52 protein-coding genes, 1 other RNA gene, 1 pseudogene and 1 riboswitch (2 of these 55 running past the window's edge) are annotated in these 57,671 nt (G+C 60.7%); of the genes and pseudogenes, 28 read left to right on the forward strand and 26 right to left on the reverse strand.

All coding sequences use genetic code 11. The annotated features are described in order from the left end of the window. The 10 genes from aroA to ABRP28_RS07850 form a co-directional block, all read left to right on the forward strand. Positions 1 to 674: the end of a 3-phosphoshikimate 1-carboxyvinyltransferase gene (aroA, locus tag ABRP28_RS07805; RefSeq protein ID WP_350001685.1), read on the forward strand. Its footprint begins 715 nt before the window's first position; only the last 674 of its 1,389 coding nucleotides appear in the window; its start codon lies off the left edge, out of view; the stop codon is at positions 672 to 674. Continuing rightward, complete coding sequence (gene rsgA / locus ABRP28_RS07810) at positions 658 to 1,773, forward strand: ribosome small subunit-dependent GTPase A (protein WP_350001686.1); 1,116 nt, start codon at positions 658 to 660, stop codon at positions 1,771 to 1,773. The genes aroA and rsgA overlap by 17 nt, the downstream gene beginning before the upstream one ends. A 47-nt stretch (positions 1,774 to 1,820) precedes the next feature. Next, positions 1,821 to 2,633 (forward strand): histidinol-phosphatase, encoded by an 813-nt coding sequence (gene hisN, locus ABRP28_RS07815; RefSeq protein ID WP_231455085.1) that lies wholly within the window; start codon positions 1,821 to 1,823, stop codon positions 2,631 to 2,633. Positions 2,634 to 2,792: 159 nt separating this feature from the next. Further along, positions 2,793 to 2,906, forward strand: a riboswitch (SAM riboswitch). A gap of 34 nt (positions 2,907 to 2,940) precedes the next feature. Then, positions 2,941 to 4,398 carry an aminotransferase class V-fold PLP-dependent enzyme gene (locus ABRP28_RS07820; RefSeq protein ID WP_350001688.1) on the forward strand — a complete coding sequence of 486 codons (1,458 nt, stop codon included), beginning with the start codon at positions 2,941 to 2,943 and terminating at the stop codon, positions 4,396 to 4,398. Between the two features lie 76 nt (positions 4,399 to 4,474). After that, the gene (locus tag ABRP28_RS07825) at positions 4,475 to 5,233 is read left to right on the forward strand and encodes a class I SAM-dependent methyltransferase (protein WP_350001690.1); all 759 of its coding nucleotides are present in this window, start codon (positions 4,475 to 4,477) and stop codon (positions 5,231 to 5,233) included. A gap of 49 nt (positions 5,234 to 5,282) precedes the next feature. Beyond that, positions 5,283 to 6,011, forward strand: a complete 729-nt coding sequence (locus tag ABRP28_RS07830; protein ID WP_350001692.1) for a metal-dependent transcriptional regulator — start codon at positions 5,283 to 5,285, stop codon at positions 6,009 to 6,011. Next, on the forward strand, positions 6,008 to 6,436 hold the full coding sequence (locus ABRP28_RS07835) for a CrcB family protein (RefSeq protein ID WP_350001693.1): 429 nt from the start codon (positions 6,008 to 6,010) through the stop codon (positions 6,434 to 6,436). Before ABRP28_RS07830 ends, ABRP28_RS07835 begins: the two co-directional genes overlap by 4 nt. Continuing rightward, positions 6,433 to 6,846 carry a CrcB family protein gene (locus ABRP28_RS07840; protein ID WP_350001694.1) on the forward strand — a complete coding sequence of 138 codons (414 nt, stop codon included), beginning with the start codon at positions 6,433 to 6,435 and terminating at the stop codon, positions 6,844 to 6,846. The genes ABRP28_RS07835 and ABRP28_RS07840 overlap by 4 nt, the downstream gene beginning before the upstream one ends. A 58-nt stretch (positions 6,847 to 6,904) precedes the next feature. Then, entirely contained in the window at positions 6,905 to 7,273 is a 369-nt protein-coding gene (locus ABRP28_RS07845) for a hypothetical protein (protein ID WP_350001696.1), read from the forward strand. Between the two features lie 92 nt (positions 7,274 to 7,365). Next, on the forward strand, positions 7,366 to 7,500 hold the full coding sequence (locus ABRP28_RS07850) for a hypothetical protein (RefSeq protein WP_350001697.1): 135 nt from the start codon (positions 7,366 to 7,368) through the stop codon (positions 7,498 to 7,500). A 253-nt stretch (positions 7,501 to 7,753) separates the two neighbouring features. Here the strand turns inward: ABRP28_RS07850 and ssrA are convergent. The 15 genes and pseudogenes from ssrA to ABRP28_RS07925 all read right to left on the reverse strand — a co-directional run bounded on the left by ssrA (position 7,754) and on the right by ABRP28_RS07925 (position 18,626). Further along, positions 7,754 to 8,122, reverse strand: a transfer-messenger RNA (tmRNA) gene (gene ssrA / locus ABRP28_RS07855). A 73-nt stretch (positions 8,123 to 8,195) separates the two neighbouring features. Next, on the reverse strand, positions 8,196 to 8,669 hold the full coding sequence (gene smpB, locus ABRP28_RS07860) for an SsrA-binding protein SmpB (RefSeq protein WP_050054575.1): 474 nt from the start codon (positions 8,667 to 8,669) through the stop codon (positions 8,196 to 8,198). A gap of 84 nt (positions 8,670 to 8,753) precedes the next feature. After that, positions 8,754 to 10,202: a peptidoglycan DD-metalloendopeptidase family protein gene (locus ABRP28_RS07865; RefSeq protein WP_350001698.1), complete on the reverse strand. Its 1,449-nt coding sequence runs from the start codon at positions 10,200 to 10,202 to the stop codon at positions 8,754 to 8,756. A 26-nt stretch (positions 10,203 to 10,228) separates the two neighbouring features. Further along, positions 10,229 to 11,143, reverse strand: coding sequence for a permease-like cell division protein FtsX (gene ftsX / locus ABRP28_RS07870; RefSeq protein ID WP_350001700.1), 915 nt, complete (start codon positions 11,141 to 11,143; stop codon positions 10,229 to 10,231). Next, complete coding sequence (ftsE, locus tag ABRP28_RS07875; protein WP_350001701.1) at positions 11,140 to 11,919, reverse strand: cell division ATP-binding protein FtsE; 780 nt, start codon at positions 11,917 to 11,919, stop codon at positions 11,140 to 11,142. The genes ftsX and ftsE overlap by 4 nt, the downstream gene beginning before the upstream one ends. Positions 11,920 to 12,099: 180 nt before the next feature. Further along, positions 12,100 to 13,215, reverse strand: coding sequence for a peptide chain release factor 2 (gene prfB / locus ABRP28_RS07880; RefSeq protein WP_350001703.1), 1,116 nt, complete (start codon positions 13,213 to 13,215; stop codon positions 12,100 to 12,102). Positions 13,216 to 13,334: 119 nt separating this feature from the next. Then, complete coding sequence (locus ABRP28_RS07885; protein ID WP_350001705.1) at positions 13,335 to 13,781, reverse strand: pilus assembly protein TadG-related protein; 447 nt, start codon at positions 13,779 to 13,781, stop codon at positions 13,335 to 13,337. Next, a complete protein-coding gene (locus ABRP28_RS07890) occupies positions 13,778 to 14,167 on the reverse strand; it encodes a hypothetical protein (protein ID WP_350001707.1) in 390 nt (129 codons plus the stop codon). Before ABRP28_RS07890 ends, ABRP28_RS07885 begins: the two co-directional genes overlap by 4 nt. Positions 14,168 to 14,279: 112 nt before the next feature. Next, entirely contained in the window at positions 14,280 to 14,657 is a 378-nt protein-coding gene (locus ABRP28_RS07895; protein WP_350001709.1) for a TadE family protein, read from the reverse strand. A 51-nt stretch (positions 14,658 to 14,708) separates the two neighbouring features. Then, a complete protein-coding gene (locus tag ABRP28_RS07900; RefSeq protein ID WP_350002125.1) occupies positions 14,709 to 14,954 on the reverse strand; it encodes a hypothetical protein in 246 nt (81 codons plus the stop codon). A 62-nt stretch (positions 14,955 to 15,016) separates the two neighbouring features. Next, complete coding sequence (locus ABRP28_RS07905; RefSeq protein WP_350001710.1) at positions 15,017 to 15,958, reverse strand: type II secretion system F family protein; 942 nt, start codon at positions 15,956 to 15,958, stop codon at positions 15,017 to 15,019. Continuing rightward, positions 15,955 to 16,812 carry a type II secretion system F family protein gene (locus ABRP28_RS07910; RefSeq protein ID WP_350001711.1) on the reverse strand — a complete coding sequence of 286 codons (858 nt, stop codon included), beginning with the start codon at positions 16,810 to 16,812 and terminating at the stop codon, positions 15,955 to 15,957. The genes ABRP28_RS07905 and ABRP28_RS07910 overlap by 4 nt, the downstream gene beginning before the upstream one ends. After that, positions 16,809 to 17,153, reverse strand: a pseudogene (locus ABRP28_RS07915) (CpaF family protein); the annotation flags it as partial. The gene ABRP28_RS07910 and the pseudogene ABRP28_RS07915, both read right to left, overlap by 4 nt. Positions 17,154 to 17,334: 181 nt before the next feature. Then, positions 17,335 to 17,787 (reverse strand): hypothetical protein, encoded by a 453-nt coding sequence (locus tag ABRP28_RS07920; RefSeq protein WP_374152948.1) that lies wholly within the window; start codon positions 17,785 to 17,787, stop codon positions 17,335 to 17,337. A 227-nt stretch (positions 17,788 to 18,014) separates the two neighbouring features. Beyond that, positions 18,015 to 18,626, reverse strand: coding sequence for an Ltp family lipoprotein (locus ABRP28_RS07925; protein ID WP_350001715.1), 612 nt, complete (start codon positions 18,624 to 18,626; stop codon positions 18,015 to 18,017). 429 nt (positions 18,627 to 19,055) lie between these two features. Here ABRP28_RS07925 and ABRP28_RS07930 point away from each other — a divergent pair, with 429 nt between their 5' ends. The 6 genes from ABRP28_RS07930 to ABRP28_RS07955 all read left to right on the forward strand — a co-directional run bounded on the left by ABRP28_RS07930 (position 19,056) and on the right by ABRP28_RS07955 (position 25,847). Next, complete coding sequence (locus ABRP28_RS07930) at positions 19,056 to 19,607, forward strand: HNH endonuclease (protein WP_374152949.1); 552 nt, start codon at positions 19,056 to 19,058, stop codon at positions 19,605 to 19,607. A gap of 40 nt (positions 19,608 to 19,647) precedes the next feature. Next, the gene (locus tag ABRP28_RS07935; RefSeq protein WP_374152950.1) at positions 19,648 to 20,523 is read left to right on the forward strand and encodes a TIR domain-containing protein; all 876 of its coding nucleotides are present in this window, start codon (positions 19,648 to 19,650) and stop codon (positions 20,521 to 20,523) included. Between the two features lie 723 nt (positions 20,524 to 21,246). After that, a complete protein-coding gene (locus ABRP28_RS07940; protein WP_350001718.1) occupies positions 21,247 to 22,338 on the forward strand; it encodes a hypothetical protein in 1,092 nt (363 codons plus the stop codon). Positions 22,339 to 22,719: 381 nt separating this feature from the next. Next, positions 22,720 to 23,475, forward strand: coding sequence for a hypothetical protein (locus ABRP28_RS07945; RefSeq protein WP_350001719.1), 756 nt, complete (start codon positions 22,720 to 22,722; stop codon positions 23,473 to 23,475). A 44-nt stretch (positions 23,476 to 23,519) separates the two neighbouring features. Continuing rightward, positions 23,520 to 24,815, forward strand: a complete 1,296-nt coding sequence (locus ABRP28_RS07950; protein WP_350001721.1) for a hypothetical protein — start codon at positions 23,520 to 23,522, stop codon at positions 24,813 to 24,815. A 369-nt stretch (positions 24,816 to 25,184) separates the two neighbouring features. Continuing rightward, on the forward strand, positions 25,185 to 25,847 hold the full coding sequence (locus ABRP28_RS07955) for an HNH endonuclease (protein WP_350001722.1): 663 nt from the start codon (positions 25,185 to 25,187) through the stop codon (positions 25,845 to 25,847). Positions 25,848 to 26,015: 168 nt separating this feature from the next. Here ABRP28_RS07955 and ABRP28_RS07960 read toward each other — a convergent pair whose 3' ends face one another. Then, positions 26,016 to 26,699, reverse strand: coding sequence for a hypothetical protein (locus ABRP28_RS07960; protein ID WP_350001726.1), 684 nt, complete (start codon positions 26,697 to 26,699; stop codon positions 26,016 to 26,018). A gap of 224 nt (positions 26,700 to 26,923) precedes the next feature. On the opposite strand from ABRP28_RS07960, the gene ABRP28_RS07965 reads away from it, so the two are divergent. Then, positions 26,924 to 27,520, forward strand: a complete 597-nt coding sequence (locus tag ABRP28_RS07965; RefSeq protein WP_350001727.1) for a recombinase family protein — start codon at positions 26,924 to 26,926, stop codon at positions 27,518 to 27,520. A gap of 670 nt (positions 27,521 to 28,190) precedes the next feature. Here ABRP28_RS07965 and ABRP28_RS07970 read toward each other — a convergent pair. Then, entirely contained in the window at positions 28,191 to 29,795 is a 1,605-nt protein-coding gene (locus ABRP28_RS07970; protein WP_350002127.1) for a recombinase family protein, read from the reverse strand. Beyond that, positions 29,722 to 30,780, reverse strand: a complete 1,059-nt coding sequence (locus ABRP28_RS07975; protein WP_350002128.1) for an ATPase, T2SS/T4P/T4SS family — start codon at positions 30,778 to 30,780, stop codon at positions 29,722 to 29,724. Before ABRP28_RS07975 ends, ABRP28_RS07970 begins: the two co-directional genes overlap by 74 nt. Before the next feature lie 677 nt (positions 30,781 to 31,457). Here ABRP28_RS07975 and ABRP28_RS07980 point away from each other — a divergent pair. The 3 genes from ABRP28_RS07980 to ABRP28_RS07990 all read left to right on the forward strand — a co-directional run bounded on the left by ABRP28_RS07980 (position 31,458) and on the right by ABRP28_RS07990 (position 37,212). Further along, positions 31,458 to 33,773, forward strand: coding sequence for a hypothetical protein (locus ABRP28_RS07980; RefSeq protein WP_350001730.1), 2,316 nt, complete (start codon positions 31,458 to 31,460; stop codon positions 33,771 to 33,773). Positions 33,774 to 34,050: 277 nt separating this feature from the next. Beyond that, positions 34,051 to 34,767, forward strand: a complete 717-nt coding sequence (locus ABRP28_RS07985) for a hypothetical protein (protein ID WP_350001732.1) — start codon at positions 34,051 to 34,053, stop codon at positions 34,765 to 34,767. Positions 34,768 to 35,703: 936 nt separating this feature from the next. Further along, positions 35,704 to 37,212: a GH25 family lysozyme gene (locus tag ABRP28_RS07990; protein WP_374152951.1), complete on the forward strand. Its 1,509-nt coding sequence runs from the start codon at positions 35,704 to 35,706 to the stop codon at positions 37,210 to 37,212. 678 nt (positions 37,213 to 37,890) lie between these two features. Here the strand turns inward: ABRP28_RS07990 and ABRP28_RS07995 are convergent. The 6 genes from ABRP28_RS07995 to ABRP28_RS08020 all read right to left on the reverse strand — a co-directional run bounded on the left by ABRP28_RS07995 (position 37,891) and on the right by ABRP28_RS08020 (position 47,379). Continuing rightward, positions 37,891 to 39,930: an acyltransferase family protein gene (locus tag ABRP28_RS07995; RefSeq protein ID WP_350001734.1), complete on the reverse strand. Its 2,040-nt coding sequence runs from the start codon at positions 39,928 to 39,930 to the stop codon at positions 37,891 to 37,893. 120 nt (positions 39,931 to 40,050) lie between these two features. Next, entirely contained in the window at positions 40,051 to 41,940 is a 1,890-nt protein-coding gene (locus ABRP28_RS08000) for a hypothetical protein (RefSeq protein ID WP_350001736.1), read from the reverse strand. Between the two features lie 150 nt (positions 41,941 to 42,090). Further along, complete coding sequence (locus ABRP28_RS08005; protein ID WP_350001738.1) at positions 42,091 to 43,263, reverse strand: acyltransferase; 1,173 nt, start codon at positions 43,261 to 43,263, stop codon at positions 42,091 to 42,093. 320 nt (positions 43,264 to 43,583) lie between these two features. Further along, positions 43,584 to 44,999, reverse strand: coding sequence for a bifunctional dTDP-4-dehydrorhamnose 3,5-epimerase family protein/NAD(P)-dependent oxidoreductase (locus ABRP28_RS08010; RefSeq protein ID WP_350001739.1), 1,416 nt, complete (start codon positions 44,997 to 44,999; stop codon positions 43,584 to 43,586). 3 nt (positions 45,000 to 45,002) lie between these two features. Then, complete coding sequence (rfbB, locus tag ABRP28_RS08015; RefSeq protein WP_350001741.1) at positions 45,003 to 46,001, reverse strand: dTDP-glucose 4,6-dehydratase; 999 nt, start codon at positions 45,999 to 46,001, stop codon at positions 45,003 to 45,005. 73 nt (positions 46,002 to 46,074) lie between these two features. Beyond that, positions 46,075 to 47,379 (reverse strand): D-alanyl-D-alanine carboxypeptidase family protein, encoded by a 1,305-nt coding sequence (locus ABRP28_RS08020; RefSeq protein ID WP_350002129.1) that lies wholly within the window; start codon positions 47,377 to 47,379, stop codon positions 46,075 to 46,077. Between the two features lie 428 nt (positions 47,380 to 47,807). Here ABRP28_RS08020 and ABRP28_RS08025 point away from each other — a divergent pair, with 428 nt between their 5' ends. From ABRP28_RS08025 to ABRP28_RS08050, 6 genes are read left to right on the forward strand one after another with little or no spacing between them, the layout of a single operon-like run. Continuing rightward, positions 47,808 to 49,028 (forward strand): hypothetical protein, encoded by a 1,221-nt coding sequence (locus ABRP28_RS08025; protein WP_350001742.1) that lies wholly within the window; start codon positions 47,808 to 47,810, stop codon positions 49,026 to 49,028. Positions 49,029 to 49,073: 45 nt separating this feature from the next. Beyond that, a complete protein-coding gene (locus tag ABRP28_RS08030; protein ID WP_350001743.1) occupies positions 49,074 to 50,147 on the forward strand; it encodes a glycosyltransferase family 2 protein in 1,074 nt (357 codons plus the stop codon). Positions 50,148 to 50,152: 5 nt separating this feature from the next. After that, positions 50,153 to 50,902, forward strand: a complete 750-nt coding sequence (locus tag ABRP28_RS08035) for a glycosyltransferase family 2 protein (protein WP_350001745.1) — start codon at positions 50,153 to 50,155, stop codon at positions 50,900 to 50,902. After that, positions 50,899 to 51,315 (forward strand): DUF2304 domain-containing protein, encoded by a 417-nt coding sequence (locus ABRP28_RS08040; protein WP_310111065.1) that lies wholly within the window; start codon positions 50,899 to 50,901, stop codon positions 51,313 to 51,315. The genes ABRP28_RS08035 and ABRP28_RS08040 overlap by 4 nt, the downstream gene beginning before the upstream one ends. A 33-nt stretch (positions 51,316 to 51,348) precedes the next feature. Next, on the forward strand, positions 51,349 to 52,236 hold the full coding sequence (locus ABRP28_RS08045) for a glycosyltransferase (RefSeq protein ID WP_350001746.1): 888 nt from the start codon (positions 51,349 to 51,351) through the stop codon (positions 52,234 to 52,236). 24 nt (positions 52,237 to 52,260) lie between these two features. Beyond that, positions 52,261 to 53,355, forward strand: a complete 1,095-nt coding sequence (locus ABRP28_RS08050; RefSeq protein ID WP_350001748.1) for an NAD-dependent epimerase/dehydratase family protein — start codon at positions 52,261 to 52,263, stop codon at positions 53,353 to 53,355. Positions 53,356 to 53,459: 104 nt separating this feature from the next. On the opposite strand, the gene ABRP28_RS08055 is transcribed toward ABRP28_RS08050, so the two are convergent. Further along, positions 53,460 to 53,798, reverse strand: a complete 339-nt coding sequence (locus ABRP28_RS08055) for a hypothetical protein (RefSeq protein ID WP_374152952.1) — start codon at positions 53,796 to 53,798, stop codon at positions 53,460 to 53,462. Between the two features lie 926 nt (positions 53,799 to 54,724). Here ABRP28_RS08055 and rfbA point away from each other — a divergent pair. Both rfbA and ABRP28_RS08065 read left to right on the forward strand, forming a co-directional pair. Then, positions 54,725 to 55,588, forward strand: a complete 864-nt coding sequence (gene rfbA, locus ABRP28_RS08060) for a glucose-1-phosphate thymidylyltransferase RfbA (protein WP_350001753.1) — start codon at positions 54,725 to 54,727, stop codon at positions 55,586 to 55,588. Between the two features lie 71 nt (positions 55,589 to 55,659). Next, positions 55,660 to 56,226 (forward strand): hypothetical protein, encoded by a 567-nt coding sequence (locus ABRP28_RS08065; RefSeq protein ID WP_374152953.1) that lies wholly within the window; start codon positions 55,660 to 55,662, stop codon positions 56,224 to 56,226. Between the two features lie 51 nt (positions 56,227 to 56,277). Here the strand turns inward: ABRP28_RS08065 and ABRP28_RS08070 are convergent, their stop codons facing one another. After that, positions 56,278 to 57,671, reverse strand: the 3' portion of a protein-coding gene (locus ABRP28_RS08070; protein WP_350001756.1) for a DUF6541 family protein. 589 nt of this gene lie beyond the right edge of the window; only the last 1,394 of its 1,983 coding nucleotides appear in the window; the start codon falls outside the window, past its right edge; its stop codon occupies positions 56,278 to 56,280.

Consider the following 57,671-nt stretch of genomic DNA (forward strand, 5'->3'; position numbering starts at 1 on the left):
ATGACTCAGTGCCCAACCACTGGGTGGTCAGCCCCGGCCCCATCCGTGCCTTCGACCAGCGGATCGAGCAGGACCTGTCCAACGCCGGCCCCTTCCTGGCCGCTGCTTTGGCTTCCAGGGGAACGGTGCGGATCCCGGGCTGGCCGGACGAAACGCAGCAGGTCGGTGACCTCTGGCGCAACATCCTGGCCGCCATGGGCGCCCAGGTGACCCTGCACGACGGCGTCCTCACGGTCACCGGCGGCCCCCACATCAAGGGCGGAGACTTCGCGGACACCAGCGAACTCGCGCCCACCGTAGCCGCCCTGTGCGCGCTGGCCACGGGCCCCTCCCGGCTCACCGGCATCGCACACCTGCGGGGACACGAGACCGACCGGCTCGCCGCGCTTGTGACAGAGATCAACCGCCTGGGCGGTGACGCCGAGGAAACCAGCGACGGACTGGTGATCCGGCCCGCAAAGCTGCATGCCGGCGTCGTCCACAGCTACGCCGACCACCGCATGGCCACCGCGGGGGCCATCCTTGGCCTCGCCGTGGAGGGCGTCCAGGTGGAGGACATCGGCACCACAGCCAAGACCATGCCGGATTTCCCCCGGCTGTGGGCAGGCATGCTGGCGCAGAACAGTCCTGCCGAAACAGCGCCGGAAGGTTCCAGCGGTGGCGCGGAGCACTGACTCCTGGGATGAATCGGACGTCCGGATCCGGCCCAGCAAGAAGGGCTCCCGGCCCCGCACCAAGGACAGGCCCAGCCATGACGACGCCGTCACGGGGCGCATCATTACCGTTGACCGGGGCAGGTACACCGCTGTGGTGGGAGAGGACTCGGGCGACGAAAGGATAGTCATTGCTGCCCGGGCCCGGGAACTCCGCCGGAATCCGGTAGTCGCAGGAGACTTCGTCTCGCTGGTCGGCGACGTCTCCGGGGAGCCGGACACCCTGGCGCGCCTGGTAAAAATCCAGGACCGCAGGACCCTGCTGCGGCGCAGCGCCGACGACACGGACCCCGTTGAACGGGCAGTGGTGGCCAATGCCGACCAGTTGGTGATTGTGGTGGCAGCAGCCAATCCTGAACCACGGACCGGCTTTATCGACCGTGCCCTGGTGGCCGCGTACGACGCCGGCATCGATCCGATCCTGCTGGTCACGAAGGCGGACGTCAAAGACCCTGCGGAACTGCTGTCCAACTACACCCACCTGGACTTTCCCGTGATCATCAGCCGGACCGCCGATGCCAGCGCTTCCGGCATTGATGCCCGTTCGGATGACGGCTTGTCCGCCCGGCTGGACATCTCCGCCGTTGCCGAGATGCGCGGCCACCTGGACGGCAAGGTCACCGTGATGCTTGGGCATTCCGGTGTTGGGAAGTCAACCATGGTCAACGCGCTGACCGGGGCGGAACGGGCTACTGGCGGAGTAAACGCCGTAACGGGGCGCGGACGGCACACGTCGTCGTCGGCCCTTGCGCTGAAGCTCGCGGACGCGCCGTCCGGAAGCTGGATCATCGACACCCCCGGCATCCGCTCCTTTGGCCTGGCGCACGTGGATCCCGACCGGATCCTCCGTTCCTTCCCGGACCTCTCCCCCGGCATTGAAGACTGCGAGCGCGGATGCAAGCACACCGCCGCCGCGGTCAACTGCGGGCTGGACGCATGGGTTGGTGCGGGGCACGCCGGCCCCACCGGAGCAGCGAGGCTGGGGTCCCTGCGGCGCCTCCTCGGCACGGACCCGAGGATGGAAGCCCAGGAGGCCAAGGAACTGGGCAGCGTCACCTGACGGGCCCGCTTCCCGGCAGAACGGCGCGCAGACGGTAGTTTGGAACCATGATCCAACCCGCTTCGAGCTACAACGATGACCTGCGCCTGGCCCATGTCCTGGCCGATTCCGTGGATGACCAGACCATGAGCCGCTTTAAGGCCCAGGACCTCCACATTGAGACCAAGCCGGACCTGACGCCCGTCACCGATGCGGACAAGGCAGCCGAGGAAGCCATCCGTGGCCAGCTCTCCCGCTCCCGTCCCCGCGATGCCGTCCTCGGCGAAGAGTTCGGCAGTACGGGGCATGGGTCGCGGCGGTGGATCATCGACCCCATTGACGGCACCAAGAACTTCGTTCGGGGCGTCCCGGTCTGGGCCACCCTGATCGCGTTGGTGGATGAGGGCGAACCGGTGGTGGGCGTGGTCAGCGCGCCTGCCCTCGGCAAGCGCTGGTGGGCCGCCAAGGGCATGGGAGCCTACATGGGGCGTTCCCTTGCCGCGGCAACCCGCCTCCGGGTGTCCAATGTTTCCAGCCTGTCCGATGCTTCCCTCTCCTACTCGAGCCTCGGCGGCTGGAAGGAACGTGGAAACCTTGATGAATTCCTGGGGCTTACCGAGGACGTGTGGCGGACCCGTGCCTTTGGCGACTTCTGGTCCTACTGCATGGTGGCAGAAGGTTCCGTGGACATCGCTTGTGAACCTGAGCTGAATCTCTACGACATGGCCGCGCTGGTGCCCATCGTGGTGGAAGCGGGGGGCCGCTTTACGTCGCTGGAGGGCGAGGACGGTCCGTTTGGCGGGAACGCCCTGGCCACGAATTCCATCCTCCACTCGGAGGTCCTGCGGCGCCTGAACCCGAACCTGGACGACCTGCTCTAGTCCAGGCATTACGAACAATCGACGGCGGACGCCCCCGAAAGGCTGCGCCCGCCGTCGTGATCTTCGGTTCAACCGCCCCTTTTCAACCGCGCGTAACAAAGTCCTTAACATTCCAGCGGGCTTTTAACCTTCGCGGCCCATGTTCTACGCTCTTAACCAGGTCACGAGTGCCAGCGCAAAACCCCGGTTTGCTGGCCGGCAACCCTCCATTCGCGGTGGGGTGCCCCGGGTGACGACCAGGCCGGTCCGGAAGGGATGCGGCAAGCGCGGATTCCTGCACGGAGTCCTGTTTTGAAGTGAGGTCTCTGTGACAACTGCCACCGTCTCCCCCAACGCCGCTTTCTCCAGCAAGGCCGCTCTCCAGCATCAGGCCGTTCCGCGGGAATCGTCAGCGCTCTTCGACCAGTGGCAGGCCGCCGCAGGCCGTCCGCTCGCTGCCGTCAGCGGTGCCGAGATCCAGGCTCCGCTGATCCACGGCGGCCACGTCCGGTACGCCAACCTGGATTATGGCGCGTCCGCTCCCGCCCTCTCGGTGGTGTCGGCCTACCTCAACGAGATCCTGCCCTTCTACGCCAGCGTCCACCGCGGTGCGGGTTACGCCTCCCAGATCAGCACGTCGGTCTACGAGAATGCCCGTGCCATCGTCCGCGACTTCGTAGGCGGCCGCCCGGATGATTCGGTGATCTTCACCCGGAACACCACCGACTCCCTGAACCTGCTGGCGGGCTGCCTGCCGGCCACCGATGGACGGCCGGCCGGCGACGTCCTGTACCTCGATATTGAGCATCACGCCAACCTGCTTCCGTGGCAGGGCGTCCCCCACCGCAGCATCGTGGCAGCAGATACCATTGCCGGAACCATCGACGCCGTCCGTGCGGAACTGCAGCAGGGCGGCGTCAGCCTGCTGGCCGTGACCGGTGCTTCCAACGTCACCGGCGAAATCCTCCCCATCCGCGCCCTTGCCGCGCTGGCGCACGAGCACGGGGCACGGATCGCTGTGGACGCGGCCCAGCTGGCACCGCACCGGCGCGTCAACATCACCGCGGACGACGTCGACTACCTCGCCTTCTCGGGCCACAAGCTGTACGCACCCTTTGGTGCCGGCGTGCTGGTCGGCCGGCCGGACTGGCTCGACGCCGGCACACCGCACCTCGCAGGCGGAGGCGCCGTCAAGGAAGCAAGGCTCGACGGCGTCAGCTGGGCAACCGGTCCGGCCCGCCACGAGGGCGGATCACCCAACGTGCTCGGTGCGGCGACGCTGGCCCGTGCAACGCAGGTCATCGCGGAGCTGGACCAGGACCGCTGGCACGCCCACGAATCAGCCATCCGCTCCTACCTGGTGGAAGGGCTGCAGGAAATCGACGGCGTGACGGTCCACCAGATCTTCAAGGACACCAACCCGGACACCGACACGATTGGCGTGGTCAACTTCTCCGTTGAAGGCTACGACGCCGGCCTGGTGGCCGCCTACCTGTCGGCCGAACACGGGGTGGGCCTGCGCGACGGCCGGTTCTGCGCGCACCCGCTGCTGAAGCGGCTGGGCCTTCCGTCCGGTTCCCTTCGGGCCAGCTTCGGCGTCGGCTCAAGGCTGGAAGATGCGGAGCGGCTGCTGGCTGGCATCCGGGACCTTCGGAGCAAGGGCCTGGGCTGGGACTATGTGGTGGACGCCGGCCGCTGGGTTCCGGCCAATGACAACCGTACGTACCCCCACTGGGCGCCCAACACCCCGGGAACAGCCGGCGCCGCGCCCTGCCTCGACGACTGACCTGCGGCTGGCGCCCTGCTGCGGCCCATGCGGTAAATTCGGAGGAACTAAAAGTACCGGATGAAGGAGGCCGCACGTGGCACGGGGTGGCCCACGGCTGGATCACGGCCGGCGCCGGGAGCTCGGCCTGAGTTTCCAGGACGGCGGCAAGCACTACCAGCAGGTGCGGCCGGGGTATCCTGCCGACTCAGCGCGCTGGCTCGTAACTCCCGCGGCCCGCGATGCACTCGACGTTGGCGCCGGCACCGGCAAATTTACTGAGCTGCTGCTGGGCATGGGGCTGTCCGTCACGGCGGTTGACCCCTCAGCGGACATGCTCAGGCAGTTGGCCGAGCACTATCCTGCCGCCACAGCTGTCCTTGGCACCGCAGAGGCGACTGGCCTGCCCGACGAGGCCTTCGACGTCGTTACCGTAGCCCAGGCCTGGCACTGGTGCGACGCGTTGAGGGCGAGCACGGAACTTGCCCGCGTCCTCCGCCCTCACGGAACACTGGGACTCGTCTGGAACCAGCTGGACACGTCGGTTTCCTGGGTCCACCGCCTGTCCAGGATCATGCATGCCGGGGATGTCTACAAACCCGGCCACCGCCCGCTCATAGGACCTGAGTTTGAGGCGCTGGAGGAGCATGTCACGCACTGGCAGGACTCCGTGACAACCGCAGACCTGATGGAACTGACGAAATCCCGCAGCTATTACCTGCGCGCTGGTGAGGCCACCCGGGCGAAGGTGCTTGCGAACCTTGACTGGTATCTCCATGACCACCTCGGCCACGGGCCGGACGAGGTACTGGAGCTGCCGTACCTGACGCTGTCGTGGCGGGCGGTCAGGGCATGAGCGGCTGGCAGCCCCCGTGTGGGCAAGGGCAGCCGGTAGGCTGGATCCTGTGAAGACCAGCGCGCCCTCCTCCTCCATTGAGGACTACGTCAAGGTCATCTATTCCTTCACTGAATGGCAGGACAAACCCATCACGTCCTCCCAGCTGGCCCAGCGCTTGGGGGTGGCGAACTCATCCGTCTCAGAGATGGTCCGGAAGCTGAAGGACCAGGGCCTGGTGGTCCACAAGCCGTACAGCGCCATCAGGCTCACGGACGCGGGCCTGCAGCTCGCGCTCTCCATGGTGCGCCGGCACCGCCTGATCGAGACCTACCTCGTCCAGCAGCTGGGGTACAGCTGGGACGAGGTCCACGATGAGGCCGAGCTGCTCGAGCACGCCGTGTCGGACACCTTCATAGAACGCGTAGCGGCGAAGCTGGGCAACCCCCAGCGGGATCCTCACGGTGATCCGATTCCGACGGCGGACGGCACGGTCTTTATGCCCCGCGCGCACCTCATGGGCGAGCTGGACCAGGGCCACACGGGCCGGATCACCCGGATCAGCGACGACAACCCGGAGCTGCTGCGCTACCTTGCGGCCGAGGAGATAGACCTCGATGCCGAGGTGGAGGTGATGGGGCGCAGGCCGTTCGGGGGCGCCCTGATGGTGCGCGTCCGGGATTCAGGGCGTTCGCGTGATTACGACCTGGCTGATGAGATCACGTCGGCGCTGTGGGTGCACAGCGACCGGCCCCATCCAGGCTGCCTCCTGGGGGATGCCGGGTTGCCCAAGGCATGAGCGGGCTGAAGATTTCGTGGGCACCCAGGGCTGGAGCCTGGCTGGCCGTTGCCGCGGGCGGCCTGGTGGGGACGGAACTTCGCTATGGCCTGGGGCTGGCCTTCCCTGAGTTTCCCGGATCGTTTCCCTGGACCACCCTGTGCATCAACGTGGCCGGCAGCTTTGTCCTGGCCGCCCTGACCACCGCGTGGATGGCCCGCCCGCACACCCCCTTCTGGTTGCGGGCAGGGCTGGGGCCGGGCCTGCTGGGGTCCTTCACCACGTTCTCCGCTGTGGTCTTTTCTTTGGACCAGCTGGTGAGGGCGGGGCAGCACGGAGTGTGGACTGGGTATCTCGCCCTGTCCCTGGTGCTGGGGCTGGCGGCGGCTGGCCTTGGGTGGCGGACAGGAAAGATTATTGGCCGCCCGTCCCGGAGCCGTCAGTGATTACCGCTGTCCTGGTGGGAGTTTTTGGGGTAACCGGCGCCCTCCTCCGCTTCGGCATTGACAGCTGGTTTGCCCACCACAGCTCCAGGCGGACTGTCCGTGCCGGCGGCCGGAACGGCCCCGCGCGGCTGCATTGGCCTTGGGCAACACTGCTGGTGAACGTGGCAGGATGCTTCATTATTGGCGCCGCCCACGGCCTTACAGCAGACCTGGGGCTGGAGGCAGAGTGGCAGGCCGGGCTGACCACCGGCCTGGCCGGCGGGCTCACCACCTTCAGTTCGTGGACCACGGCCACGGTGCGGCTGGTGGCCGAAGAACGCCTCGGATCTGCCGCAGTGAACATTGCCGCCAACCTGGTCCTCGGCCTCGCTGCGGCCGCCGCGGGGATCGTCCTGGCCACCTGGGCATAGGAAGCGCGGCCACGGCCGGGAAGCCCTGATTTGGTGGGCTCCCGTATCGTGGATGGTGATGATTAGCAGACGCGACGCGGCCATTGCCCTTGACGTACCCATGGAGATGGCACAGCGCCACGGCCTTCCAAAATGGCTGACCGAGGCTGAGCTGGGTGAGATCCTGGACAACCCGCCGCCTTGGCTGGTCCAGTCCCGCGCGAACCGGACGGGCAAGCGGCCCGTCTGGGTCCACCTTGAATGCGCGGTGTGCGGCTACGAGGAAGCGGCCCGGCCCAAGAAATGGTGGCCGGACTTTACCTACGTAATCTGCGGCCACCACCGTCCGGACGAGGTGCCCGCTGCCCGTTCAGGCTTGGTCCGGAGCGAGTTCGACGGCGTGGGCACGCGCTTCGTGGGCATCGCGGACGTGCCTGTCCCGGACTGACTTCCTGCTGCTCCAGGCCATTACATTCGGGGCCGAAAAGGCGTACTTTACGAGGAGGGACGCAGCCCGTCCCCTGCCGTAAGGAGCACGCCATGCCGGACAAGACACCCCACCAAAACCTGGCAAAAAAGCCGGTCAAGACCATCAAGGAAAAACGCGCCGAAAAGAAGGCGAAGCACCCTGAAGCCGCCCTGGACCCGGTGGCTCACTTGAAGAAGCGCCGGTAGTCCTGCCGCCGGTTGGCTTGGGTTCCATGCCGGCAGCCGCTGAAGGTGACTATGGTGCCAGGGGTGGTGACACCGTCCCGACCACCCTCATGACCGCCTCCGCATGTGGGCCCGGCGGGCCGTCGTCGAGCTCTTCCGGAGTGCGATCCGTGCTGTAGGCCCATGGCATGCGTTGAGCAACTGCTTGTTAAGCACCGAAAGACCCGGACGCAAGTGTCCCGGGTCTTTCGTTGCGCCTCGCGGCGTTTTGCAAATGTGGAGATGGGGGGAATTGAACCCCCGTCCGATGTCGTGTTGTCAGGGCTTCTCCGGGCGCAGTTTGCGTCGGATTTTCTCGGCCCCAGCCATGCTGCAAACAGCTGGCTGATCCGGGCCCAGTCATCTAAAAGTCCCGTTCACCCCGATGACGGAGGTGGACAGCAGTGGCTATCTAAATGACGCCAGGATCCGGGGCGATAGCAACCTCGGGCTGACGGACTGTCTTACTGCTTAGGCAGCAAGAGCGAAGTCAGTGCGCTTAGATTCGGCACTTATTGGTTTGCAGACAGCGTTTACGAGATAATTCTGCATCCTCGGCCCGCTTCACCTGTCGCGACTAACATCGTCGAAACCGATCATCCCCATATTTTTTTATCAAACCGGCAGGCTGGCCCACCGGACTATTAATCATAACGCACCCGCGCAGAAAAACATTCCTAGCGGCGCCGGTTGCGCTCCCGCATCTCGCGCTGCGCTTCGCGGTTGTCCTGCTGCTCGCGAAGGGTCTGGCGTTTGTCGTACTCGCGCTTGCCGCGGGCCACGCCGATTTCCACCTTCGCACGGCCGTCCACGAAGTAGAGCTGCAGCGGGACGATGGTGTAGCCCGATTCGCGCACCTTGTGGGAGATCTTGATGAGTTCCTCACGGTGCAGCAGGAGCTTGCGGCGCCGGCGGGCCGCGTGGTTGGTCCAGCTTCCCTGGTTGTACTCAGGGATGTGGATGGCCTCCATCCACAGCTCGTCATTGTAGAAGGTGCAGAAGCCGTCCACCATGGAGGCATGGCCCTCACGCAGGGATTTCACTTCCGTGCCCATGAGCGCGATTCCAGCCTCGTAGGTATCCAGCACGTGGTAATCGTGCCGGGCCTTGCGGTTGGTGGCCACCACTTTACGGCCACTTTCTTTAGGCAAGGGAAAGCTCCTCAGTATAAATCGGTTGTCCTCCGGGCCAGCCGGCGCGGAGTCATACCAGTGTACGGCAGGTCAAAGAAGGTGCTACAGCAGCCTCATCGGGTCCACCGGGCTGCCGTTCAGCCAGGTTTCGAAGTGGGCGTGGCAGCCTGTGGAGTTGCCCGTGTTGCCGGAGTAGGCAATCAGTTGTCCCTGCGAGACCCGCTGGCCGTTGGAGACCACGATGCTGGCGTTGTGGTAGTAGATGGTGTTCAGGGTGTTGCCTTCGATGAGGCCGTGGGAGATTTTCACGCGCCAGCCGCCACCGTCACCGGAGTTCCAGCCGGAGCTGAAGACCTCCCCTGCTGCTGCCGCGTAGACGGGTGTGCCGCAGGCCGCGCCAAAGTCCAGCCCGGTGTGCATGTACCCGCCCTGGCCGTAGAAGTCGATGGTTCCCGGCGGGGTGGCCCGCCACCCGAAACCGGACGTAATGGGAACGCTGCCGTCAAAGGGATGCCGGAGGCCGAAGGCCGACGGCGAACCTACCGGCGGCATGAATGACTGCGCCGGAGGGGCTGGCGGCGGCGGCTGGTTTCGCGCTGCAGCTTCTGCTGCTGCAGCAGCCGCGGCAGCCGCGGCGGCTGCTTCAGCCTTCCTGCGCTGCTCTGCTTCCCAGGCCTCGCGCAGCCTGCGGTCACGCTCCTCGATCTCGGCAGCCACCGCATTCTGGCTGGCCTGGACGCCGGCCAGCTGCGACTGGATCCCCGGCTTGGCTGCCTGCAGCTCCGCGTCCAGGCGGGTGGTGTCAGCGATGAGTTTATCGACCTGCTCCTTCTTCGCGGCCGCTTCGTCGCGCGCTGCTTTCTCACGCTCCAAGGCTGCATCAGCCTTGGCTTTGAGGTCCTTGATCTCGGCCTCAACGGCCTGGAGGCGCGCTTCAGAGTTCACGTTGGTGGCGCTCTGCTGCGAGAGCTTGTCCATGGCAGCGTTCTGGCTCCGCATGGCCTGGTCCGCCAGGTCCATGGTTTCGGTGAGGCTGCCGCCGTTGTTGGAGCCGAAGAAGAGGGACAGGTTGGACGGCACGCCGCCGGACTTGTAGGCCTGCGTGGCAATCTGGCCGATCAGCTTCTTGGTGTCGGCAATCTTCTGCTTGTCCGATTCGAGCTGCTGCGTGATTTTGGCCTTGTTCTGCTGGGCCATGTCAACGCGTGCGGAGAGCGCCTCGACTTCCTTGACGGCGCCGGCAACTCGGCCCTGCGCTTCAAGGAGTGCCTGCTGCGCACCGGGAAGTTGCCCTTGGTAGATCACGAGGTCGCCGGCTGCCTTTGCGATGCGCGAATCAACGAATTCCAGGGACTGCTGGACACGCGAGGCCTCAGCTTCGAGGGCTTTCTGCCGGTCCTCAAGCTCGTCAGCGAAGGCCGCCGGTGTGGAGGATGCCAGTCCTGCGGCGAGGACGACGGCCAGCACACCACTGAGGAGGCTGGTGCGGGGCGCTGCACTGCGCGCACCGTTTCGCCGGGAGCGGGAAGCGTTTTTGTCCGGTGAGTTCATGGGCATTCCTTGTTTGGTTTGCATACCTAGACGCGAAGGTATCTGCGTAAGGTCAAGAGAGACGAAATTCCAGCCAAGGATGCACCAAGGATTAGCAGCGCGGGAACCAGGATCAGCGTCTGGCCGGAGGATATGAAGGCGGTGTCCGGGTACTGCTGGGACATGAACTCGCCGAGGAAGAAGTGTGCCACGGCCCAGAGGGTTGCTGACGCCAGGGCAGCGCCGATCACCGCGGCAATGACCCCCTCGAGGATAAACGGCAGCTGGATTACCGTCTTGGACGCGCCCACCAGCCGCATGATGCCGGTTTCGCGGCGCCGGCTGAACGCCGAGAGCCTGATGGTGGTGGCGATCAGCAGGATTGCGCAGACGATCATAACCCCGGCAATGCTGACTGCCACCAGGGAAGCGCCGTTCATGACCGAGAACAGGCGCTCAAGCAGCTGGCGCTGGTCGATGACAGTTTCCACTCCGGGCTGGGAGGAAAAGGTCTCGCTGATGATCTGGTACTTCTCGGGATCCTTCATGTTGATCCGGAAGGAAGCCGGCAGCTGGTCCGGGGTTACCGAGTCCACGATGGGCGAGTTGGAGAACTGGTCCTTGAAGTGGTTGTAGGCCTCCTCCTTGGACTCGAACTGGAAGTCGTTGACGTATTGCGACACGGCGGGCGATTCCAGCAGTGTGTTAAGGCTGGCCTGCTGTTCGGCGGTGACCGGCCCGCTGGCGCAACCTGCCGCCGTCGAGCCCTCACTGCACAGGAAGATGGCCACCTGGACTTTGTCGTACCAGTAGCCCTTCATCTGGTTGATCTGCATCTGCAGCATGCCCGCTGCGCCCACGAAGGTGAGCGAGACGAAGGTGACCAGGATGACCGAGACCACCATGGAGAGGTTGCGGCGGAGTCCGCTTCCGATCTCACCGAGGATGAACGCGAGCCTCATCGCTTCCCCTCGCCTTCGCCGGGAAGTCCTGCTTCGGGGGTGTCCCGCCCGCTCGCGTCCTTGAGCCTGCGCGACTGCCCTACTACCGGAATCATCGAGGTGTAAAGCGCCTTTGCCTCGTCACGGATCACCACGCCGTTCTTGAGTTCAACCACGCGTTTGCGCATTTCGTTGACGATGTCGTCGTCGTGCGTTGCCATGACCACGGTGGTCCCGTTTTGGTTGATCTTGTCCAGGACGCCCATGATGCCCATTGAGGTGGTGGGGTCAAGGTTTCCCGTGGGCTCGTCGGCGAGCAGGATGCCGGGACGGTTGACGACGGCGCGGGCGATGGCCACGCGCTGCTGCTCACCGCCGGAGAGCTCGTGCGGCATGCGGTGTTCTTTGCCTTCAAGGCCGACGGTCTTAAGGACCTCGGGGACGGTGTCGCGGATGACGCTGCGGCTTTTGCCGATGACCTGCATGGCGAAGGCGACGTTTGCGAAGACGTTCTTCTGGGGCAGGAGCCGGAAATCCTGGAAGACGACTCCGATTCCCCGGCGGAGCCTCGGCACGCGCCAGCTGGAGATCTTGGCGACATTCTGGCCGGCGACGTAGACGGCACCGGACGTTGCCCGGTCCTCCTTGAGGACGAGCCGGAGGAAGGTGGATTTGCCGGAGCCGGATGCACCGACCAGGAAGGCGAATTCGCCGCGGTCAATCTCAAGGTTGACAGCGTCCAGCGCGGGCCGGGCTTTCTGGTCGTAGACCTTGGTGACATTTTCGAATCGGATCATGGCCCTAAGTACCCTGCAGGGCATGGCTGATTCTGATGCAGCCCAGTTCTGCAGCCGGTGCGCGGGTTTCGTGTGGGGGAAGTAGGGCCCCGGCCCCTCGACTATACGCAGGAGTTCCCGCGTATCGCACTGCTTTCAGGAGGCGTGTCGCCGGATCAGCGTGACTGGGCCGGTGTGGGCCTATTTTTCTGCGTTGCGGTTATCCGTGCGCCACCGGATTCCGGCGTCGATGAAGTCGTCAATTTCGCCGTCAAACACGGCCGAGGTGTTGCCTACTTCGTGCTCGGTCCGAAGGTCCTTCACCATCTGGTAGGGGTTGAGGACGTAGGACCGCATCTGGTCACCCCAGGACGCCTTGACGTCGCCGGCCAATGCCTTCTTTTCGGCGTCCTCCTGCTCCTTCTTGAGCAACAGGAGCCTGGACTGCAGCACCCGCATGGCAGCCGCCCGGTTTTGCAGCTGCGACTTTTCGTTCTGCATTGAGACCACGGTTCCGGTGGGGATGTGGGTGAGGCGGACGGCGGAGTCGGTGGTGTTGACCGACTGCCCGCCGGGCCCCGACGAGCGGAAGACATCCACGCGGATCTCGTTGTCCGGAATTTCGATGGAGTCTGTCTGCTCGATCAGCGGGATGACCTCCACAGCGGCAAAGGACGTCTGTCGCCTTCCCTGGTTGTCGAAGGGACTGATCCTGACGAGCCGGTGGGTGCCCGCCTCGACGCTGAGCGTTCCGAAGGCGTATGGCGCCTTCACCTCGAAAGTTGCGGACTTCAAGCCGGCTTCTTCGGCGTACGAGGTATCCATGACAGTTGTGGGGTAACCGTGGCGCTCCGCCCAGCGGAGGTACATGCGCATCAGCATCTCGGCGAAGTCGGCGGCGTCCACGCCGCCGGCCCCTGCACGGATGGAGACGACGGCTTCCCGCTCGTCATACTCACCGGAGAGCAGGGTGACCACTTCGAGTTCCTTCAGGGCCTTCTTGATGGACTCGAGCTCTGCGGCCGCCTCGCCCATCGAAGCGGCGTCGTCCTCATCCTGACCCAGTTCCACGAGGACTTCGAGGTCGTCGATCCGGGAGACGAGCTTATTAAGGCGCTCAAGTTCGGACTGCTTGTGCGAGAGCTTTGAAGTGATTTTCTGCGCTGCCGAGGGGTCGTCCCACAAGTCCGGCTCGCCTGCCCGCTCGCTCAGTTCGGCGATGTCTTCCTTCAGCGTGTCTACATCAGAGACCCGCTCAATGGAGTCGTAGGTGGCGCGGAGGGCGCGGATTTCAGCGGAAAAATCAATATTGGCCATGGTTGTTTAAGCCTACGCTATCCGGCACAGGCTTCGGCATGGACTGGTTTTGCTGCCTTGCGGGGCCGCGGGCAAAGGCACCCCCGGCACCGGTCATGAGGCCCCCGCCGGGCGATCGTTCAGCGCGTCAGCCGTGAGCGTGCCGTTGACGTCGCTTCTATCCGTATACCGTCCGGCACCAGGAAGTTGACCACCGGAGGGTGGACAGCAGCTGTCAGTACCACGACGGCGGTGGAACCATCGGGGCTGCCCGTTACCCCGGCCACGGCGAGTCCGCTGAATCGCTGGGCAGCAGGGCTCCTTGAGACGAAGTCCGCCGCGACGTTCCTGACCCTTGCCGGGTTCAGTGTTGCAGAGGGACTTCCGCCGTGCGCGTCCACGTCGCCCAGGGTGTAACTGTCCGCTGCCGCCAAGGAGGCGCCGTCAGCGAGCGAAAGCAGCCGCTTGTGTTCCAGGTACACAGAGGAAATGCCGATCACCACAGTGGCGACCAGCAGAGCCAAGGTCACGTAGCCGAGGATCATGACCATCATCTGGCCGTCTTCGTGGTTGGTCCTGGCGGTCATCGGAACCTGCCCACCAATTGTGTTGCGGAGGCCTCAACCTCGCTGGCGGTCAACCGGAGGTCATTGTTGAAGGGTGCAAACGGCAGGGGCACCGACAGGCTTACCGTGATGGTCACCGCGGTGCCCGGAGCTTGGCAGTCTGCGGGCTCGCATGTCGTTGAGATGTTTGCCTTGTCCGGCTGGTGGCCGAAGTCGGCAAGAGCGATGGACACCGCCTGTTCGGCGGCAGCCTGTGCCGTCGATCCGTCAGGCTGGGAGACGTAGACCTTGGCCGCCTGGTCAGCTGCTCCCACCACGGCAAAAGAGCCGCCCTGGATTTGCCCCACAGTAAGGACAAAGTAAACCACCGGGACCATAAGCAGGAGGGCAAGAAAGGTAAACTCCACAACGGCACTCCCCTGTTCATGTTCTGCCCCGCCTTCCTGGCCATTGCCTGCTGAAGGCGGCCGAAGGCACAGTGCTTGGGCCAGCCTGCGTTTCAGGAACAGCGCGCAGAACCTACGGCTGCACGGCGGCATGGCCCTTCACCTCCAGCATGTCCCGGGGACCTATAAGCCCGATGACCGGCATCGGCGCCCGCACTGTCACTTCCAGGGTGCGGTGACCTTGAACGGTCACTTCGCTGGTGCTCACCTGTTCGGCAAATCCAGCCGTCAGCGCTGAGCCGATCAGGCTGCGTGTCCGCTCTTCGGCGTCGGCTGGTCCCCTGTCCGCGAGGGTTCCGAACCTGGCGCCTGAGGACGCAGCATCGATCAACGTGTTGCGGACGTGCAGGATCAAGGTCAGCTGGATGATGGCCAGGAAGAACATCGTGAGGAGTCCACCCACCAGGACAAAATCCACGACCGCCGAACCCTGCTCCCGCGCCGAGGGCAAGCCGCGAACCCTGCAGGCCTGGCTTGGCGGGCGGGAGGACCTCGACACGGGCTAGCTTCCGACCGTATCCATCGCTTGGTTGAACATCGACTCCAGCGCCGGTCCGGCAAGTGCCAGCAGCGCCGCCACCAGCACAGCCGACATCAGGGTGATCATGACCCATCCAGGCACATCTCCCCTTTCATTGTGGTTGTCACTGTGGTTCCCACCGCGAAGGACTCCCGTGCAAAGGGCAGTGCCCAGGGCGGTGTTCACAACAAGGAGCAGGGATGCCCAGCGAGTTCCCATCATTTTCATTTCCCGTCCTATTCCTGGTTCGGTTCTTCGATCGATATGCATTCCGGCTCCACTGGTTGTCCCTAAAACCCCAGGTTAATGGCCGCGAGCCCTGGGAAAACGGCAAACACCACAGTCAGCGGGAGCACGCCAAAAACAAGCGGCACCATCATGGCGATTTCCTTCTTGCCCGCAGCTTCCATAAGGTCGCGTTTGGCGATATCCCGCACGTCCTGGGCTTGGGCACGCAGGACATCCGCCAGGGGGGTGCCTCTCTGGACAGCAACTATGATGCCGTCGACGAACCTCACCAGAGGGGCCAGGTCGGTCCGTGCCGAGAACTCCTGCAATGCCTGCACCAGGGGCTTCCCCGCCCGGGTCTCCGCAAGAATGTCCGCGAACTCCTTGGTGAGCTCCCCCTTGGCGCTGCGACAAACCCGGTCGAGGGCTCCGGTGGCGCTCTCCCCTGCGCTGACGGCGAGCGCCATCAGTTCAGCCAGGCTCGGAAACTCCGCCATCATCCTGGATTCACGGCGTTTGACCTGTACACCAAGCCAATAGTCCCTCAGCATGAAGCCGCCCACCGCACTGCCCAGGACGGCGACGGCGGCGAGCAGGGGGTTGAACCTCCCGGCGGCGGCTCCCAGTGCAGTGACGCCAAGGGCTGCCACGAATCCGCCAGCGGCCCACAGTAGCTGCTCGGCCCGGAAGTCGATGGAGGTCTTGGTGATTCCTGCCTGCGCCAGTCGTCGTGCGGTCGCTCCCGGCGACGGATTCAGCCTTCCCAGTGCCGCCATGCCATCCCGGAACACCGGACGCAAAATCCTTTCAAGCGGGCCGAAAGGCGTCAGGTTGGCCTCCCCCAGGCTCAAGAGCCGGGATTCAAGGTTTTGCGACTTCAACTGCGGCTCAATGCGTTCTGTCAGGGTGGTGGCGCGCATCAACGGCGATCTGAAGATGACGAGCCACAGACCGGCCCCCAGGATGATCCCGCAGACGACGGCAGCAGGAGATATGTTGATCACCTGAGTACCCGCTCATCCTGGGGCAAGGCCCCAATCCTCAGCATGATGGAGTAGCAAACCAACGAAATTACCAGGCCACCAAGCAGGACGGCTGCACCCATGGCGGTGTTGTATGCCTGCACCGCCTCCGGTCTCGTTGCCAGCAGGAGCATAACGATCCACGGTGCAGCGACCGCAAGGCGTGCGGCGTTGACGGTCCAGGACTGCCTGGCCTCCAGCTCGCTCCGGGTGCGGGCACTCTCGCGGAGGAACTCAGCCAACGTCCCGAGCAACTTTCCCAGGTCCGAGCCGCCAACCTCCCGGGTCAGCCGAAGGGCTTCGACAATACGGTCGGCGACCGGGTCTGCAAGCCTGTGCTTGAGTTTGTTGAGCGAGGCGTCGAACTGGCCTCCGGCGCGGTAGTCGGCACCGAACTCCCGGAATATGGGCCGAAGCTCTTCAGGCCCCTTGTCCCCCAGCTGAATGAGTGCTTCCGGCAGCGGCAGGCCGGCACGTATGGCAGAGCGGAGGTGATCAACGACGTCAGGCCACAACTGGCGCAACAACGCACTTCTCTTTTTTGCCCTCCAGCGCAGGATGCTGATGGGAAGCCATGCGGCAAACAGCGCGAAACAGCAGGCGATGGGCCAGGAATGACTGACGGCGTAAAACACCAATGCCACAAAGAGCCCAAGCCCCGCGCACGTGCCAATGAGGCCGCCCGGGGATACTTTGTCGACGCCGGCCGAGGCGAGAAGGTCGGCCAGACGGCTGGCCTTCGGCGCCTTGGGGCGCTGCTCAGGTGTCTCCCAGAAGGACCACCAGATGAGGAAGAGGCCCGTCCCGGCGCCGATACCCAGCAAAGCCGACGTCATCGCGGATCCAGCAGCGCCGCGACGTCGTACCCTGCCCGGCTGAACTTTTCCGCGGCCGGCATCGAGCTGGCACGTGCCTGAAGGGTGCCGTCCACCATCGCAAAGACGGGAGACGACTCGATAATGCCGTTCTCCACCCGCCGGCCCAAGGAGAGGATTTCGGTGACTTCCCTACGGCCGTTGGCCTTCCGGCTGCAATGAACCACAAGGTCGATACAGGATGCGACCGTTGGGACGACAAAGGCTGAAGAGATGTTCTCGCCTGCGAGCAAGGGCAGCGTGCAGATCTTGGTGACCGCGTCATGGGCCGAGTTCGCGTGTACGGTGCACATGCCTGGCAAGGCCGGACTATACTGAGGCACAGTTCACAAACTGAGCCTGCGATATAAGAACTTAGACCCCGCGGTAGGAGTACCGACGAAGCAGGATCGTGCTTACAGCCGTTACCGTGTGACGCTCCTCCAATCCGCATTGCCGAAACACCAATGGCTGCCCCATCACAGGGACAGCCATTGATAGGGGCTAGAAACTCACAACTTTGCCGCCCAGCTTCCCCTGCAAAGTAGCAGCGGTAGGGCTGTTGATAACCCAGTTTTCTCCCACAAGCCAAGAATTGCTACTCTCCAAGTCAAGGTCAGCATTCATCTTCTTGTTTACTTGAATGAGCTCGCTGATGTCGCTGGTCGAGACATATGTCGAGAGCACCGTGTTCCCGGAGCACTCGGCGGACTCAGCGGCCAGAGTCACCCGGTTAGTCTGGGCGAATGCCGGGCAAGCACCCCCCGCCTTCACGAAAGCGTCCTTCAGTGCCACCACTGTCGGGTATGTGCCTCCGTCTGCTGGCGGTGCCGTCACCGACGAGCTCGGCGAAGCCGAGGAAGTGGTGGACGCCTCAGATGTCGCGCCGCTGCAGGCTGCAAGGGCGAGTGCTCCAGCGATCAAAGCAATGGTCGACGCGGTGCCTTTTGTATTCATATTTTGTTTCCTGCCCCATTTTCCAGTGGCCCGTCTGTGACGGGGCCTGGTGTTTAGTCTCATAGATATATGTACCTTCAGGAGCGACGCGCTCCTGAAAAAGCGGGATTACCCCCACCCTGCTCTGCCTTCACTTGGTAAGCAGCAAACTCATCCCGGCCGAGTGCCATGCCGAGAAGCGCACACAGCAAAGGGGCTCCCAAAGGGAGCCCCTCTGTTTTGAGCGTCTACCCCAAGTTTTGAATCGCGTAGTCAGCTTCTTCCGGCGTGAACTTTTCGCCGAATTCCGACGTCAGCTGCTGGCGGATACCCTCCGGAGACATGGACATATTCTCCTGGTAACTCTTGGCCTTCTCCAGGGCATTTGCCTTGTAGTCTGCCACGAGGTTATCGACCGCATATTGCGCTGCTTCGGGCGAGAACTTCTCGCCGTATTCCGACGTAAGCTGCTGGTAAATGCCGACCTTGCTCATGTGCATAGTCTTGGAGTAGGACTCCGCCTTCTTCAGCGCGGACTTGTACTCGGTGGGGACTGCAGGGGCTGCCGCTTCTACAGGGGCCGCTTGCGTGGGGGCCGCAGCAGCCGGTGCCGCTTCCGTGGGAGCCGCAGCAGCGGGTGCCGCTGTTGATGCGTCCGCGCTAGGAGCGACAACAGCTGAAGGCTCATCCTTGCCAGCGTTGGCAATCGACGAAATGATCATGATCCCGACGATGATGAGAGGGAGCAGGAAGCGCTTCTTCTTGAACCAGGGTCGCGAAGCCTTGCGGTACGCCTTGTCCGCTGCCGCCTGGGCTTTGCCGTCACGCGGAGCGCTCGGCTCCGTTGTGTTCTCTGTCATTGACTATCCTGTCTAACTAATTTGACTATTTTCTCTGGGTGGCGTCTCTGCCGCTGCATCACTGAGATATAGCCCTGCGTCAGACCAAATGACAGGTCAGTCCCCCATGGACAGACTATAGCGACAAGCTCAGAAAAGGCCGCTAATGCTAGTTTCGTGACGCAGGAGGACTCCGGTTGGTTTAGTGGTAGTTTTCCGTCTTGCGGTGCGCCCTGCGGCCGCAGAATGCAAAACGCAAAGCATCGTCAGGACCACGGCAACCGTTCAGTGCGTGTGGTAATCCGGCAGGCCGGATAGCTTTCACGCTCATATCAAGAGATGAAAGCAAACACTCGAACGTTTGTAGGCGGCTCCTAGTAAGCTGCTGTCAAACTTCAGAACAGCCCAGCGGCCTCGCCCGCTAGGTCAATAGCAGGGTGGGTATTGGGGATGCTACGGAAGGCCGATAACGTCAGACTTGGCCACAAACGGGGCTTCTGGACCAGCAACGGTGACGTCATTATCAGCGTCGGCAAGAAGCGCTACTACATTGGCAAAGTCAAGGAAGAAGTTTTCCTTGAGCGTCTGGAGGCGCAGTTGGAATTTCCCATGTTGATAACGAGCATCAATGGCCGCCGGTATTGGCAGTTTCGAAACAGGTTTTACTGGGAGTCCGAAGGCCTTAATGCCAGCGAGGTTGAGGCGCTGTTGGTCATGCAGGAGCAACGCAAGAGGCGACAAATCGAAACGGCGCAGACAAACTACGCTTTGGGCGCTGCCCTACGCGTGTCCTCAGGCCGTAAAGCAATACCTGACGACGTGAAGGTGTACGTCATGCGGCGCGACGCTGGGTCGTGTCGGCATTGCGGGTCCACAAGCGACCTTCAGTATGACCACATCATCCCACTGGCAATGGGCGGGAGTAACAATGCCGAGAACCTGCAAATCCTGTGCGGCCCGTGCAACCGGTCCAAGTCGGCAGGGCTAACCGTACGACGCTAACCCCCGCAAATTCAAGCAAGAAACGGACATAGGTACAAGCGTGCAGCTTAGAAAGACATACAGGCGAACCAGATTCGACAGCGGCGTTATCAGTCGTGCCCTGGAGGACTTGAGCGGCCTTTTCGACGAATACGACAAGCAGGCCCGTGCGGAGCACGAAGCCCGCGTGGCCGAACATAAGTTCCCAGTCCCTTACACGGGGCCATACAAATCGGAAAGCTTTTCTGTCGAGCACGGGAATGAATCCTGGTACTTCGATACGGTCACCGAATGGTACGCCTCGTACGACCGGGGCGCTGATAGCGCCCTTCTTACCGTGGCCAAGGGACCTTACCAACTTGGCGTGCAACTTCACGGCTCATATGCCGGGCATTCCACGTCAGTGAGCGTGAGCGCACCCACGAATGAGAAGGTCGAGCGCCTCATGCGCTACTTCAACCAGGCCGAAGCTGGCTGCAAGGAACCCGAACCGCCCGTCGTCGAAAAACCAGCCATGCCGGTCGTCGTTTTCATTGGACACGGCAGAAGCGCCGACTGGCGGGACATCAAGGATCACCTTAGGGATAGCCACCACTACACCATCGAGGCCTACGAGGTTGGCGCCCGTGCTGGCCACTCCATTCGTGACGTCTTAGACACCATGCTTCAGGCGAGCAGTTTCGCACTGCTCGTGATGACGGCCGAGGATGAGACGGCCGACGGCGATCCACGCGCCCGGCAGAACGTTGTGCACGAAGCCGGGCTGTTTCAAGGCAGGCTGGGTTTCAACCGCGCCATTGCTGTTGTTGAGAATGGCGTCGAGGTTTTCAGCAACCTCGACGGCGTCCAACAAATCCGGTACGACAAGGGCAATGTTCGTTCCACCTTCGGGGAAATCCTGGCCACACTCCGGCGTGAGTTCGGGGATCGCCGCTGAACTGAGCAGGTTAGGGGAGGCCTGCTCACTGGCCCAACTCAATGTCGAGGCTCCTTGGGCGTAAGAGTGGCGAAGGAGGGCTCCTCAGTGCCGTAGCCCTCAACCCAAACCCCGTGGCCTTGTTCGCACTGATAATCCGGGCTGGCGGCCCGGATTGTTTGATACGCCACAGCACCACCTAGAACTTACGCGACGGCCATCAGTATGCCCATGAGCTTCCCGAGCGCGGACGACCGGCCCGCGCTCCCCCAATTGTCATGGCCGTGAGTCTGTAGGAATGGACCATGTTCCCCTTCAAGGGGGGAACACGGGCCGGTACCGCAAAGAGCAAAAGCAACTCCACGACTTACCAGTCACCAAAAGCACCATATTGCCCTAACTCTCCTGGGTTCAAAAGTAGGGTTCTGATACCAGTGATCCTGTATTTCTACGGCCTCTAGCGGTCGAGAGATCGCAAGCAACGAAGATGATTGGTTGCCCGACACACCGCTAAGGCCGGCATTTCTTCAAACGCACCACAAACCAGGTTGGGCACCGGCATCCGCAACCCTTGAGCAGGTGCACATGACGCATGGAATGACATTTCCATCGCAGGATCGGCGGCTATGAAGTCGGAAGCACAGGAAGGTGGACTCCAATGTGGTTAGACTTTGCACACCAGATGGACATGACGTGCCTCCTGGCGTCACCAACGTTCCAACAGCTAACGGTCCTAGGAGAATATTGATTACTCCCGCGCAGCTCGCGCTTGAGCTCAACGTGACTCCAGAGTACGTCCGCTACTTGCTGCGCAAGGAGTTCGGCGTGCTCCCGCCCGAGAAGTCCCGCTGGCTCCTCACCGAAGATCAAGCCAATGCCGTGCGCCGCCGTATAGGCCGCCGTTCTGGCAAGCAGAACTGGGTCCTCCAGCCGGGCGACGAGGTCCTCCGCGCATCGCTGCACGCAAAATACGGTGGGCAGGAGCAGGGCGGTATATCAACCCCCAAGTCCACTCCAGAATTGTTTATCTTTACTGACCCCGAAAAGGGTGCGAAGTACGGGTACGACAAGTTTGAGGGCCTGCGCGAAGACGGTAATTATTCCTACACGGGTGAGGGCCAGGTCGGCGACCAAGTCATTGACAAGCGTGGGAACGCCTCGCTTGTTCGATCCGCTGCACAAGGCCGCATCATCCGCCTGTTCCGCACAGCAAAGACCTATGCCACCTACGTGGGTTCTTTCACGCTGGGGACTCCCGCTTACTGGGAGTCCACCATCCCGGACATGAACGGCAATGACCGGCGTGGGTACATCTTTAATCTCGAGCCGATTGACGCCGGAACAGAGCTACTGCCCCCATACGGCGGCAAGAAACTCACCTCACCGGCGGTAACTGATTGGGTCCCTCCCAACTTCGCAGATGTCGTCATAGAAGGCGGTGAGCTTCCGGCGGGTCCTGAGGGGCGCGTCGTTTCACGGTTGGAGTTCAAGCTCCAGAGCGACTTTGGGCAGTGGCTAACGACAGCCGGCCACGCACCGAAGAACCTCAGCTTGCCGGTCGATAGCTCTGCGATCGAGCCTGATCTTTACGTACCCACTCGGGGCTGGATCGTCGAGGCCAAGAGGTCAGCTAGTCGTGCGCACGTCCGAACCGCCTTAGGTCAAGTCCTCGACTACGTGCACGTCGCCCGCCGCTTCAACATTGATGCAACGCCCGTCGTTCTGTTCCCGGCCGCCCCTTCGTTCGATTTGGTCGAGCTCATTCATTCCGTTGGGATAACACTCGCCCATCGCTCAGCGGACGCCGATGACTTCCGGGTCCTGCCACCTTCCTGATCCGCATCAACCTCTTGAGTACGGGAGACGCCTATCAGCAGGCAGGTATGCGAAATGTATGAACTTTTTGTAGGGCCTGGTTACGTCGAAACGCAGCTCATACACTGAACGCGGTACCTTACGAGGAACTGGTGAGCCTGTGGTTCCCAGGGAGGCCGGAATCATTTGAAAACACGTCTCACAAGGGTCGCGGAAAGAACCTCGTACCACAGCGCCAAAGTCCTGGGCTCTTGGCAACTGCGTCCATTATCGGTCTAGCTTCTGACTCGCCCTAGCCCTCTCCTCGCATGCGAGAAGCCGGAGAACTGACATGCACACTTCAACTTCAACGCCCTCGTGACACCGGCTAGAATTAGTCGGTTGGACGCAAGGAGTGGGGGCATGGGCAAAGAGACCGCCTTTTGGGAAGCGGCCTTAGCGGTGGCACCGCTACTCGGCCTGACCATTATTGTAGAATTTCGAGCTTTGCCGTGGTCGCGAATTCTGCCAGCGCTCAGAACTCTACTACTCGGCTACATGCTCGTCAGCATGATCCTGCTCTTCTCGACGGTGGGGTACTCCACCCTCAAGTTACTGTCCTGGGGAAGCGCCCAACCAGTCATAAAGGAGAACACTGAAGACGCCCCACTGGTGGCTGCCGGCATCATTTTCGCCGCTGCCGGTGTCCTTCTCGTCCCAGTGTCCACAACTTTTATTGTTGCGCTCGGTCCCGCAATCAATCCCCATTTTCGACAGCTTCGAAGCCGTGAGCGAGCGACACAGAGAGCGTTCGAACGGCGAATCGAGGCCCTGCTAGGCAGCCGCCACGAGGCTCGGGTCGAACTCGCCGAACGGGTTTTAGCCAACACAGGCAGGCTGTTTTCGCCCTCCCAGGAGGGAGGCCGACTCACCATCAAGGATCCGGCAATAGCTGCCCTCCGCCAACGATCGCTTGGGCTGCACGGGCGAATAAAGTCCACCGAGATGGCCTACGTAAAGTGGGAGAAAGCGAGCCTGAAAAGGCTCAAGAAGGCGCGGCGTCGCCTCACTTTGGACAAGTACTCCGATTACATCGCCCACCGGCCACGTGACATCGCTTCTAGGTCTCCGAGGTCTCACGTATCCCCCTACCACCACCCTTTGCGTCGCACTCGCTGACAGCCCCGAACGCGATGGTTAGACGCGCCTCGTAGAGTTGTTCCGTGGAAGTTAACAACCGCGAATGGTCCCTACTCATATGGTTCGGCGCGATCGCCATTATGTTGGTCATCATCCCCGGTTCCAGACGGGCCATCAGGCCCGTGCTGGCGGCATTTGTCAAACGCCAAATACTGATCCCGCTCACGCTGCTCGGGCTGTACACCCTGGCCGTCGTTGGCTGCTTGGTCATCACCCGAGTATGGGACTCCAAGCTGATTACTCCTGCAATCATCTGGTTCCTTACCGTGGCCCTTTTATCGCTGTTTCGCCTTAACCGTGCGTTGACTGAGCGCCACTTCTTCCGCAACCTCGCCTTTGGCGCAGTAGCTTGGCCAGTGGTCGTGCAGTTTGTCCTTAATATGTACCCCTTCGAATTGCTCACTGAGATCGGGCTGCAAGGCGCTTTCCTTGCACTGGGAATACTGCGCGCATTCAGCGCTACCAGGCCCGAGTACCACCACGCACATCAATTCTTCAATGCCGTAATTGTCATTCTCGTACTAGGCATCGTCATCCGGAGCGGGCTGGAAATTGCTGCTCAGTGGTCAAGGATTGACTGGATGATAGAGGCCAGAAAGTTTGCTCTCCCAATCGTCATGACGACAGCTTTTCTGCCGTTCATGTACGCATTCACCCTCTATGCCGCCTACGAAACAGCCGCGTCCCGCATGCGGGCCACAGTTCCTAAGCGCAAGGCAATGCTTAAGCCCATTCTTGCCCTGGGCCTTAGGTCAGGATTAAACGTAAGGAAGCTCAGCGCCGTAACGCAGGGAACAAGGTTCAACATGGCACGGGCAACCTCGATTAAGGACGCCGTGAGGTTGTTCGACGAAGGACGGGCAGCACAAGCCGCCCGTCTGCGGGCGGAAGCCGATAAGCAGCAGCGCTTACTGGACAACGCTGGGTTGCGCGGCACCAACGAAGCCGGAAAGCAACTCGATCAACGCGAGTTTGAGGAAACGAAGAACTCCCTCAGCTACCTACACCTGTGTCACGCCGGTCACTACCGGCGACTAGGCCAGTATCGGGAGGACCTGCTGGAGCTCCTGGGTCCTGAGACTTTCGCAAGGAAGGGCCTACCGGCCGAAGCAGTGATAACCATGCACGTTGGCGAGGATGGGCAACTGTGGTGGGCATGGCGGCAAACGGTAACAGGATGGGTATTCGCAATCGGAGCCAGCGAGGCTCCAAACGATCGTTGGGAATACGATGGCCAGGGCGTACCGTCAGCAGGCCCTGGGGTTGATCCCGCATGGAGGCACTTTATGGTGCCTGCCAAACCCCACCAGCATTGGTAAGAACCCCACAGCTACCAGTTACCCAACCGTATTTGCCGTATTTGCCCTAACTCTTCCCGTTCAAAAACGAGACTTTTGAAACAAAGCTTCCTTTGATTCAGCGGGATTGCCGGTCGCGGTAAGATCGCCTTCGGTAGTTATATAGGACAGATGGAGGCACCACCTTTGGCACGACCCAAGTCAGTTGTTCCGCGTAGCTGCCTGCTGTGTAAGGTGACCTTGCCCCGGCATATCAAGCCACCGCCACATTACGCCGAAGGCTTGTGTGAGAAGCACTACCGCCAGAAACTGCGCAAGCTGCCGCTGTGCAGAGCCGCCGGATGCAGGACGCGCCTGAAGCCGATGCAATCCCGCCAGGGGTACTGCCGTATGCATGAACCCCTCCTGTTGCAAGAACCCAACCGTAAGCCAGAGGCCATTGCACTGACTTTGGAAAAGTTCCTTGCCAGTATCACCCCAAGTCGAGAAGGGCTCGATGGTCTGTTCGGCTGCTGGCCATGGACAGGCCGCCGCAACAAGACGCTGCCGGGACCGGATGGCAAAGTTCGTCCAGGCTACGGCTTACTGAGCATTGGCAACCACGACTGGCTGGCGCACCGCTACTCCTATAACAACTTCGTAGGGGGACACCGCCAAAACCGAACGCTGGATCATGTGTGCGGGAACTCGCTGTGCGTGCGGCCCGATCATCTCATGCCGATGACCGAGCGCCGCAACAGTGAACTGGAACACCAGCGAGCGCTGGAAGATCCCGACGCGGTCCTGCGGGACCTCGCTAAGATCCCCAACATGGAACCCAAAGTAATGTTGTGGGCCATGATGAAGGGCCTGCCTGTTGGCAGGGGCGAACCCGGTGGAGAGCCGTTCGCCTACGGGCTGGACGGAGAGCCCATCGAGCATGAGCGTGGTCCAGCAGACTACCCCGCCGTTACTGAGCTACTGAGAAACAAGCCGAAGCCAGGTGCTGCTTCCCCCATTAGGCGTAAGAAGTCCAAAAAACCTACAACCCGTACCCGATCAAAGGCGCTATGATCACCGGTCCTGGGGCGCATCCCCGCAGGGGGTGTCCCCCTTGTCATTGTTGAAGTAGGCGTTGTTGTCATCATCCCGAGCCGGAAAACTTCTCAACCCGTTCGCGACGGGAGGCGCTATGACAGCCGGGGGCGGACCTCATCGCGGCGGGGGTGACCCCCCACCCCCTTAGGGCCTCGGGCTCAGGCCAAGCCAAAGGCCTATCGCTATCACCAACACGCCCGCCACGAGAGTAACGAGGAACTGTGCTGTGTGATCTTTCCAAGTTCGTTTCAGCCATGAGGAGTTGTTGATGTTGAAACTGTCGCCAACGGCGCCGTCATAGCGATTTGTAACGGTTACCAATCCCCTAACGCTCGTTACCTGAGGCCCGATATTGTCCTGCTGAGCCTCCACTCGGTTGACAGCTAAATCGGACGCCTGTCCTGCGTCCTGCGGCTTTTCGATCGCCCGCTTGATTCTATTTACCGTGGCCGCTACCCCGTCCACAGCCATCCGATTTGTTCCCTCAATTTCAACTTCAATCTCGTTGAAGCGGATCGGATAGTGAACGTGGATTCCGACGCCCCTTTCCCCCTCTTTGGCGGGGAGTATCCGTCGATCGTGGTAAAGGGCATAGGGAGTCAGCTCATGCTCTCGGAACTCTTCAAAAACCTCATGCACAGTCGCGCCACTTGACCTGCTCTCCGATGGGTCACGAAGACGCCAGTCAGTAGATTCCAGGCCAAAGAAATCGGAAACGGGCTCCGCCCAGGGCAAGTGTCGGTTCAGTAGGGCTTCGAGTCGCGAAGCCGCCACCTCCGGCCCATCAACCGGCTGGATGGTGACCTTCTCTTTGAACTCTATGGCCATGGTTGTACCCCGCTCCTTCTGAATCTCTACCGACTTTACGGCATGTACGGTCGGGAGGTGGGGCGTCTCGCCGTGTCTCGCAACCCATGGCCTTTGAGACACATTCTTGGTGAGACACTTTGCATGCTTCCAACTTCCAAATTGTGTCTCGTTTGCATGTCTTACAAGTAGCTGTTAATTTCGCTGTAGCGAAACACTGTTACGAGACACTTTAGGGAGTAATCATGGGAAAGCTGATCGGCTATGCGCGAGTTTCCACCAAGGCACAGGACAGCGACAGGCAGCAGGCTGACCTGCTCGCGGCGGGGGTACGCCGAGATGATATGTACGTAGATCACGGCGTCAGCGGGGCCAAGGCCTCACGAGTGGAATTGGATAACGCCCTGAGAGCCTTGCATGAGGGGGACACTCTTGTAGTGACAACGCTGGACCGCTTGGGGCGCTCCACCGCAAACATGCTCAAACTTGCCGACGAGATCAAGGCCGCAGGCGCAGGACTACGGGTGCTGAACCTCGGCGGTGGCGACGTTGATACCAGTAATCCTATGGGAGCCATGCTCTTTACAGTCATGACAGCCCTGGCGCAGATGGAGCTTGAGATCAAACGCGAACGTATTACCGACAGCGTGAGCAAACGACGGGCCGCTGGCAAGGACTTGGGTGGACGTAAAGCCCAGTTCACAGACAGCCAGATCAAGAACGCGGCCCGCCTCATTCATTCAGGCGAACCCGCAGCCCAAGTGGCTCGGGACCTTGGTATGTCCAGGGCAACTCTTTATCGGCGCATGGAAGGGCTGTCGCTGTCAGCCAAACGGAAGTAGAGGCTAGTTCCTGCCATCCTGCTACCACCAATGAAAAACGTTCTTGCCTAACCACATGAAGCCACCAACCAAGAAGAACCACGGCAGCAGATACAAAACCGTACGCCATGCATCTCGCGCTTTCCCACATACCCTCCTCCGTTTTTCAGCGCGTGTAGGGCGTGCGCCGAAGGGGCGCTACGCGGGCTGAATCACCGCCCGGGGACGGCCCAGGAGAGCCTAATACGGGCGTAGTGGCACTCGCGTACCCCCCGCCCAAACTCAGTGCTTAATCCCCCTGGCCAGGTAGCGGCCCAGGCTCTCCGCTGCATCCGGTGCGAAGCTCACATCCATGCTGTCATAACAACTGTGACAACTGGTACTCAAAGGAGTTCCCGCGGAGAAATCGCAGAGTGGTGGCTACATTGCCTTTCATGGTTCAGCAGGTCGATCCTCCGTGACAGTGGTTACCAATTACGCAACCGCCCTTACTTGGGGCGTTTGCTGGCTGGCATATGTCAGCGCTGGAACGCTTCTGCTGCGGCTCTCGTAGTTACCCTCGCGGCCTGGGGCATTCAACGCCGCACGAGTAGTTGCTGCGCAGCACGTTGCCCTTCTGTAGCAGAGGCGTTTTTAAGGGCCGAAAATCCCGGGGGTGGTGCATTGTGCCACTGACGCCCCGATAGGGCGTTTAAACGCCCGCCTGCCGCCCGGTGCGGACTTCCTGAAGGCGCTGCTCCCCCCGCTCGTCTAAGGGCTTCAGGTGTGGCAGCAGGTCCTCACCCTCCCCGAAGTTCAGCGCAGCGGATGGCAACTCGTAAGTGACTTCCTCCTCGCCTGCATGGAAGGTCACGAAAAGCCCCTTGCCCGCCCCCTTGAAAGTGGCCACCTGCCTCTTGAGCCGCTCGATGTCGGTCGCGTCCAGTGGGCCAGGCCCCTCCCCGGGAGCCTTAACCAGCACTTGAACAGTGTCGGGGTTGAAGACCTTGGTAGAGCCCTTTCCATGCTGCAGAAGCACGACGTTGCAGATACTCCGGAGAAAGTCTCTGCGGTCGTCGATGTGCATGCTGAGCCACTCCTGCCCCTCAGGAGAATCCAGCGAGACGGGGGGCACTTCGTCTTCTGTCGGCGGCCGACGTGCCGCCTCCTGCTCTATCCGCACCATCTCCGCCGTGATATCCGCCAGCTGCTTTTCGAGGTGCCCATTGATCGTGCCGAGCATGTGCATTGGTATCTGGCCAACTGCTGCTTGTAGGGCTGCTTCTTCCTGCCGCTTGCGGACGGCGGTAGCCTCCACTTGCAGCTTTTCCGCTTCAGGGTTCGGTCCACCATCAAGGCTTTTGGGAGCCTTCCGTGCGGCACGCAGGGCAACAATGATTATGTTGACTACTTCATCAACGAACACGATGCGCTTGCTCACGTGCCCAGGGCCACGCTCTGGGCACCTGTATATGCGATGCGTCTGACCGTCCCTCATTGTGGCGCTGGCCGACCGCACGTAGGCTCCGCAGTGGCACTGGGCGATTCCCGCCAGAAGGTGAACCGCTTTATTGGACTGCGAGCGCCTGCGGCTTGGATCGCTGAGGACAGCACAAACACCACGCCACACATTCTCCGTCACGATGGCAGGAAAGGTGGACGTGCCGACAATCTCACCATGGTAATCCGCAAGCCCAGCATTGCGAGGACGCTTCAGCACCTGCCCCAACTGTGCGTAACCCCACTGCTTGCCTCGCACTGTCTTCAGGCCTTGCTCGTTCATCTCGCGAATGATTGACCCTAAGCTGTCTCCCTTTAGGACACGATTGCAGGCTCTGGCGATAGCTGCCGACTCCACAGGGTGCAGCTCAGGTATGCCGTTAGTGATGGTCCAGCCGTAGGGCGGCGTGCCGCCAGTGTATTTTCCAGCCCTCGTTGCCTGCTCCGAGGACCTGCGAATTCTCGTTGCTTTGATGTCTGACTCATACCGTGCAGCAGCCCCAAGCATCCTTGCAACCAATTGTCCCGAATCTGTGGAGAGATCTATCTCTCCCCCCTTGACCGTATGTGTAAGCGCCTTCCCCGCCTGGCACGCATCGATGTAGGTTTCAAGCTCCCGGGGCTGCCTGACAAGCCTGTCAAGGTGCCAACAAATTACGGCATTCACTTCCCCGGCCGACACTCTCTTCAGCATGGCCGTGTACTCAGGGCGGCGCTTGCCAGAGTAGGCGCTTATGTCGTTGTCAACGAAGACCCGTACAACGTCGTAACCCTTCGCCTTCGCAACCTCGCGACAGTCTTCTTCTTGACGTTGCACCCCAAGACGGGCACCCGTCTTGTCGTCGCTGATCCGGCAGTAGATGAAGGCTGTTCGCTGCATCCGACGAGTTTATCCTGCAATGTGTCTGAACAATTACCGGGAAACCACTATTCAGGGCGATGAGCATGTCCAGGCTCTCAGCTTCACGGACTTCCCCCACCACCAGGCGGTCCGGACGCATGCGGAGCGCTTCCTTGACCAGGCGCCGCAACGGAATTTCGCCCTCCCCCTCCAGGTTCGGTTGGCGGCACTGGAGTCCTACGACATCGCGCAGGGGAAACTGCAGTTCGAAGATTTCCTCAACGGTGATCACGCGCTCCCGGCTGCCTATGCTCGCAGCCAGGCAGTTAAGCATTGTGGTCTTGCCTGCCTGGGTGGCGCCTGAGACCAGGATGTTGAGGCCGCTGGAAACGGCTGCACCCAGAAAACGGGCGGACTGCGGCGTCAACGTGCCCAGCTCGACAAGATGTTCGAGGCGGCTGGCCTTGACCACGAACTTCCGGATATTGACTGCCCAGTGCTTGCGGGTCACATCCGGGATGACCACGTGGAGCCTGGACCCGTCAGGAAGCGCTGCGTCCACGAACGGAGAGGACATGTCCAGCCGGCGGCCTGAGCTTTTCAGCATCCGCTCAACCAGGTCCCGAACCTGCTGCTCCGTGAGGCTGAGAGAGGTCAGCTCGGATTCACCGTTCCGGGCCACAAAAATTTCGTTGGGAGCGTTCAGCCAGATCTCTGCGATGGTTGAATCGTCCAGCAGCGGCTGAAGGACGCCGAAACCTGCGACCGCGTCAAAGAGGAACCTGCGGGCCGCGTCCAGGGGCCCAAGCGGAGGCAGCGGACCCAAAAGCGCCCGCTCATCGTAATCCGATACCGCCGCCTCGACCAGGCGGCGAACCTCGCCGGCCTGATGAAGCGGATCAAGCCCTCGACGACGGATAAGCTCGCGGACTTCATCCTCGACTATTCCCAGCGCGTCCATACGTTCCCCAATACAACTGCCGCCCCCGGCGGAGGCAGTGCAACTGGGATAAAGCTTAAGGACGGTCCAGCACTGCAACAAGTCATATCGGTCAACCTGTGGACAACCATGGTTGATGATCTTCCCTGCTGAGGCCACATGGGCACTGCCTCGAACTTGCTCCACGTTGGACTTGGCGAGCCGGCTGAGGGCAGCGGATCCTCGTCTGTCCTTTGCTTTCACGCGCACTCCTGTGGGTATTGGCACATATCCCCTGCGGGCAACCACATATTTCCAGCGTTTTGCTTTTAAGGCGAAGCGGCGCTCCATAGGATTCCTGCATGTGGACCAAACAGAGCCAAAGCTTCTGCCCCGCATGCGGCAGGACCACCCACCAAGTGACTCACTTTCACAAGGACGACGCCGGCACGCTTGTTGCCCGCTCTCGCTGTGCCGAGTGCCCGCGGCAGGACGTTCCCGCCGAAACCCGCATGCCTGCCGCGCCGTGGAAATCCCACGGCGTTCCGGTGATCTGACATGAGTACCGGACGCACGATCTCAGTGCCCTACCTGGCAAAGGTGAGTAACGGGTACTCGGGCGGCATGTGTTGGACAAGAGGTTAATAAATCATCGGGGGCACCAGCTTCCTCAGGGACCTGGACGCGACAGCGTTGGGGCGGAACGTTTAAGGAGAACCGTGAAGAAATCGATCAGACGAGCCTGGAGCCAAGGACTGGCAACAGCCCTTGTCCTCGCCGGGCTCGGAGCAGCCATGGGGGGACCTGCCGGTGCCACGGTGCCGCCGCCTGCGCCAATCCATGGCACCGCCGGCTTCAGTTACACAGGTGTGGGAAATCCGCCCACAGCTGACAAGCCGCAGAGCAAGCTGTGGTGGAACGACGGCTCTTGGTGGGCCAACATGTGGACGTCAGGACGTTGGAGCATCCACAAGCTGGACCGGGCTGCCAAGCAGTGGGTGGACACCGGGGTGGAAGTGGATGACCGTGCGAGCACCTCCGCGGACACCCTCTGGGACGGCACCCACCTCTACATAGCCCACCATGTGGTCACCATCTCCACCGAGGACGGGCCAAAAGCGTCCCGCCCGGATTCCCCGGCCGAGCTGTACCGCTACAGCTACGCCGACGGCGAGTACACGTTGGACAGTGGATTTCCCACCGAGATCACCAGGAACAGCAGTGAGTCGATGACTATCGACAAGGACAGCACGGGAAAGATCTGGGCTACCTGGACCCAGGTGTCTGGCGTGACCACCGGGGGCTATACCAGCACGGTAATGGTAAACAGCTCAGCCGCGGGCGGCACCTCATGGGGCACGCCCCAAACTCTTTCCGGTGAGAGCGCCACGGTCGCCCCGGACGACATCTCATCCATTGTGGCCTTCGGCAACAACAAAATCGGGGTCATGTGGTCCGACCACATGACAGGTTCGGTCTGGTGGGCCACCCGCACTGACGGTCAGTCTGACGACTCGTGGAAGGTGCAGTCGGCCGTCCGCGGACCCAACCAGGCTGACGACCACCTGAACATCAAATCATTGCAGGCCGACGATAGCGGCCGCGTCTTCGCAGCGGTCAAGACGAGCTTTGATATGAACTCCACCGCAAAAAATTCGGATCCGCAGTTGCAGCTGCTGGTGTTCAAGCCAGCCACTGCAGCATTCGACAAGTACACGATCTCGACGATCGGCGAATGCCACACCCGTCCGCAAATTGTGCTTGACCCGGAAAACAACAAGATCCATGCCTTCCAGTCCGGTCCGGCAACAACCGTGGCGGGCTGCCCGTACAGCGGGGTGTCCGGCGCTATCTATCAAAAGACAGCTTCCTTGGACAACCCCGTCTTCCCTTCAGGACGGGGCACCCCGGTCATTCAGGACGGGACACCCAGCGTCAACAACGTGACCACCACCAAGCAGACTGTAACCCCTGAAAGCGGCGTGGTGGTCCTGGCCAGTGACAACGAGGAAGGACGCTACTGGTTCGCCGACTTCGGCGGCACCACCGAGGAGGAGACCTACACCGTCCAAGGTCCTATTGGCGAAAAGTATGCCGAGGTATCCGACCTTGTCGGGCTTCCGACTGCAAATGAGGTAACGGGCCAGCGGTTCGGAGGCTCCTACCAGCAGTTCGAACGCGGAATTATTGCCTATCTCCCGGATACGGGCGCTTTCGCGGTCGCCAACGGTATCAATACTGTCTGGAACAGTATTGGGGCCCACAACAGCGACCTCGGCTACCCAACATCAGACGAGTACTCACCCATGGCCGGCGGCGTAATGCAGGACTTCCAGTTCGGGAAGATCTCGTGGAACGCTGCGACCGGGTCCCGCATCACCAAGGGTGGCATCGGCGCCACCTGGGACGATGCCGGTGGACCGCTCAGCGGACTTGGCTACCCCACCACGGACGAATATTCACCAATGGCCGGTGGAGTCATGCAAGGTTTCCAGTACGGCAAAATCTCATGGACGGCCGCGACAGGCGCACGCATCACAAAGGGCGGCATTGGGGCAACCTGGGACAAGGTCGGCGGCCCGCTCAGCGGACTTGGCTACCCCACCACGGATGAATACGCCACCGCCAACGGCGGAGTGACGCAGGCCTTCCAGTACGGTCAGATTGTATGGTCGCCTTCCACTGGTGCCCGTTTCATCAAGGGCGGGATTGGTCAGACCTGGATCAACGCTGGGGGGCCCAACAGTGGGCTCGGTTATCCGACGTCGGACGAAATTAGTGGGCTCGTCCGGGGCGGCGCAAAGCAGTACTTCCAAGGTGGGGAGATAGTTTGGTCACCCGCTGCAGGCGCCCGCATAGTCACCGGCGGCATCAGGACCGCCTGGGTCGGCCAGGGCTCGGAAGGCGGACGTTTGGGTTACCCGACAACCAATGAATACGCCGCCAGCGGCGGCGGTCGCGCGCAGGACTACCAGGGTGGCCGAATTATCTGGCGATCAGGAAGTGTCTCTATCCAATATGCGTCCATTGCTTAAGCCAGCGGCAACTGTCTAGGTCACCGCACACGGCAGGGCAGGCGCGGTAAACCTCCGGTGATGAAATCGAGGTGACCGGCGCAGCGGCCCGGAGTTATAAAATGAATGCAAGATGCCCCGCCCTCCAATATCTGAGGGCGGGGCATCATTTTGTCTGCGGCGCCAGCATGACGATCGAATGAATATGTTATGGCGCAGGTCAAAAGCTCGCGCATAATGAGTCATCCGGTTCGCAGGGGCCGCCACAGTCTCAGGAAAAGTTATGGGGAGAAGAACGATGAAGTTTAGAAGCAGATTGGCGTCAGCAGTTATAGGAGTGCTTGCGCTGTCAGGGCTTGGGTCGGCGGCCGGCGCCTACACACCAACAGTAAGCGGCGCAATCGGCGCCAAATACTACTCGATGGGTGGTCCCTCATCCCAGCTCGGACAACCGCTGTGGAACGAGTACCCGGTCACCGGAGGGGCTCAGCAGGATTTTCAAGGCGGGATTATCTTCTGGTCACCGGTAGGAGGAGCACACCCGCTTTGGGGGGCCATCGAGAATAAGTGGTACGCCGGTCACGAAGCGGGCTGGCCCCTCCGTGACGAAGAACCGCTCGGCGGCGGCGCCATCGCCCAGCACTTCACAAACGGAACCATGTACTACACGCCGCAGATTGGTCTCCACTACATCGGGGCCGGCATCCGCGAGGCCTGGTGGAACAAGGGCGGGCAGACGGGGGTAGCGGGCTACCCGGTGTCAGATGAAGGCTACTGGTACGCAGGAGGGGCGATTCAGGCCTTCCAGGGTGGAACCTTTTACTTCACACCCCAGTATGGGACCCGACTGCTGCAGGGCGCCATCCGCTGGGAATATGAGCGGAGCGGTGGCTACTTCTACTTAGGCCGCCCCGTGACGGACGAATACTCTGCAAACGCATCGACTCGTGCGCAGCGCTTTGAAGACGGCATCATTTACTGGTCTAACGGAAGAATCTGGACCGAGAGGTACTAAAACACCCGCCGGACCCTTCGGCTGGTCACGGGAGCGAGAAAAATATTCTGAGTTGCAGTAAGCCTCCTGTGACAATGGTTCAGTCTCTCTCGTGGCATAGACGGCGGAAGGCCGTACGGTGCAAGGCGGGCGCAGTCCCCACCTAAGCAAGTATTCAGCTCGTTGCACCCATGACAGGCCACCATCATGGGTGCACGACGCTGGCGAACACCGCCAGCACTCTGCCGTCTGCAAGCGCTCGCATCATGGCGTATCACGGCGGTAAAGCAATCAAAAGCAGCGAATCCCCTCCCTGTCCAGGGCCTGCGGCCGCAGTGCACGGTCGGGAGGCACAAATCACAGCAGCAACAACTGAACCACTAGTTGCAGTGGTAACAGCAGTGCTAAGGTGAGCGCGTTAACTGTTGAACCACCACCTGCCCTGTGCATTCCCTGGGGGGAAATCACCTGCGCAGCAAACCAAATGAGCGCTCGGCGAAGCGCCGCATTGTCTCCGGAGCAAAAATGAAGCGGAACCTGTCTCAGTCCCGTCGCCCCGCGTTTATGTCCTTGGGAATAGCGCTTCTGGCTGCAACCCTTGCAGCCAGCCCAGGTGTAGCGGGCGTTGAAACCACCGTGGAGCCCACTCCTGCGCCGGCTGTTTCCTCCCCCGCAACTGCAACGCCGGGTCCCGTACCGACTTCCCCGTCAACTGCAGGGTCGGATGCTGTGTCACCGTTGCCTGCCGTGCCGTCCCCGTCCCCTACGCCGACAGAGACGGCTTCAGTGGACACGACTTCTCCCCAGCCGGCGCCGACAACAGCGCAGTCGATGGCGGAAGCAGTCGGGGTGGGCGGAGCTGAAATGGGACAGCGGTCCGCTCGCGTCACCGCTGCTGCTCCGTCGGGGCCCGTCAAGAGGCTTAGTACGGAGTCTTTGTCCAGCGAGGGCACTTGGATGCCCACGTTCGGTGTTCAGGGACTGGACGTAAGCGGACACCAGCCCAGTGTGGACTGGCAGCACCAGTGGAACATGGGTGCACGTTTCGCTTATGTCAAGGCGACAGAAGGCAACTACTACAAGAATCCTTCGTACAGCTCGCAGTACCAGGGTTCGCGAAACGTAGGGATGATTCGCGGCGCCTATCACTTTGCGATTCCCAACTGGTCATCAGGAGCCGACCAGGCGCGGTACTTCGTGCAAAACGGCGGAGGCTGGTCTGCAGACGGTTACACCATGCCGCCAGTGCTGGACTTCGAGTTCAATCCGTATGAGGGCCGCACCATCAATGGTTTTTACTTCGGCAACACCTGCTACAACATGTCCCCGTCGCAGCTTCAGTCCTGGGTTCGGGACTTCGGGAACACCATGCAGGCGCTGACCGGCCGATTGCCGGTCATATATACCAACACAAGCTGGTGGAACCAATGCCTCGCCAACCCTTCAGGATTTGGTGACTACCCGCTCTGGATTGCCGCCTACCCCAGCTCGCCTACGAACAACGCCGGACCGGTTCCCACTGCCAGCTGGAGCGGCTACAGCATGTGGCAGTACAGCAGCACCGGGCCGTTTGCCGGCGACTCGAATGTGTGGAACGGCGATTATGCAAGCTTGCAGCGTTTTGCCCGTGCCGGGAGTGGCATCGACGAAGCCTTCAATCGGGAATACCAAGCGTCCAGTTCGTGGCTAGGGAACCCTTGGGGACCAATAGCCTGCGGGCTGGTGAACAACGGCTGCTACCAGATTTTCCAGGCCGGGTCGATCCAATGGTCCCCTGCCACGGGAGCCCACTCAGTCCGTGACGGAGCAATACGCGGGACTTACCAGCGGTCGGGATCCGAAAACGGGCCCTTGGGATACCCCGTCCTGGGCCCCGAAATTTGCGGCCTTAAAGGCGGCGGCTGCTACCAGATGTTCCAAGGTGGAGCCGTCATCTGGAACTCCGTTACTGGAGCACAGATCAGCCTCGCGGGTCCCATCCGGGACCGCTACGCTTCCATGGGTTTTGAAAACGGCCCCCTGGGATACCCGACCTCCAGCCAAGTGTGTGGTCTGGCTTCCGGCGGATGTTCCCAATCCTTCCAAGGAGGAGACATCCTGTGGTCATCAGGCTCTGGGGCCTATGCGGTCACAGCGGGCGCCATTAGGGCTAATTACGGAAGCCTCGGCGCGCAGGGTGGGCAGCCCGGCTATCCCGTCAGCAAGGAAGTATGCGGGCTCAAGAATGGTGGCTGCTACCAGTTCTTCCAGGGCGGCTCAATGATCTGGTCGTCAACCACAGGCGCGCATTTCAGCCCGTTTGGCTCAATCAGAGGAGTCTGGGCGTCCCAGAACTTCGAAAACGGCTGGCTGGGATACCCCTTTACAAATGAGTATTGCTCCTCCTCGGGCGAATGCCGGCAAGATTTCCAGGGCGGGTCCCTCATCTGGACCCCGAAGGCCGGTGTCAGCGTCTACCGTCGCTAACGGAACTGATAGTCGCCCTTCGTGCAATGGGCTGCTCCATCGTCGAGAAAGAAACACAGATTCACGCACTGGTGGATCGTCATCCACGCCCCCAGGCTTGTGTCGGTGACGGTCGAAAAGTGAGCCATTGTAACGGCTTGCAAAATGGCTCACTTTTCGACCATCGCTGACAGCTTGGTCGCAGTCGGCCAGGTCCCTCAGCCCGGGTGTTTCACCACCGGTTACGGGGCTGCTTTGTCCGCATCGAGCATGTCCACCACCCGCGCGGATCCGCCTGACCAGCCGGACGTTGAGTCAGTCACCGAGCTGGTCGTTGAATCTCTTTGGGGACGCGAAGACCCGGCCGGGAAGGAAGTTCCCAGGAACTGGTGGGCCACTCCATTACGCCCTCGTTCTTCGCGTCTGCCGCGGCGTTCGACCTGGACGATACTTGTCACAAACCCGGGCGATCGCCGCGGCTCCGCGGCGTAGCTGTTCCGTCGGCCGATGCCTGTTTCGATCTCCCTAATCAGCGGCCGCGGAACAGCGCCCAGTATCCGAGCATCACCCACGTCCCGGCCAGCAGATCCATGATCGCCAGGAAAGGATTATCCGGAACATGAATTCGAGCAGACCATCGCCGAGACCGGCAACACTAGGTAATCACCACAATTCAACGTCCGGAGCAGTCCCTTGACCTCATCCATGGCTCAGGATTCTCTGGAGCCTATGCACTATCTCTGGGCCAAGAGTCCTACTGAAAGTAGCTGTAATGTGCGATTCGTCGCGGTAAATCACAACGTGATTGATGACCATCGGGCACCGTTCACCAAGACAATATGCTTCGTCCAGGCGGAGAAGCGGAATTCCTCCGACAGCAGCTGCATCGATGAGGTGATCCGGAAGAGCATTAGCGATTGACTTGTCAGTGGCACACTGTTTCGCCTTTTCATGATCATCGCGAGCACCGATAAGACATTGCCGGGCGGTCGCGGCTGGCATGGGGTTGTCAGCTATTGCGACGACTCGAACTCCACTGTCCACCACGGGCTTCCAAGCGGCCGCATAGTCTTCCACCGCCTGCTGATAGGGCTGTCCCGCATAGGCATGCCGCGCGGCGGTCGTCAGGACAAGGTCGTAATCCCCGTCTAAGAGCCGATCCTTTATTGCGTCCCTAGCACCCTTGCACTGATTCTCGACTGAAACAGTCCACTGGCATCCCCAGCCCACATACGTTTCAAGCTTCCAACTGACGCTATCCAACTGTGGAACTAGACCAGGAATCAACATGGCGGCGTGGGAGTCACCGACTAGGGCGACCCGAAGCTTCCCGTTCTCGGGCCCGTAGCTGCAACTCTTTAGTTCCTCGTTCTGGTCAATCCAGCAATCAAAGGCATTGCCGCTATCCGCATCCAAATCGGCACTTCTGGGAACCAGAACATTATTGAGCGTGGGATCGTCGCAATTCCGCGTCGTCGCCAGAGCCGGTCCTGCACCTAAGCAGCCGTTACTGAATGCCCTCTCAACATTTGTCGCGTCGCCCGACGGTATAGCAGATGCACTGGCAGCTACTGCTCCTGTTGTAGCTACGACGACCGCCATTCCTGCTGCGCTAAACGCGTAGGTCCACGAGCTGTGACTCTGTCGGAGACGATTACTATGTCGGACAGGATCCTCGACGAGCTTTCGAGTGATGATGGCCAGTGCAAAACTTAGCCCTAGGACGACAATTAGCCATTGCCATCCCAACGGTTCGCCCACCACATGGGGCAGCACGACAATCAGGGGCCAGTGCCAGAGGTAGGCGGAATAGGAGTTATTTCCGATGAACTGCAGTGCCTTAGCACCCAGCAGCCTTCCTGCGACGGAAGTCGGATTATCCGCCTGAGCCCAGATTACGGCTGCCGTTCCAGCGACAGGAACTATCGCTAAGAAGCCAGGAAATGCCATGTCGTCAGTGAAAATGAAGACAGAGCACACGAGGAGGGTGAACCCTGCCAAAACGACGGGCTGTTGCAGTCGGCGCGGTGCAGCCGACCATTTTGATGGTAAGCATGCCAGCAGGCTTCCCACTCCGAACTCCCACGCTCGCGTGGTCGTGGCGAAGTACGCACCCGATGGATTCTTCGAGGTTTCAGCGATACAAAATGCAAGCGAGGCCATGGTTATGAAGACGAGAACTATGGCTGTCAGCAACTGGCGGTTCCGATTCGAGCCACTACGACAAGAATGCCAGACCAAAATAACCAGCAAGGGCCATACGAGATAGAACTGCTCCTCGACGGACAGGGACCAAAAGTGTTCCACGGGGGAGGCAATATTATCTCGCGCTAAGTAGTCGACCGCGTCCCAATGTAGACGCCAATTTTGGAAATACAGAGTGGCGGCGATGAACTCAGAGAGAAACTGCTTCCAGAAATACTCCGGGACGAAGAGTACGGTAGCTGCCAGAGAAGCGCCAATGACAGTGAGGCTGGCTGGAAGCAAACGTCGCGCCCTGCGCGCCCAGAATCGACCTAAATGAATTGATCCCGTCTGCCGTGCCTCGCGCAAAAGCTGACCTGTGATCAGGAAACCGGAAATAACGAAAAAGATGTCGACACCGACATAGCCACCCGTGACATTCAGGGGCCAAAGATGGTAAACCATCACCGCCACTACCGCTAGGGCACGGAGGGCCTGTATGTCCGGTCGGACACGTGGTGAGACGCGAGTGCTGCTGTTTACCGTGGCTGCCATGACTGTATTACGCGTCCTGAAATAGTAGATGGTCTTCTACAGATGCTATTGCTGACCACGCGGTCAGGGCACGACCTAACGGGTCACCCACGCATAAGTGGGGCATCTCAGTCGGTAATTCTACCGGGAAAGGCTGAGCAGTTGCCGAAGCAAGTCCTGGTTCTCCGGATCCACGATAATTCGGACTTCAGGATCCTCACGCCTAAGTGCTTCGACCACCGTTGGGAGTCCCTCAACGCCAGACCAAAGTGGCAAGAGGTGCGGCATTAACTTAGCCGACGATTTCTCTGTGTAAGTGCCGGTCAATGCGTCATACCACTGGAAGGCTAGAATCGCATCGAAGTCTTTGCCGTATGTTGTGAGGTACGCCGCGGGCGAAGCCCAGTTTGATTCTACGGCCCTAAACAGCGCTTCGACGTGCTGTGGTACGGGACTGTCCAAAGTGACACGCTGTCTTTCGATCTCAAGCGCCGACTCGGCGCTCGGCGTCAGGCCAAAAGCTCTTGTGTCGAACGTTAGCCCGAAACATTGTGTCGTTGCGAGCCCGAGAGCCAGAACGGATGTCCATTTCCACCATGGTCGCCTAAGATCACGTTGAGGAAAAGAATGCAAATAGGCAACAACAGCAAGTGCGAAGACGACCAGCGCAACAAGTTCCAGCGCAAGAATCAACTTAATTGAATAGTAAGACAACGCTCCGGATTTCGAGATCTGGGCAGCGGCCATGACTGCGAGCACGATAAGGCCGGCCACGATTGCCCAGGCGCCATTGGCAACACGGTGGGGTTGATAGACAACAAAATCCACGAGTCGACTACTTCCACTCGACCGGACCAGGAGACTAATGCCAAAAGTCCCCAGAAGGAGAGCTGCCACCACACCAAAGTCCGGAATAGGCACGCCGCCAACTGCATAGAGCACATCTTCCGCAGAGACGGACGATAGTTGCCTGACGGCAAGAAGAAGGGCACAGAACCCGAAAACGGCTGTGCCAGTTGCCAGGACATAACCGAAACGAGAAGCGGCCCATCTTCGTCGGTTGAGCGGCAGAAGAATGACAACGCAGGCCCCAAAGAGCAGCGATCCCAAAAGAATCCAATTGTGTGCAACGCCGACGGCGGCCGAGGCAGAGGCCAACAGCAGGAGTGGGTGGGAAAAAACCTTTGTCTGGAGGATCATTAGGACCAGGAAAGCCGCAACAAGAGCGGCCGCGACATAAAAATTTTGGAAGCCGTGCATCGTGGCCGCGGCGCCAGGACCATAGACCCATCCTGCGGCGACGAAGATGGCCGCGGGAGCAGCAATGCCAAATCTACGTCGAAACATGGGGATGGAGCACAATCCCGCAACGACGAGGGTGGCGGCCATTGTAGATACGACGGCGCTAAGTACTGTGTACGCAACCAGCTCCCCATGAAGGTCAGCTGGTAAGGGTCCTCTTACGAACTCAGCCAGTAAGGCCACCGTGGCATGGAAGCCCTGCGGGTAATTATGAAACTGCCATGCACTACCGTCGGGCGAAGCGCCGAGCGCACCAATAGTTCTTCCATGCGTCCTCAACATGTAATACATATCGAAATGAGAGGCGTTATCCCAGTTCATGGTTAAAAGTGTCAGGGCATCGACAGACGTCCTTGTCTTGAGGAAGTTCATGAGCGTTCCGGCAGACATAAGCGCGGTAACCACCGGGAGAAAATCGATTGCCCTAATTTCCGGAAGCAGCGAGCGAAGACGCAAACGCCACTTCTCCCCGTAGGCCACCCAAGCCCCCAGACCAGCTGCGAGTAGCGCAACCAAGAACGTCGCCCTCCCCGCGGCCTGGATAGGAAGAGGGAACCACCACAAAACGGGCGTGACACCGAAGACTGTCGTCAGACCGATAAGAATGCGCCGGGAGAGGAAGCGCGAAGTAGGCACCGCCAGCAACAGAATTCCCGAGCTGGCTAAGATAAGGAATCCGCTTTGCCCCACGCCTACTCGTCCCACCAGCACGATTACAAGCAGACTCAAGCCCACGATTACTGCCCGTACTATGCGATGGGCTGGATTTGGTACACGTTGGTCACGGCCGTGTTGGCCCTTTGGGTGGGTGTTGCTAGCGTCACGACTTCCAGGGCTGTCTTGACCAACAGTTCCGGCTCTACTGCCCAAAAGTGGCATTCAGTTCACCTGTGTAATAGCAGTTATCGATCGCCGTTTCTTGATCCCGTTCGTTTCTTCCGGAAGAGACGACTTTGACTCATTCCTAGGGGGCTCCGGATTACTTCTTCCTTTACGAACCCGCTTCATTATCGGCTGCTCCACAAAAAACCAACTCATAAGCGCCAGGCCAATGGTAATTGCGCTAGAAAGAGTCATATATGCGGCCAAACCGAGCTGATGTAGCCCATATACAGACAGTAGCTGCTGAATCGGGAAGGCATATATGTAAACACCATATGAAATGTCGTTGCGATGAATAAATTCAGGACTGGGCAGCCAAGAAGAAATCCAGAGCAAGGCATATGCTACCAAGGCGCCGCAGGCTGGACCTCCCCAACCAGGGAAGGCGGACATAATGATCAGAGAGGACAAAATAGCAAGTACGCCCGGTATCCAATGCAGTCCCACTCTATGCCGCCACAGGAACAGGACTGAACCACCTAGAAAAAAGGGCAAAAGTCGCATCAGGAGAACAAAGTCATAATTCTGCCCTAAGAATACACTTACTCTTTCAATATTTGCTTGAACGACCACACTCGCGACGAAGGCGATAGTAATAGGCCACGGCGACTTCCTGACTAGCGCAAACAATCCCAATGCTGCAATAATTAGATAGCAAACGAATTCGTAGTAAAGGGACCATAGCGAACCGTTCCAGGCGCCGGGATAGGGAACATTGTAGGGCCCCCCGGCAATATCTGCGTGCTGCATTTTTAGAAACATGTTCGAGAACACATAGTTCAATGGCGTGGTGGTCGTTGATAAGTACCCACTCAGGCTTCCCTTGGCCGCCAAGTACCCTAAGGGGGCAATTACAATCACCATAAAAAGAAGACAAGTCAAAAAAGCTGGCATAATCCGCGCAACACGATGCACCAGGTAGTCACCGAGTCGATTGTTGAGTCGGCTGCCCGTAATAAGGTAGCCACTAATGCTAAAGAATCCTGCAACAGCCCAGCCACCGAGCCATTCCCCTGCAAATTCCGGTCCTCCGCCTAACCCCATCAAGGGCCAGCAGTGGTGAACAAGAACTGCGAGAGCAAGAATGAGTCTGATGAGGTTTAGGCTGTTCCTCCGCGGATTGAGCCTGGATCCGAACCACAATTCGTGTCGGTCGATACTACGCGGCATGTGAGCTCCGAGGAATCTGGGGATTTGAGACTAGCCCATCTTACCGGTCGCTGTCCCTCGATCTTACCGACCGACGTTGTGCCCGTCGACAAGCATCGAACCGGACACTCTTAGCCGGCGAGGGCTGGCTTGGCTCGGGGATTCCAGTGCAGACGTAGTGCCGAGCGTCGAGCTAAACGCCCTGTCGTCATGCAGTTACTGGTCAAAATGAACTGCAGACGCTGGTGGCCTTGACGAATGAGGCTAAGGACTGGCTACGGGATTCTTGTTGTCTTCGTGTTTTAGCCGATGCCAAGCCCACAGCGTCGCGAACCTTCTGACTACGGTCGCCCTAGTACATATTTTTTCAAAACGGTAGCTGCGTTGGCCGGTGTGAAACCGCTGGCTACAATTTTACCCAAGTCCAGAGTGCTGTTGAGTGGCCTGGGCGCAGCCGCTTTATCCCTGAAGTATTCGGCTGTGCTGACACCGGTGACCGCTGATCTCGGCTTGCCCATCAGCTCATAGACATCACCGGCGATGTCTGCCCATGACTGTGGCTCTCCGTCATTGCTGAGGTTGTACGTTCCGTACTCCGCCCCCGATTCCAGGAGATGCCGGATGCCCGCGGCAATATCTTCCGTGAAGCTGAGCCGGCCGATCTGGTCGTTGACCACGGACGGCTCGATGCCCCGGCCGGCGAGCGATGCCATGGTGCGCACGAAGTTGTTTCCCTCACCGATAACCCAACTGGTCCGCACAATGTAGTGGCGGGGAACCACGCTGACGACGGCGTCGCCGGCGGCTTTGGTCTGGCCATAAACACCCAGCGGGGTGAAGGGTTCAGTTTCGTCATGGCTCTCCCGCGCACCATCGAAGACGTAGTCGGAGGAGACGTGCACCAGGGTGAGGTCATGGTCGACGGCGGTACGCGCCAGCCGCGCGACGGCAGCAACATTGACGGCCCAGGCAGCCGCACGGCCTTCCGCGGTTTCCGCGGCGTCGACCGCGGTGTACGCGGCGGCATTGATAATTGTTGAGTAGTTCTTCCAGTTCCGCTCCGCGAAGGACGCCTCGCTGCCCAGATCGAAGCCCGCACGGCCGGCAAACTCAACTGTTGCATCGCCGTCGTACTGTTCCCGTAAGGCCTTGCCCACCTGGCCGTCGGCACCTACCACGAGGATCTTTTTGGCCGGCATCGGCACAACGTCCGCGAGGCGGGGGTGCGCTTTGTCCTTAACGGACAGTTCTGCCTCCTCGAGCGGCACCGGCCAGCCGATTGCCGCCGTCTCGTCCGCGAGGTTCAGGAAGGTGTACTGGCCCTGGGCATCCGCTGACCAGTGGTCGTTGACCAGGTAGGTGTAGGCCGTGTTGTCCTCCAGGGTCTGGAAGGCATTGCCCACGCCGCGCGGAATGAAGATCGCCTGACTGGGGTCCATTTCAGCGGTGAAAACGGCACCAAACGACGGGCCTTCGCGCAGGTCAACCCAGGCGCCGAAGATCCTCCCGGTGGCCACCGAGATGAACTTGTCCCATGGCTCGGCGTGGATTCCGCGGGTCGTGCCTGCCTTCTCGTTGAAAGAGATGTTGTTCTGCACTGGGCCAAAGTCCGGCAGCCCGAGTGCCACCATTTTTTCCCGCTGCCAGTTCTCCTTGAACCAGCCACGATTGTCACCATGGACCGGCAAGTCGTACAGGACGACGCCGGGAATCGGCGTTTCGTGTGCGGTCAGCTTCTTTGAAAACTCGATCGACATCGTCTACTGGCCCTGTTCCTTGTACTTGGCTTCGGTCTGGGCCTTCTGCGGGCGCCACCAGTTTTCGTTCTCGCGGTACCAGGCGATGGTGTCCTCGATGCCGGCATCGAAGTTGGAGAACTTTGGTTCCCAGCCGAGCTCGTCGCGGAGCTTGGTGGAGTCGATGGCGTAGCGCAGGTCGTGGCCCGGGCGGTCGACAACGTGGTCGTACGCGTCGGGGGCCTGGCCCATGTGCTTCAGGATCAGTTCAACAACGTCCTTGTTGTTCTTCTCCCCGTCGGCGCCAATCAGATAGGTTTCACCGATCCTGCCTTTGGCGATGATCGCCAGCACGGCCGAGGAATGGTCATTGGCATGGATCCAGTCGCGGACGTTCTCTCCCTTGCCGTAAAGCTTGGGCCGGATCCCGTCGATTACGTTGGTGATCTGGCGCGGGATGAACTTTTCCACGTGCTGGTAGGGCCCGTAGTTGTTGGAGCAGTTGCTGATGGTCGCCTGCAGGCCGAAGGAACGGACCCAGGCGCGGACCAGCAGGTCAGAGCCGGCCTTCGTGGAGGAATAAGGGCTGGAGGGGTTGTACGGCGTTTGCTCCGTAAACCGTTCCGGGTCATCCAGTTCCAGGTCGCCGTAGACCTCGTCCGTGGAAATGTGGTGGAAACGCTTATTGTGCTTCCGCGCAGCCTCGATCAGCGTGTAGGTACCAATGATGTTGGTGTCCAGGAACGGCCGCGGATCATGGAGCGAGTTGTCATTGTGTGACTCCGCCGCGTAATGGACAACGACGTCGGTCTCGGCCACCAGGCGGTCCACCACCTCGGCGTCAGCGATATCTCCCTGAACAAACGTAAAACGGTCCTCGGGAAGGCCCCGCAAAGATTCCATGTTCCCGGCGTAGGTCAACTTGTCCAGCACAGTGACCCGGTCATCTGTATTTTCCAGGACGTAGTGGACAAAATTTGAGCCAATGAATCCGGCACCGCCGGTTACGAGGAGTCGCGACATATTCATAGGTTACCGGCTGGCTGTTGGTCCCATGTCATCCGTCCGGGTATCCAGGCCCCTCTAGGACTTGGGCTCAATAACCGGGCGCCGGCGGGTATCCGTAGTACTGCTCAAGGGTGGCGATGCCACGGCGGTGCATGTCGATGGCTACGTCCTTGCCGACATACCTGAGATGCCAAGGTTCGTAGGCATAACCTGTCCAGTAGCTCATTCCTGCCGGGTACCGGACAATAAAGCCGAACTCATGGGCACGATTTGCCGCGAATCGCCCGGCTGCCGTCTGGGCAAAACAGTCCTGGAGTCCACAGGCTCCACCAGGGTTCCCGATATCGACGGCCAGCCCGCTTTGATGCTCGGAGAATCCGGGCCGGGCCGATATCGTGTCAGCGCGTTCCTGCCCGTACATAGCGACGTAGCTGTTGTAGAGCGACGCCTGGGTCGCGTAGCTCCGGAAGCCGCTGACCACGGTCACCGGAACACCCGAGGCACTTGCAGCATCAGCAAACTGCCAGAAGCCTACGGCTGCCTGGTAACGCAAGGGGTACCCCCCAACATTCACCATGTCGGAAGGCGCATAATCGATGGGCGAGAGAGGATTGCGCTTATTGATGACGCGCTGGTACTCCCCCGGCTGGTAGTACGTGACGGTAACGCCCGTAGATGGGTGCCAGGTCAGGATGCCGCCCTGGAAATTCTGGGTGCAGCCGGCATCACCGGCGCAGAACTCCTCGGTCAAGGGATAGCCCAAACGCCCGTTCTCCCATCCGAGCGTTCCCCAGACGTAATCAATGGAGCCTCCGGTGGCATATGCGCCGATACCCGGCGCCCAATGGACCTGACCTCCCTGGAAGGACTGATAGCAGCCACCTGCCCTGAGACCGCATCGTTCGGCGGCCATTGGATAGCCCAGCGGACCCGATTCGAAGCCTCCACCTGCCCACCTGTTCCTGATTGCCCCCCAAAGCGTCTGCTGCGCGCCACTGGCAGGCGACCAGTGGATTTGTCCGCCCTGAAAGCTCTGGTAGCAGCCCGACCTGACGAGCCCGCAGACCTCATCCGTGACCGCGTACCCGAGCCGGCCTTGTTCCCACCCCTGCTGCTGCCAGAGTCCGCCGACCGCACCCCACGTGGCACGGGCTCCTGTCGCGGGCGTCCAGTGGATTTGGCCGCGCTGGTAGTCCTGGTAGCAGCCGCCGCCGGTAAGCCCGCATTTTTCTCCGCCGATGGCAGCTCCAAGATTGCCCGCAGGTCCCCCAAGGGCCTGATGTTTGTCCTGGATTGGTGTCGCAGCCCAACCCGGGGTGCCGACCAAGAGTCCGGCCAGTAGAAACAGGATGCTGAGGACCGTGGATAGAGCGGGAACCCGAATGTGCTTCATGTTCACCTGACTGCTTGATGGAATAAGGGTTTTCCAGACGGACGGCCATCACCGGGGCCGGTGCGTTGCTGGCTCCTGGACGTGATTCTATCGGCGGCAACGGGCTCGACTCATCAACGCATGGACTTTTCTTCCCATCACGGATTCCCGGAAACCACCAGGGGCAGTCTGCTTCACCGTTCGGACACTTCCGGTGCAAAAGGGGCCGGAATCTGCGAAGTAGCCAGGATGCCGCTGACCCGGTCCCGCTCAGGCATGCCCCTGCACGCCTTACCGTAAGATCGAAAGGCACCTGGGAAAGCCAGGCATCGCGTCGCCACGGAAAGCCCTCAATGAATTTGCCTTGGAAGAAGCCCGCCTCTGCGCAACCAGAGGAGGAGCATGATGCTGCCACTGACAGGACTATCAGCTCCAGAAGTGCGTCGGGCGTGGGCGCTGCCTCCATTGTCTCCGCGGCTGCAGGGTTCGTTATCCTGGTGATTGCCGGAAACCACCTCCGCCCCGAGGAATATGCACAGTTCAGCGTGTTTTGGGGCGCACTGTTTGGCATCTTTGGCGTGCTCTCCGGCATACAGAGCGAGACCACCCGCGCTGTCCGCTCCGCGGAAACTCTGGGCAGCGACCCCGCCTGCGCACAACAGCACCCCTTGGTATTGGCAAACGGGGTGCTGGTGGGGGGAATCCTTGCCGTCCTTGTCCTGGCGTCCTCCTGGCTGTGGGCGCCGTCCGTCCTCGGCAGTAACACCCCCTGGCTCCTGCCCACCTTGGCCGCCGCCGCAATCGCCTATTCTGGCCATTCCGCCCTGGCCGGCGCCTCAGCAGGAACCCAGGATTGGAACCTGTACTCCAAACTGATGAGTGCGGAGGCGGTGTTCCGCCTGGCAACTGTAGGCACCGTGGCCCTGCTCGGCGTCGGACTCCTGGGACTCGAACTCGCCTGCGCGCTGGCGGCGGTCCTTTGGCTGGTCTTCCTCCTGTTCTCACCAACTGCACGCCACGCCGCAGCTGCCCGCGCCGATGTGCCCCGCACGGCATACCTGCAGCAGACCGGCCACGCCATGCTCTCCTCAAGCGCCACTGCTGCCCTCATCGTAGGATTCCCCGTGATCCTGAGTTTCACCAGCAGTGCGCAGGAACTTGCCGCGGCCGGCGGACTTCTCCTCGCCATCCAACTCACGAGGGCGCCAATCATGGTTCCGCTCCAGGCGTTCCAGGGCGTGGCCATCGCCGCGTTCGTGAACCAGCGCGATCGGGGCGTCCACGCGCTGATCAAACCCGCTGCCCTCTTCCTCGGCGTGGGTCTGGCAGGCGGGATCGCAGCTGGTCTGCTGGGCCCCTGGCTCATGGAACTGCTGTTCCCGGGCAAATACGATGTACCGGCCTGGCTTCTGGCCGCACTGACATTCGACGCCGCGCTAATGGCTGTCCTGACGCTTACCGGCACGGCAGCCCTGGCAGTGGGGATGCACCGTGGCTATTCCGCAGGCTGGGTCAGCGGCACGGTTGTCAGCGTGCTCTGCCTCCTGCTGCCGCTGCCCCTGTCCGTCCGGACGACAGTCGCCCTGGCGGCAGGACCCGTCGTGGGCGCAGCTATCCATGTCGCCTCGATCGTGCGTACCGGCAACCCCGCTGCTGCTTCGCCCGCCTGATCTGACGCCGTTCTCCCTGCCGACCTCCCCAACAAAGGAAGCCCCGTGACGAACAATCCCGACATGCCGCGGACCACCGTAATTCTGCCCGCATACAACGCCGCCGGCTTTCTGGAACGGGCGGTGCGGAGTGTCATGGCCCAGACAGACCCAAATTTCGAACTGGTTATTGTGGATGACCACTCCACAGACGGAACGCTGGACTTGGCCAGGAAGCTCGAGGAGGAGTTCGGAAATCTAACGGTGATCGCTTTGCCCTCCAATGCAGGAGTGTCGGCGGCCCGTAACGCCGGCCTTGAAGCGGCCCGGGGAGCTTGGATCAGCTTCATCGACAGCGACGACCAGTACCTGCCTGCATTCCTCGAGACCATGCACGCGGCCACCGCACCGGATGTGGACCTTGTAGTCGGCGGCCGAATCGTAGTCCAGTCGAACGGTACGGAAACGCGCAATGGCTCGCGCGCGCTCGGCGAATTCGACGGCGCAGAAGCCTGCCGGTTGGCCATGTGTGACCAGCTCACTCCGTTCCCATGGGACAAGCTGTATCGGCGGGAACTGTTCAGCAAGGTCCGGTTCGCCGAAGGTGCCGCGCGGTTCGAGGACATGGCTGTCAACGTCATCTTGCACTCGCTGTCCCGGAGGGTCCGATCGATCGATACGCCGGTTTACCGGTACTACATCATGGATGCTTCCCTTACATGGGGCAGGGTTCCCACGGTAGCGGACACCACTGTGGCCATGAACCACCTGACCGAGCACCTGGACCAGCGGTTTAAGGAAGGCAAGTACGGAGCCGCGTATGACTGCATGCGCTCGCTGGTAATCCTGCTTGTGGCCCAAAGCGCAATTGCCCGCGGTACCGGCTCGCCCGCCGCTGCAGCCACGGTAACCGAGTGCCGCAAGGACCTTGGTTGGCGGATGCTTTACCGGACCCTCGCTGTGCACAAGGTCATCGGCGCCGGCGCCCTTTTACTCAAGCTGGCGCCTTCCTTGTACGCCTATCTGTACCGCCGCCACATCCGCGCCGCATATGGCGTGGGAAAGCCCCAAGCGCCCTCGTCGGAGATGCCTGTAGCGGCTCCACCCGCCACCCCCGGCAGCGGTTCTGGTATAGATTAGTACCTATGTCAATCCCCCCCTACACCCGCGCCCTCGTCATTATGCCGGCGTGGAACGAAGCGGAGTCCGTTGGCAATACAGTCCGCGAAGTGCTGGCGCTGCGTGAGACATATGACGTTCTGGTCGTGAATGACGGTTCCCAGGACAGCACGGCTGCCGTAGCCCGAGAGGCTGGAGCCGTGGTTCTGGACCTCCCCTTCAACCTCGGCGTAGGCGGGGCCATGCGTGCCGGCTTCAAGTACGCAAAGCGGAACGGATACGACGCCGTCATTCAGGTGGACGCCGACGGCCAGCATGATCCCAAAGAAATCGCCCGGGTACTGGCTGCCTTGGCGGAGGCGGACATTGCCATCGGCGCCCGCTTCGCGGACCGCGGCACCTACAAGGTCACCGGACCACGGCGCTGGGCCATGGTCCTGCTCGCCAAGGTCATTTCCGCCCTGGCCCATACCCGCCTGACGGACGTTACCTCTGGATTCAAGGCGGCCAACCGCCGTGGCATCGATCAGTTCATCGACCACTACCCTGCCGAGTACCTGGGCGACACCATCGACTCGCTGGTTGTAGCCATCAGGTCCGGCTGCGTGATCACCCAGGTTCCCGTAGAGATGCGGGCGCGCCAAGGCGGAACGCCCAGCCACAATCCACTGAAATCTGCCATCTACCTAGGCCGGTCGGTGTTTGCCCTGCTCTTCGCCCTGACACGGCGACGCTCGCAGATCCAAACAACTTCCCCCCAACTCGAAAGTGCATGATCTTGCCCGTTCTGGCTGCTTTCATACTTGCCCTTGTCATCGTCGTCCTCGTGGTCGAGATGCTCCGCCGGAAGAAGCTCCGCGAGAAGTATGCGGCGCTCTGGCTTGTGGTCGGCCTGGCCACACTGGTCCTTGCGGCCTTCCCACAGCTTTTGGCCCAGACAGCCCGGCTCCTCGGTGTCCAGGTCCCTTCCAACCTTTTGTTCTCCATGACCATCTTGTTGGCGCTGGGCGTCTGCCTCCACCTCTCATGGGAAATCTCTGTCGTGGAGGATGAGACCCGAACCCTGGCCGAGGAAGCAGCAATCCTGCGAACCCATATCGAACGGCTGGAAGCCAGGCTGGACGCCGAATTGGCGGAGCCTTCCCGGACTTCGCCAGCAAACGAGCCCGCTCCCCTTGACCGCGGCTAAAGCCGCATTGCCCCAAAAAGCATTGGATCTCTTATGGCACTTGATATTTTCATTCCCTACTGGGGCGACCCGGACTACATGAAGCAGACGGTCCGAAGTGTCCTCGAACAGGACTCTGACGACTGGCTCCTCACCGTTGTTGACGATGCTTACCCTGACCACGAGATCCAGAGGTACATGGCCGGGATCGAGGACCCCCGCGTCAAGTACATCCGCAAGGAACAGAACGCCGGAATCACTGAGAACTACAAGACCTGCGTCGCCCTCGCTACCGAAGAGGTCATGGTCATCCTGGGCTGCGACGATGTACTCCTGCCCAATTACGTCAGGGTGATCAACGCCGCCCATCAGAGGTTTCCCGAGGCCGCCATCATCCAACCTGGCGTCCGTGTCATCGACGGGGATGGCACCGCGGTGCGAACCCTGGTGGACATAACCAAGCAGCACCTTGTCCGGCCCCGGACCCAGGGGCCGCGTCTCCTGTCTGGCGAGTCTCTTGCGGTCAACCTGATGCACGGCGACTGGCTCTACTGGCCTTCCCTAGCGTTCCGCACTGACAAAATTCGTGCCGTCGAATTCCGGTCCGGCTTTCCCATCATTCAAGACCTCGCGCTGGTCATGGACATGGTCTACCGCGGCGACCAGCTCCTGCTCGAACCCACCGTGTGCTTTGCTTACCGACGCCACTCGGAAAGTGCCTCCTCCACAAAGCTGGTTGACGGCTCCCGCTTTGCCGGCGAACGAGAGTACTTCGAGGTGTCGGCAGAACAGGCAAGACTCAATGGCTGGACCAAGGCCTCACGTGCTGCGAACCTGCGCCTGACATCCCGCGCCCACGCCCTCGCACTGCTGCCCAAGGCCTTGGGCAGCAGGAACTTTCCGGCAGCGAAGGTCCTCCTCAGCCACACATTCGGTAACTAGATGTCAGCTTCAGAAAGGCCCATCATGACAACAACCACCTCCGAAGCCGGGACCCAGGGAACAGTCCTGGTAACCGGTGGCGCCGGCTTCATCGGTTGCGCCATCTCGAGCGACCTAGTAGCCAACTTCGGCCGCGTGGTGGTGGTGGATAATCTGCACCCGCAGATCCACGCTTCCGGCGAGCGGCCGGCCGGGCTTCACGAAGGCGCCGAATTGGTGGTTGCTGACATTACCGAGGCCCAAACGTGGGACAAGGTCCTCGCAGACGTCGCTCCCGACGTCTGCATCCACCTCGCCGCCGAGACCGGGACGGGGCAGTCGCTGGAGGAGTCCACGCGGCACGCCCACGTCAATGTGGTGGGAACGTCGCAGATGCTTGACGGACTGAACCGCCACGGCAAGCTCCCCCGTCGGATTGTCCTGTCCTCCAGCCGCGCGGTCTACGGCGAAGGCCCTTGGGACGATGCCGAAGGGCACAGGTTCTACCCGGGACAGCGCACCAGCGCCACATTGGACAAGGCACAGTGGGACTTCCCCAATGCGACGCCTGCAGCTATGAAGGCCTCCGAGACCTTCCCCGCTCCTGTCAGCGTCTACGGCGCCACAAAGCTCGCCCAGGAAAACATCCTCCAGGCATGGGCAAAGTCCTACGGCGTTGAGACGGTTATCCTGCGCCTCCAGAATGTCTACGGACCCGGCCAGTCCCTCATCAATCCCTATACCGGGATTATGAGTTTGTTCTGCCGCATGGCCATGGGCGGCAAGTCAATTCCTCTGTACGAGGACGGCGAGGTCCGCCGTGACTTCGTGCTCATCGACGACGTAGCCTCGGCTATCGTGGCTGGAGCACTTTCCCCGACCGTTCAAGGAGAACCCATGGACATTGGCTCCGGGGAATTCCAAACCATCGGCACCGCCGCCAAGATCATCGCGGCCCGCTACGGCGCACCCGATCCGCACGTCACGGGCCAGTACCGCCAGGGCGATGTGCGGCACGCGTGGGCTGACGTCGAAGCTGCCAAGGCAACACTTGGCTGGAAGCCTCAGTACAACCTGGAACAGGGCATTGAACGGCTCAGCACATGGATTGACGCACAGCCGGACGTTCAGCCTTACTGAGCATAGCCAGCAGAACGCAGGCGACGGCGGTTGCGGAAGGTACCGCCGTCGCCTGCGTTCAATGCCTGATCCAAAGCCCCCGGCTGACAAAGGGCTGCCCATTCTCAGCTGTCGAAGGTGGCCAGGATGTGATTGAGTGCTGCCTGATTTTCGGGATCTACGATGATAACGGCTGACGGCTCCGCCTTCATGATCCTGTTCACCACAGGGCGCAGGTTGTCCACGCCCCCGCTGAGCTCGAACATGTTCAGCGAAAGCTCCCAGCTTCTTTCGGTGTAGGTTGCCGTCAGGCCGTCGTACCACTGCTTGGCCAGGATGGCATCAATGTCGGCAGGCCTTGTGGTGACATAGACTGCTGGCTGGCCCTGGCGGCCCATGGTGGCGGCCATCAGCATCTCCACGGGGCGCGGCACTTCTTCGAGTACTTTCAGCTCCTTCGCCATGGCCACCGCCGAAGGGGACGAAGGCGGCAGGCCCTCCTTTGCCAGCGGGAAAATGAAGCCGAAGGCCTGCATTGCCGCAAGAGTCGCCAGCGCCGAAGCCGCAACGGGTCCTGTCCTGCTGAGCCGCCTGGAGTCTATTGGGGAGGCAGCAGCCGCTCCGCTTCCCCCGGCCAGCCACTAGACGGCATACCTTCATGCTGCGACCACCAGATCCACAGTAGCTGCAGCGTTCAACGCTCGGGCCAGCAAGATGCTGATGAACAGGCAAACGTTCGCTGTTAACATACTGCTGGGTCCATTGCCCGGACGCTGTCAGACGTTCAGACAACACAATTGGCATACTGCGCGGCCAGGCGGTATACCCTGGCTATCGTTTTAGATGCCAGGCAGTGAGTCCTTACACTTCCAGGAACGGCTAAGCAGCGCCCCGGCGTCGTATTCAAAATTCGTATTCACCATCTCATTAGACGTGGAGTGTCGGCGACACGAAGCCTCTGAACTCACAGGCTTCCTCAACAGAAGATGATCGGGGGACCGAATTGACGGTAAGCACTGGATAATCTATATCGACGTGATTCGGGCAACACGCTGGGCCAGCTAGTACCCCTCGTCTTGGGCCTCAACTCGCAAGCCGCGGAACCCTAAAAAGTTAAGACCGTCCATCCGTGCTGTTACTCCCGACGAAACACATTGCCTAGTGCCACCTGGACGCCAACTGGTGAACCCAAGGGTGCCCCGGAAAAGTCCAGTACTTAACTAGGGTCAAGTATCCCTTGGAAACAAGCGAAATGCGACGATTACGGCTTAACAGCCTTTGGTAAAACATAGGCGTCAAGCCTCGACTGAACCCAATGGGTTAGCAACGTGTGTTGACGCTGACACCGTCCCGGTTTGCCCCGCGCCAAAGCTGCGGCAATGATGGACTAATGCGCGGAATTATCCTTGCCGGAGGCACCGGATCCAGGCTCCACCCCATCACGCTTGGCATCAGTAAGCAGTTGGTCCCGGTCTACGACAAGCCAATGATCTACTATCCCCTGTCCACGTTGATCCTGGCGGGCATCCGGGACATCCTCATCATCACCACGCCCCAGGACGCGGACCAGTTCCAGCGCCTTCTTGGTGATGGTTCACAGTTCGGTGTGAACCTCTCCTACGTCCAGCAGCCCAGCCCGGACGGCCTCGCGCAGGCGTTTATCCTAGGGGCAGATCACATAGGCGACGACACCGTTGCCCTGGTTCTTGGAGACAACATCTTCTACGGCCAAGGCATGGGCACGCAGTTGCGTCGGCACGCGAACATCAAGGGGGGCGCCGTGTTCGGCTACTGGGTAAAAGATCCCTCGGCGTATGGAGTGGTGGAATTCGACAGCGAAGGCAAAGCACTTTCCCTTGAGGAGAAGCCCGCGCACCCACGCAGCCACTATGCCGTTCCTGGCCTCTATTTCTATGACAACGACGTAATCGACATTGCGAAGAGCCTCAAGCCCTCTCCTCGCGGAGAGTTGGAAATTACCGACGTCAACAAGGTGTACTTGGACCGTGGCAATCTGCAGGTGGAAATTCTGCCGCGCGGGACCGCGTGGTTGGATACCGGAACGTTCAACGATCTCAGCGACGCATCGAACTTCATTCGGACGGTGGAAAACCGGCAGGGCCAGAAAATCGGCGCCCCGGAGGAGATCGCGTGGCGTTTGGGCTTCCTTACGAACGACGACCTGCGCCGCCGCGCAGAGCCCCTGGTGAAGAGCGGTTACGGCGCCTATCTTCTGGAACTCCTGGATGAATGATGCAGTCTGCTGTCACTAAGCCGGAACTTGCGGCTGGAGATTGGTCCGCAGGAGGCGGGCCATCCCGGACTATGGCAAAGAAGGACGCCACTCGCACTACCAGCAGATCCACTATCGCGAAGGCTGCAGTTCAGCCAAGGAGCATCATGCGAACCCCGATTAAAGTCATCCTCTCGATAGTTGCTGCAGGTGCGGCCCTCAGCTCATGCAGTATTGCCGACGCGCCTCCCAGGAACTCCCCCACGCCTACCCTGCAGCCAACTAAAACCGCCAGCACTACGTACCCGCCATCAGATCGGGAACCAGACGTGCGGCTGACGGTTACCACCCTGAGCGGAAATGCCGGTCTTCAGTCGACACATCATCTCGTTTGCGTTGGAACCTCGGCCGTAGAGGGAACAGATCTTCCGGGTGCAGGGGACGCCTGCAGGGTTCTGGAACGGCAACCGAGTCTCCTGGAGTATGAGTCGGCCGAGACCAGTGAAGACTGTGAGGCCGTTGGTCAGCCGCATATTGCAGATGTTTTCGGCGAGATCGATGGCAAGGCAGTCAGGACCAGCTTCCGCCGCGACAATGAATGCAACGTCAAGACATGGGACAAGCTGGAAACACTGTTGGGAAGCGTTAAGGAGAAGTAGGCGAGGACGGCTTTCCGCGTAGTGCCGATCGGCATTCCGATCAGCCGCCTCCTACCAGCAGGCTTCAACCCTGAATAGACGCGCGCCGGATCCTTCCGAATCAACGAGCTCCAGGCTTGCATTCTCCTCAAGATCCATTACACCGCCATAGCCGGCGAGGGTTCCCGTGACGGTCCTGGTGCCAAAGTCCAGAACATACCGGACGTTAAGGCTTCGAACAGACTCACAGACAGCGGGAAAATCAGCAGCGTCCTTGAGGCCGGCATTTACGACATCGACGTCAGACCCATGAGTGGTCAGGATGTGGGGCTGGATAACAGTACGGCCGGACAACGCGTAGGCCAGTGCCGTCCCGCTGCTTGGTAACCCGGCAATGTTGGCGTCTGGCTCGGTTGTTTGCGGAAGGCGCTCCAACAATTTTCTTTCCTCTGGGGACAGGAGCGCAGCATTGGCGTCACTGCGGTATTGCCAGTGTGCTTGGTAGGAGGCAAAATTCACCGGCAGCAGTTGAGGTGCTATTGGAACAATGGCCGCGGCATAGACCACCGAGACCAGGACGGCCTGCCGTGTGGGACCTGGGGTACCAGGAAGTCGGGTCTTTCCAAAAACGGACCCATCAGCCGTCCGGATCTTTTCTCTTACAAGATCTAAGAGGAACAGCGCGCCAATAACCGCTGGTCCCAAAACGACAACGGGCAGCAATGCCGCCAAGCGGTAGCTGTCGAAGTACCAGACTCCCGTGATGAATTGCCTAATGGGTGCGTTGTACCCTGCGGCGAAGAAGAACAGAGCCGCGCCGATGAGATACGTTCCGATCAACCACCGTCTAGACTTCGTGATCCAGAGATGGACTATGCCCGCAATGAGGCAAACGCTGAGTATCTCTTGGGACGGACGGCCCAACGGAGCATTGAACAGGAGCTCCCCTATGGCCTGGGGAGGGGTTTGGACAACCCTCCAATTCGCCGCATCTGACGGGGGCCGAAGGAAGTACCACACAACTGTTAGCAGGACCAGGCCACCGAGCAGCGCTGCAGTCAGAATCCGGGCCTGACGCCGGGAATCCTTGGATTCTGGCGGCCAAAGACGCCTGATCCGGAAGTAGTAGACCGCCAATGCTCCTGGAAGAGCGAATGCCAGAAAAGCCATCAACGTACTTGGGTGTGCGAGGGCGACTCCTGCGACGGCAACACCCAGGCTTAGCCAAGCGATCAGGGCTGGCGGGCGGCTGTGATAACCCAGCCCCAGCGCAGTGAAGGCGAGCCCCAGCGCGGCAGGCAGGACAGAGATCGAAAGCAGATTGGGATACAGCACGCCCCAGTCGATCATCAGGATCGGAAATGTCGCAAAGCCAGCTGAGAAAACTAAGGTCACGATCGCCGTCGCCTTACGATATCCGGCGACCGCAAAGGTGAGGAAGAGAGCGCTGAGTGGCCACGCTACTG

Source organism: Pseudarthrobacter sp. WHRI 8279 (genome assembly GCF_040224115.2).
In the GTDB taxonomy this organism is placed as follows: Bacteria; Actinomycetota; Actinomycetes; order Actinomycetales; family Micrococcaceae; genus Arthrobacter.

Coding starts and splice junctions, on each gene's coding strand:
- hisN (WP_231455085.1), top strand. CDS start 1,821: ATGATCCAACCCGCTTCGAGCTACAACGATGACCTGCGCCTGGCCCAT.
- ABRP28_RS07835 (WP_350001693.1), top strand. CDS start 6,008: ATGAGCGGGCTGAAGATTTCGTGGGCACCCAGGGCTGGAGCCTGGCTG.
- ABRP28_RS07845 (WP_350001696.1), top strand. CDS start 6,905: ATGATTAGCAGACGCGACGCGGCCATTGCCCTTGACGTACCCATGGAG.
- ABRP28_RS07850 (WP_350001697.1), top strand. CDS start 7,366: ATGCCGGACAAGACACCCCACCAAAACCTGGCAAAAAAGCCGGTCAAG.
- ABRP28_RS07865 (WP_350001698.1), bottom strand. CDS start 10,202: ATGAACTCACCGGACAAAAACGCTTCCCGCTCCCGGCGAAACGGTGCG.
- ftsX (WP_350001700.1), bottom strand. CDS start 11,143: ATGAGGCTCGCGTTCATCCTCGGTGAGATCGGAAGCGGACTCCGCCGC.
- ftsE (WP_350001701.1), bottom strand. CDS start 11,919: ATGATCCGATTCGAAAATGTCACCAAGGTCTACGACCAGAAAGCCCGG.
- prfB (WP_350001703.1), bottom strand. CDS start 13,215: ATGGCCAATATTGATTTTTCCGCTGAAATCCGCGCCCTCCGCGCCACC.
- ABRP28_RS07885 (WP_350001705.1), bottom strand. CDS start 13,781: ATGACCGCCAGGACCAACCACGAAGACGGCCAGATGATGGTCATGATC.
- ABRP28_RS07900 (WP_350002125.1), bottom strand. CDS start 14,954: ATGAAAATGATGGGAACTCGCTGGGCATCCCTGCTCCTTGTTGTGAAC.
- ABRP28_RS07910 (WP_350001711.1), bottom strand. CDS start 16,812: ATGACGTCGGCTTTGCTGGGTATCGGCGCCGGGACGGGCCTCTTCCTC.
- ABRP28_RS07920 (WP_374152948.1), bottom strand. CDS start 17,787: ATGAATACAAAAGGCACCGCGTCGACCATTGCTTTGATCGCTGGAGCA.
- ABRP28_RS07925 (WP_350001715.1), bottom strand. CDS start 18,626: ATGACAGAGAACACAACGGAGCCGAGCGCTCCGCGTGACGGCAAAGCC.
- ABRP28_RS07930 (WP_374152949.1), top strand. CDS start 19,056: ATGCTACGGAAGGCCGATAACGTCAGACTTGGCCACAAACGGGGCTTC.
- ABRP28_RS07945 (WP_350001719.1), top strand. CDS start 22,720: ATGGGCAAAGAGACCGCCTTTTGGGAAGCGGCCTTAGCGGTGGCACCG.
- ABRP28_RS07955 (WP_350001722.1), top strand. CDS start 25,185: ATGCATGAACCCCTCCTGTTGCAAGAACCCAACCGTAAGCCAGAGGCC.
- ABRP28_RS07960 (WP_350001726.1), bottom strand. CDS start 26,699: ATGGCCATAGAGTTCAAAGAGAAGGTCACCATCCAGCCGGTTGATGGG.
- ABRP28_RS07965 (WP_350001727.1), top strand. CDS start 26,924: ATGGGAAAGCTGATCGGCTATGCGCGAGTTTCCACCAAGGCACAGGAC.
- ABRP28_RS07975 (WP_350002128.1), bottom strand. CDS start 30,780: ATGGACGCGCTGGGAATAGTCGAGGATGAAGTCCGCGAGCTTATCCGT.
- ABRP28_RS07985 (WP_350001732.1), top strand. CDS start 34,051: ATGAAGTTTAGAAGCAGATTGGCGTCAGCAGTTATAGGAGTGCTTGCG.
- ABRP28_RS07990 (WP_374152951.1), top strand. CDS start 35,704: ATGCCCACGTTCGGTGTTCAGGGACTGGACGTAAGCGGACACCAGCCC.
- ABRP28_RS07995 (WP_350001734.1), bottom strand. CDS start 39,930: ATGGCAGCCACGGTAAACAGCAGCACTCGCGTCTCACCACGTGTCCGA.
- ABRP28_RS08005 (WP_350001738.1), bottom strand. CDS start 43,263: ATGCCGCGTAGTATCGACCGACACGAATTGTGGTTCGGATCCAGGCTC.
- ABRP28_RS08010 (WP_350001739.1), bottom strand. CDS start 44,999: ATGTCGATCGAGTTTTCAAAGAAGCTGACCGCACACGAAACGCCGATT.
- rfbB (WP_350001741.1), bottom strand. CDS start 46,001: ATGTCGCGACTCCTCGTAACCGGCGGTGCCGGATTCATTGGCTCAAAT.
- ABRP28_RS08020 (WP_350002129.1), bottom strand. CDS start 47,379: ATGAAGCACATTCGGGTTCCCGCTCTATCCACGGTCCTCAGCATCCTG.
- ABRP28_RS08035 (WP_350001745.1), top strand. CDS start 50,153: ATGTCAATCCCCCCCTACACCCGCGCCCTCGTCATTATGCCGGCGTGG.
- ABRP28_RS08040 (WP_310111065.1), top strand. CDS start 50,899: ATGATCTTGCCCGTTCTGGCTGCTTTCATACTTGCCCTTGTCATCGTC.
- ABRP28_RS08045 (WP_350001746.1), top strand. CDS start 51,349: ATGGCACTTGATATTTTCATTCCCTACTGGGGCGACCCGGACTACATG.
- ABRP28_RS08050 (WP_350001748.1), top strand. CDS start 52,261: ATGACAACAACCACCTCCGAAGCCGGGACCCAGGGAACAGTCCTGGTA.
- ABRP28_RS08055 (WP_374152952.1), bottom strand. CDS start 53,798: ATGGCGAAGGAGCTGAAAGTACTCGAAGAAGTGCCGCGCCCCGTGGAG.
- rfbA (WP_350001753.1), top strand. CDS start 54,725: ATGCGCGGAATTATCCTTGCCGGAGGCACCGGATCCAGGCTCCACCCC.
- ABRP28_RS08065 (WP_374152953.1), top strand. CDS start 55,660: ATGGCAAAGAAGGACGCCACTCGCACTACCAGCAGATCCACTATCGCG.